The organism is Nocardioides sp. Soil_C_8, from assembly GCF_057656315.1.
On record NZ_JBDGKQ010000003.1, the window covers coordinates 453828 to 510448 of the forward strand.

General features: G+C 68.8%; 54 protein-coding genes (2 of these 54 cut by a window edge). 33 read left to right on the forward strand and 21 right to left on the reverse strand.

Annotated features, from left to right (window positions below):
* Together AC3A3L_RS15655 and AC3A3L_RS15660 are read right to left on the reverse strand one after the other, a co-directional pair.
* On the reverse strand, positions 1–573 hold the beginning of the coding sequence (locus tag AC3A3L_RS15655) for a DNA gyrase/topoisomerase IV subunit A (protein ID WP_487640964.1). Its footprint begins 1935 nt before the window's first position; the window shows 573 of its 2508 coding nt (coding positions 1–573); its start codon is at positions 571–573; its stop codon lies off the left edge, out of view.
* Between the two features lie 185 nt (positions 574–758).
* The gene (locus AC3A3L_RS15660) at positions 759–989 is read right to left on the reverse strand and encodes a GIY-YIG nuclease family protein (protein WP_487640965.1); all 231 of its coding nucleotides are present in this window, start codon (positions 987–989) and stop codon (positions 759–761) included.
* A gap of 242 nt (positions 990–1231) precedes the next feature.
* Here AC3A3L_RS15660 and AC3A3L_RS15665 point away from each other — a divergent pair, with 242 nt between their 5' ends.
* From AC3A3L_RS15665 to AC3A3L_RS15675, 3 genes are read left to right on the forward strand one after another with little or no spacing between them, the layout of a single operon-like run.
* Positions 1232–3955, forward strand: a complete 2724-nt coding sequence (locus tag AC3A3L_RS15665) for a bifunctional acetate--CoA ligase family protein/GNAT family N-acetyltransferase (protein ID WP_487640966.1) — start codon at positions 1232–1234, stop codon at positions 3953–3955.
* A gap of 35 nt (positions 3956–3990) precedes the next feature.
* Positions 3991–4572, forward strand: a complete 582-nt coding sequence (locus tag AC3A3L_RS15670; protein WP_268110972.1) for a DUF5998 family protein — start codon at positions 3991–3993, stop codon at positions 4570–4572.
* On the forward strand, positions 4569–5690 hold the full coding sequence (locus AC3A3L_RS15675; protein WP_487640967.1) for an alkaline phosphatase family protein: 1122 nt from the start codon (positions 4569–4571) through the stop codon (positions 5688–5690). Before AC3A3L_RS15670 ends, AC3A3L_RS15675 begins: the two co-directional genes overlap by 4 nt.
* A 15-nt stretch (positions 5691–5705) precedes the next feature.
* Here AC3A3L_RS15675 and AC3A3L_RS15680 read toward each other — a convergent pair whose 3' ends face one another.
* Genes AC3A3L_RS15680 through AC3A3L_RS15690 form a run of 3 tightly spaced genes read right to left on the reverse strand, consistent with a single transcriptional unit; the run spans position 5706 to position 7250 of the window.
* The gene (locus AC3A3L_RS15680) at positions 5706–6050 is read right to left on the reverse strand and encodes a hypothetical protein (RefSeq protein ID WP_487640968.1); all 345 of its coding nucleotides are present in this window, start codon (positions 6048–6050) and stop codon (positions 5706–5708) included.
* A gap of 16 nt (positions 6051–6066) precedes the next feature.
* A complete protein-coding gene (locus tag AC3A3L_RS15685) occupies positions 6067–6720 on the reverse strand; it encodes a thymidine kinase (protein WP_487640969.1) in 654 nt (217 codons plus the stop codon).
* Positions 6721–6746: 26 nt separating this feature from the next.
* On the reverse strand, positions 6747–7250 hold the full coding sequence (locus tag AC3A3L_RS15690) for a hypothetical protein (protein ID WP_487640970.1): 504 nt from the start codon (positions 7248–7250) through the stop codon (positions 6747–6749).
* Here AC3A3L_RS15690 and AC3A3L_RS15695 point away from each other — a divergent pair.
* Complete coding sequence (locus AC3A3L_RS15695) at positions 7249–8073, forward strand: sulfurtransferase (protein ID WP_487640971.1); 825 nt, start codon at positions 7249–7251, stop codon at positions 8071–8073. The two genes, AC3A3L_RS15690 and AC3A3L_RS15695, sit on opposite strands and share 2 nt — an antisense overlap.
* On the opposite strand, the gene AC3A3L_RS15700 is transcribed toward AC3A3L_RS15695, so the two are convergent.
* Together AC3A3L_RS15700 and sepH are read right to left on the reverse strand one after the other, a co-directional pair.
* Complete coding sequence (locus tag AC3A3L_RS15700) at positions 8074–8910, reverse strand: MOSC domain-containing protein (protein WP_487640972.1); 837 nt, start codon at positions 8908–8910, stop codon at positions 8074–8076.
* A 3-nt stretch (positions 8911–8913) separates the two neighbouring features.
* Positions 8914–9891 carry a septation protein SepH gene (gene sepH, locus AC3A3L_RS15705; RefSeq protein ID WP_487640973.1) on the reverse strand — a complete coding sequence of 326 codons (978 nt, stop codon included), beginning with the start codon at positions 9889–9891 and terminating at the stop codon, positions 8914–8916.
* A 113-nt stretch (positions 9892–10004) separates the two neighbouring features.
* On the opposite strand from sepH, the gene AC3A3L_RS15710 reads away from it, so the two are divergent.
* Positions 10005–10640 carry a trimeric intracellular cation channel family protein gene (locus tag AC3A3L_RS15710; RefSeq protein ID WP_487640974.1) on the forward strand — a complete coding sequence of 212 codons (636 nt, stop codon included), beginning with the start codon at positions 10005–10007 and terminating at the stop codon, positions 10638–10640.
* Positions 10641–10656: 16 nt separating this feature from the next.
* Here the strand turns inward: AC3A3L_RS15710 and AC3A3L_RS15715 are convergent, their stop codons facing one another.
* Both AC3A3L_RS15715 and AC3A3L_RS15720 read right to left on the reverse strand, forming a co-directional pair.
* Complete coding sequence (locus tag AC3A3L_RS15715) at positions 10657–11979, reverse strand: D-arabinono-1,4-lactone oxidase (RefSeq protein ID WP_487640975.1); 1323 nt, start codon at positions 11977–11979, stop codon at positions 10657–10659.
* Positions 11976–13175, reverse strand: coding sequence for an MFS transporter (locus tag AC3A3L_RS15720; RefSeq protein WP_487640976.1), 1200 nt, complete (start codon positions 13173–13175; stop codon positions 11976–11978). The genes AC3A3L_RS15715 and AC3A3L_RS15720 overlap by 4 nt, the downstream gene beginning before the upstream one ends.
* Positions 13176–13208: 33 nt before the next feature.
* Here AC3A3L_RS15720 and AC3A3L_RS15725 point away from each other — a divergent pair, with 33 nt between their 5' ends.
* From AC3A3L_RS15725 to AC3A3L_RS15735, 3 genes are all read left to right on the forward strand, one after another.
* Positions 13209–14327, forward strand: coding sequence for a ferrochelatase (locus tag AC3A3L_RS15725; RefSeq protein WP_487640977.1), 1119 nt, complete (start codon positions 13209–13211; stop codon positions 14325–14327).
* Positions 14324–15145, forward strand: coding sequence for an inositol monophosphatase family protein (locus AC3A3L_RS15730; protein WP_487640978.1), 822 nt, complete (start codon positions 14324–14326; stop codon positions 15143–15145). The genes AC3A3L_RS15725 and AC3A3L_RS15730 overlap by 4 nt, the downstream gene beginning before the upstream one ends.
* Before the next feature lie 200 nt (positions 15146–15345).
* Positions 15346–15636 (forward strand): DUF4193 domain-containing protein, encoded by a 291-nt coding sequence (locus AC3A3L_RS15735; protein WP_056600397.1) that lies wholly within the window; start codon positions 15346–15348, stop codon positions 15634–15636.
* Between the two features lie 61 nt (positions 15637–15697).
* Here AC3A3L_RS15735 and AC3A3L_RS15740 read toward each other — a convergent pair whose 3' ends face one another.
* The 3 genes from AC3A3L_RS15740 to AC3A3L_RS15750 all read right to left on the reverse strand — a co-directional run bounded on the left by AC3A3L_RS15740 (position 15698) and on the right by AC3A3L_RS15750 (position 17600).
* Complete coding sequence (locus AC3A3L_RS15740) at positions 15698–16177, reverse strand: hypothetical protein (protein WP_487640979.1); 480 nt, start codon at positions 16175–16177, stop codon at positions 15698–15700.
* A 622-nt stretch (positions 16178–16799) separates the two neighbouring features.
* Positions 16800–17132, reverse strand: a complete 333-nt coding sequence (locus AC3A3L_RS15745; RefSeq protein WP_487640980.1) for a DUF4235 domain-containing protein — start codon at positions 17130–17132, stop codon at positions 16800–16802.
* Between the two features lie 9 nt (positions 17133–17141).
* Positions 17142–17600: a DUF3093 domain-containing protein gene (locus AC3A3L_RS15750; RefSeq protein ID WP_487640981.1), complete on the reverse strand. Its 459-nt coding sequence runs from the start codon at positions 17598–17600 to the stop codon at positions 17142–17144.
* Between the two features lie 78 nt (positions 17601–17678).
* Between AC3A3L_RS15750 and dut the strand changes: the two genes are divergently transcribed.
* The 4 genes from dut to AC3A3L_RS15770 are packed head-to-tail and all read left to right on the forward strand — an operon-like array spanning position 17679 to position 19890.
* Positions 17679–18149 (forward strand): dUTP diphosphatase, encoded by a 471-nt coding sequence (gene dut / locus AC3A3L_RS15755; protein ID WP_487641201.1) that lies wholly within the window; start codon positions 17679–17681, stop codon positions 18147–18149.
* Between the two features lie 16 nt (positions 18150–18165).
* Entirely contained in the window at positions 18166–18810 is a 645-nt protein-coding gene (locus AC3A3L_RS15760) for a DUF3710 domain-containing protein (protein ID WP_487640982.1), read from the forward strand.
* Positions 18811–18814: 4 nt separating this feature from the next.
* Complete coding sequence (locus tag AC3A3L_RS15765; protein WP_487640983.1) at positions 18815–19177, forward strand: OB-fold nucleic acid binding domain-containing protein; 363 nt, start codon at positions 18815–18817, stop codon at positions 19175–19177.
* Entirely contained in the window at positions 19174–19890 is a 717-nt protein-coding gene (locus tag AC3A3L_RS15770) for a DUF3159 domain-containing protein (RefSeq protein WP_487640984.1), read from the forward strand. Before AC3A3L_RS15765 ends, AC3A3L_RS15770 begins: the two co-directional genes overlap by 4 nt.
* Positions 19891–19924: 34 nt before the next feature.
* Here the strand turns inward: AC3A3L_RS15770 and AC3A3L_RS15775 are convergent, their stop codons facing one another.
* On the reverse strand, positions 19925–20596 hold the full coding sequence (locus AC3A3L_RS15775; protein WP_191195723.1) for a potassium channel family protein: 672 nt from the start codon (positions 20594–20596) through the stop codon (positions 19925–19927).
* A 15-nt stretch (positions 20597–20611) separates the two neighbouring features.
* Positions 20612–21274 (reverse strand): potassium channel family protein, encoded by a 663-nt coding sequence (locus tag AC3A3L_RS15780; protein WP_487640985.1) that lies wholly within the window; start codon positions 21272–21274, stop codon positions 20612–20614.
* Positions 21275–21329: 55 nt separating this feature from the next.
* Here AC3A3L_RS15780 and AC3A3L_RS15785 point away from each other — a divergent pair, with 55 nt between their 5' ends.
* The 4 genes from AC3A3L_RS15785 (at position 21330) to AC3A3L_RS15800 (ending at position 27534) form a co-directional block, all read left to right on the forward strand.
* Positions 21330–23375, forward strand: a complete 2046-nt coding sequence (locus tag AC3A3L_RS15785; protein WP_487640986.1) for an APC family permease — start codon at positions 21330–21332, stop codon at positions 23373–23375.
* A gap of 10 nt (positions 23376–23385) precedes the next feature.
* The gene (locus AC3A3L_RS15790; protein WP_487640987.1) at positions 23386–24594 is read left to right on the forward strand and encodes a class I SAM-dependent RNA methyltransferase; all 1209 of its coding nucleotides are present in this window, start codon (positions 23386–23388) and stop codon (positions 24592–24594) included.
* 196 nt (positions 24595–24790) lie between these two features.
* Positions 24791–27106 carry an ATP-dependent DNA helicase gene (locus AC3A3L_RS15795; protein WP_487640988.1) on the forward strand — a complete coding sequence of 772 codons (2316 nt, stop codon included), beginning with the start codon at positions 24791–24793 and terminating at the stop codon, positions 27104–27106.
* A gap of 95 nt (positions 27107–27201) precedes the next feature.
* A complete protein-coding gene (locus AC3A3L_RS15800; protein ID WP_487640989.1) occupies positions 27202–27534 on the forward strand; it encodes a hypothetical protein in 333 nt (110 codons plus the stop codon).
* On the opposite strand, the gene AC3A3L_RS15805 is transcribed toward AC3A3L_RS15800, so the two are convergent.
* Positions 27531–28427, reverse strand: a complete 897-nt coding sequence (locus tag AC3A3L_RS15805; RefSeq protein WP_487640990.1) for a hypothetical protein — start codon at positions 28425–28427, stop codon at positions 27531–27533. The genes AC3A3L_RS15800 and AC3A3L_RS15805 overlap by 4 nt on opposite strands.
* Positions 28428–28584: 157 nt before the next feature.
* Here AC3A3L_RS15805 and AC3A3L_RS15810 point away from each other — a divergent pair, with 157 nt between their 5' ends.
* Genes AC3A3L_RS15810 through AC3A3L_RS15845 form a run of 8 tightly spaced genes read left to right on the forward strand, consistent with a single transcriptional unit; the run spans position 28585 to position 43785 of the window.
* Complete coding sequence (locus AC3A3L_RS15810; protein ID WP_487640991.1) at positions 28585–28785, forward strand: helix-turn-helix domain-containing protein; 201 nt, start codon at positions 28585–28587, stop codon at positions 28783–28785.
* Positions 28763–29452 carry a DUF1819 family protein gene (locus AC3A3L_RS15815; RefSeq protein ID WP_487640992.1) on the forward strand — a complete coding sequence of 230 codons (690 nt, stop codon included), beginning with the start codon at positions 28763–28765 and terminating at the stop codon, positions 29450–29452. Before AC3A3L_RS15810 ends, AC3A3L_RS15815 begins: the two co-directional genes overlap by 23 nt.
* Positions 29449–30054: a DUF1788 domain-containing protein gene (locus AC3A3L_RS15820; protein ID WP_487640993.1), complete on the forward strand. Its 606-nt coding sequence runs from the start codon at positions 29449–29451 to the stop codon at positions 30052–30054. Before AC3A3L_RS15815 ends, AC3A3L_RS15820 begins: the two co-directional genes overlap by 4 nt.
* 4 nt (positions 30055–30058) lie before the next feature.
* Entirely contained in the window at positions 30059–33523 is a 3465-nt protein-coding gene (gene brxC, locus AC3A3L_RS15825; RefSeq protein WP_487640994.1) for a BREX system P-loop protein BrxC, read from the forward strand.
* On the forward strand, positions 33523–36975 hold the full coding sequence (gene pglX, locus AC3A3L_RS15830) for a BREX-1 system adenine-specific DNA-methyltransferase PglX (RefSeq protein ID WP_487640995.1): 3453 nt from the start codon (positions 33523–33525) through the stop codon (positions 36973–36975). The genes brxC and pglX overlap by 1 nt, the downstream gene beginning before the upstream one ends.
* Entirely contained in the window at positions 36972–39470 is a 2499-nt protein-coding gene (pglZ, locus tag AC3A3L_RS15835; protein WP_487640996.1) for a BREX-1 system phosphatase PglZ type A, read from the forward strand. The genes pglX and pglZ overlap by 4 nt, the downstream gene beginning before the upstream one ends.
* An 11-nt stretch (positions 39471–39481) precedes the next feature.
* Positions 39482–41638, forward strand: a complete 2157-nt coding sequence (gene brxL / locus AC3A3L_RS15840) for a BREX system Lon protease-like protein BrxL (protein WP_487640997.1) — start codon at positions 39482–39484, stop codon at positions 41636–41638.
* Positions 41635–43785, forward strand: a complete 2151-nt coding sequence (locus tag AC3A3L_RS15845; protein ID WP_487640998.1) for a KAP family NTPase — start codon at positions 41635–41637, stop codon at positions 43783–43785. Before brxL ends, AC3A3L_RS15845 begins: the two co-directional genes overlap by 4 nt.
* Before the next feature lie 125 nt (positions 43786–43910).
* Here AC3A3L_RS15845 and AC3A3L_RS15850 read toward each other — a convergent pair whose 3' ends face one another.
* The 3 genes from AC3A3L_RS15850 to AC3A3L_RS15860 all read right to left on the reverse strand — a co-directional run bounded on the left by AC3A3L_RS15850 (position 43911) and on the right by AC3A3L_RS15860 (position 46540).
* On the reverse strand, positions 43911–44909 hold the full coding sequence (locus tag AC3A3L_RS15850) for a DUF4192 domain-containing protein (protein WP_487640999.1): 999 nt from the start codon (positions 44907–44909) through the stop codon (positions 43911–43913).
* Between the two features lie 256 nt (positions 44910–45165).
* On the reverse strand, positions 45166–45693 hold the full coding sequence (locus AC3A3L_RS15855; protein ID WP_487641000.1) for a hypothetical protein: 528 nt from the start codon (positions 45691–45693) through the stop codon (positions 45166–45168).
* 1 nt (position 45694) lies between these two features.
* Positions 45695–46540, reverse strand: a complete 846-nt coding sequence (locus AC3A3L_RS15860) for a hypothetical protein (RefSeq protein WP_487641001.1) — start codon at positions 46538–46540, stop codon at positions 45695–45697.
* A 314-nt stretch (positions 46541–46854) separates the two neighbouring features.
* On the opposite strand from AC3A3L_RS15860, the gene AC3A3L_RS15865 reads away from it, so the two are divergent.
* Positions 46855–47796, forward strand: a complete 942-nt coding sequence (locus AC3A3L_RS15865; RefSeq protein WP_487641002.1) for a hypothetical protein — start codon at positions 46855–46857, stop codon at positions 47794–47796.
* Positions 47797–48124: 328 nt separating this feature from the next.
* A complete protein-coding gene (locus AC3A3L_RS15870; RefSeq protein WP_487641003.1) occupies positions 48125–48481 on the forward strand; it encodes a hypothetical protein in 357 nt (118 codons plus the stop codon).
* A gap of 9 nt (positions 48482–48490) precedes the next feature.
* On the opposite strand, the gene AC3A3L_RS15875 is transcribed toward AC3A3L_RS15870, so the two are convergent.
* Positions 48491–49030, reverse strand: a complete 540-nt coding sequence (locus AC3A3L_RS15875; RefSeq protein WP_487641004.1) for an AAA family ATPase — start codon at positions 49028–49030, stop codon at positions 48491–48493.
* A 206-nt stretch (positions 49031–49236) separates the two neighbouring features.
* Between AC3A3L_RS15875 and AC3A3L_RS15880 the strand changes: the two genes are divergently transcribed.
* Positions 49237–52062 (forward strand): aconitate hydratase, encoded by a 2826-nt coding sequence (locus AC3A3L_RS15880; protein WP_487641005.1) that lies wholly within the window; start codon positions 49237–49239, stop codon positions 52060–52062.
* Between the two features lie 124 nt (positions 52063–52186).
* A complete protein-coding gene (locus tag AC3A3L_RS15885; RefSeq protein WP_487641006.1) occupies positions 52187–52897 on the forward strand; it encodes a thioredoxin-like domain-containing protein in 711 nt (236 codons plus the stop codon).
* An 87-nt stretch (positions 52898–52984) separates the two neighbouring features.
* On the opposite strand, the gene AC3A3L_RS15890 is transcribed toward AC3A3L_RS15885, so the two are convergent.
* Both AC3A3L_RS15890 and AC3A3L_RS15895 read right to left on the reverse strand, forming a co-directional pair.
* Entirely contained in the window at positions 52985–53821 is an 837-nt protein-coding gene (locus AC3A3L_RS15890; protein WP_487641007.1) for an alpha/beta fold hydrolase, read from the reverse strand.
* Positions 53822–53921: 100 nt separating this feature from the next.
* Positions 53922–54638, reverse strand: a complete 717-nt coding sequence (locus AC3A3L_RS15895; RefSeq protein WP_487641008.1) for a hypothetical protein — start codon at positions 54636–54638, stop codon at positions 53922–53924.
* Positions 54639–54721: 83 nt separating this feature from the next.
* Here AC3A3L_RS15895 and AC3A3L_RS15900 point away from each other — a divergent pair, with 83 nt between their 5' ends.
* The 5 genes in view from AC3A3L_RS15900 to AC3A3L_RS15920 are tightly spaced (at most 31 nt apart) and all read left to right on the forward strand, a layout consistent with a single transcriptional unit that may run on beyond the window.
* Complete coding sequence (locus AC3A3L_RS15900; RefSeq protein WP_487641009.1) at positions 54722–55027, forward strand: thiamine-binding protein; 306 nt, start codon at positions 54722–54724, stop codon at positions 55025–55027.
* Positions 55017–55421 (forward strand): YjbQ family protein, encoded by a 405-nt coding sequence (locus AC3A3L_RS15905; protein WP_487641010.1) that lies wholly within the window; start codon positions 55017–55019, stop codon positions 55419–55421. The genes AC3A3L_RS15900 and AC3A3L_RS15905 overlap by 11 nt, the downstream gene beginning before the upstream one ends.
* Positions 55422–55427: 6 nt before the next feature.
* Positions 55428–56000 (forward strand): GNAT family N-acetyltransferase, encoded by a 573-nt coding sequence (locus AC3A3L_RS15910; protein WP_487641011.1) that lies wholly within the window; start codon positions 55428–55430, stop codon positions 55998–56000.
* Positions 56001–56031: 31 nt separating this feature from the next.
* Positions 56032–56448 carry a hypothetical protein gene (locus AC3A3L_RS15915; RefSeq protein ID WP_487641012.1) on the forward strand — a complete coding sequence of 139 codons (417 nt, stop codon included), beginning with the start codon at positions 56032–56034 and terminating at the stop codon, positions 56446–56448.
* A 20-nt stretch (positions 56449–56468) separates the two neighbouring features.
* Positions 56469–56621: the beginning of an NUDIX domain-containing protein gene (locus AC3A3L_RS15920; protein ID WP_487641013.1), read on the forward strand. The gene runs 345 nt beyond the window's last position; only the first 153 of its 498 coding nucleotides appear in the window; its start codon is at positions 56469–56471; its stop codon lies off the right edge, out of view.

Genomic DNA, 56621 nt, shown 5'->3' on the forward strand with positions numbered 1-56621 from the left:
GATGTTGGTGGCCATGCCGACCGCGATGCCGGCCGACCCGTTGACCAGCAGGTGGGGGATGGCCGCCGGCAGGACGACCGGCTCCATCTCGCGGGAGTCGTAGTTGGGCTTGAAGTCGACCGTGTCCTCGTCGATCGAGGCGGTCATCGCCACCGCGGCCGGCGCCATCCGGCACTCGGTGTAGCGCATCGCGGCGGGGGAGTCGTCGGGCGAGCCGAAGTTGCCGTGGCCGTCGACCGTGCGCAGCCGCATCGACCAGGGCTGCGCCATGCGGACCAGCGCGTCGTAGATCGCGCCGTCGCCGTGCGGGTGGAGCCGGCCCATGACCTCGCCGACGACGCGGGCGCTCTTGACGTGCCCGCGGTCAGGGCGCAGGGACATGTCGTCCATCGTGTAGAGGATCCGTCGCTGCACCGGCTTGAGCCCGTCGCGGGCGTCGGGCAGTGCCCGCGAGTAGATGACGGAGTAGGCGTACTCGAGGAACGACGTCTGCATCTCGTCGCGGATGTCGGTGTCGAGGATGTGCTCCTCGAAGTCGTCCGGGAGGGGCTCCTGCTTCGTACGTCGTGCCATGGGCGTCATTCTCCCCGCTGCCCGCGCGTGTGAGGACGGGGGCACGCCGACAACCCCTCGCTGGTCGAGTAGCCCGCGAGCGCCAGCGAGTGGGCGTATCGAGACCAGGCCCTACTCGGCCGGTGGCTTTCGGCGACCGAAGTCCTTCCTCGCGAGCGCCGGCAACGACTCGTAGTCCTGGTCGATCAACGCGAGCCTTTTCGCCCGTCCCCAGCTCTGGACCGGCTTCTCCCGCGAGTGTGCGAGGCCCACGTTCTCGTACTTTCGTGCCAGACGAGCTCGACCGGACGACGCGTCTTGGTGAACGCGGCCCCGAGTCCGATCTGGTGCTGGTGCAGCCGGGTGGCGAGGTCACGGGTGCTGCCGACGTAGAAGGAGCCGTCCGAGCAGCGCAGCATGTAGACGTAGGCGGTCATCAGAACAGCGTCGGCTGTGGTGGCCCTCGACGACAGCCGTCCGGTCGCATCTGTGGAGAGGGGGTCTCGATACGCCTCGCTCGTTCCTCGCTCGGCTACTCGACCAGCGAGTGAGAGCCGCCTCGCTCGGCTACTCGACCAACGAGTGAGAGCCGCCTCGCTCGGACACTCGACCAGCGAGGACCGTCAGGCGTCGCGATGGGCCTCGACCAGCGAGTGGAGGGGGCCGATAGATTGCAGTCGTGACCGAAGCGGACGCTGCTGCAGACCAGGTGCGTGCGACCCGTCCGCCCCGGCACTGGGAGGCGGACGTCCTGCTGCGCGACGGGCGCACGGCGCACATCCGGCCGATCCAGCCCGAGGACCGTGCGCTGCTGGTCGAGTTCTACAGCCGCGTCTCGGAGCAGTCGAAGTACTACCGGTTCTTCTCGCCGATGCCCGAGCTCTCCGAGCGCGACCTCGACCGGTTCACCCAGGTCGACCACCGCGACCGGGTGGCGATGATCCTGCTCGTCGCCGGCCACATGATCGCGGTCGGGCGCTACGACACGATCCGCCCGGGCTACGCCGAGGTGGCGTTCCTCGTCGAGGACGCCCACCAGGGGCGCGGGATCGGCCAGCTCCTGCTCGAGCACCTCGCGCAGGCGGGCCGCGAGCGGGGGATCGAGGAGTTCGTCGCCGAGGTGCTGCCCGACAACCAGGCGATGATCCACACCTTCAAGGACGCCGGCTACCAGGTGAAGAGCACGTTCGAGGACGGCGTGATGGAGCTGGTGTTCAGGATCGACCCGACCGACACGGCGCTCGGCGTGATGGAGCAGCGCGAGCACCGCGCCGAGTACGCCTCCATCGAGCGCTTCTTCTCCCCGAGGTCGGTCGCCATCATCGGCGCCAGCCGGCGGCAGGACACCATCGGCCAGGCGCTGGTGCGCCACCTCGTGCTGGGCAACTTCACCGGCCGCATCCACGTGGTCAACCCGAGCGCCGACTCCGTGTCGGGCATGCCGGCCTGGAAGTCGGTCGGTGACATCCCCGGCGACGTGGACGTCGCGATCGTCGCCGTCCCGGCCGAGTCGGTGCAGGACGTCGTCCTCGACTGCGCCGCCAAGGGCGTCCACGGTCTGGTGGTGATCTCGTCCGGCTTCGCCGAGACCGGCGAGGAGGGCCGGATGCGGCAGCGCCGCCTGGTCGGGCTGTCCCGCTCCTACGGCCTGCGGCTGATCGGCCCGAACGCCCTCGGCATCATCAACACCGACCCCGACGTCCAGCTCAACGCCTCGCTCTCCTCGGTCATGCCGCCCCGGGGCCGCGCCGGGTTCTTCTGCCAGTCGGGCGCGCTCGGCTCCGCGATCCTCGAGAAGGTGCAGAACCGGGGCCTGGGCCTCACCACGTTCGTGAGCGCCGGCAACCGCGCCGACGTGTCGGGCAACGACCTCCTGCAGTACTGGGAGGAGGACGACGCCACCGAGGTCGTGCTGCTCTACCTCGAGTCCATCGGCAACCCGCGCAAGTTCTCCCGCATCGCGCGGCGGGTGAGCCGTCGCAAGCCGATCGTGGCGGTGCGCTCGGGCCGCAGCTCCCAGGGTGTTCCGATGGGTCACGCGGTGCGCAAGATCGGGGCGCCGGGGGAGGCCGTGGACGCGATGTTCCGGCAGGCCGGCATCATCCAGGTCGAGTCGCTGGAGGAGATGTTCGACGTCGCCCAGCTGCTCGCCCACCAGCCGCTTCCGCGCGGGCGCCGCGTCGCGATCGTCGGCAACTCCGACGCGCTGGGGCTGCTCGCGGCCGACGCGGCCAACTCGGTCGGCCTGGTCGTCAACCGCCAGGAGGCCCTCGGGGCCGACGCCACCGCGGAGGACTTCGAGGACGCCCTCGACGCCGCGATCGACGACCCCGAGGTCGACGCCGTGGTGGCGATCTTCATCCCGCCGCTCAACGTCGCCGGCGCCCGCGAGGACGTCGCCAACGTGCTCGCCGCGGTCGGCGAGCAGTCCGACAAGCCGATCGTCTCGACGTTCCTCGGCACCGAGGGCGTCCCCGAGCTGCTGCGCGTGCCCGACGTCGCCGGGTCCAGCGCCGGTCGCGGGTCGGTGCCGTCGTACCCCGCCGTCGAGGCCGCGGTGCGCGCGCTGGCCCACGTCGTCGAGTACGCCGTGTGGCTCCGGGTCCCGCAGGCGACCGGCGTCGAGCCGGGCGTCAACAACCTCGACGCGGCCCGCCACCTCGTCAACGAGGTGCTGATGCGCCACCCGGAGGGACGCGACCTCGACTTCGACGAGCAGTACCGCCTCCTCACCTCCTACGGCATCGACCTGTGGGACACCTACGCCGTCGCCACCCTCGACGAGGCGACCACCGCCGGCGAGGCACTGGGCTGGGACGTCGTGCTGAAGGCGACCGCCGACCACCTGCGCGACCGGCCCGACCTCGCCCACGTGTGGCGCAACATCGACTCGGCCGACGAGATGGCCCAGGCCTGGAAGTCGCTCACCCAGCTGATCACCGACCCCGACAACGCCGGCTTCGTCGTGCAGCGCAACGCGCCGCCGGGCGTGCCCCTCACGATCGCGACGATGGAGGACCCGCTCTTCGGCCCGGTCCTGTCGTTCGGGATCAGCGGCCCGCTCACCGAGCTGCTGGGCGACCGCTCCTTCCGGATCCCGCCGCTCGCCGACCACGACGCCCAGGACATGGTGCGCGAGATCAAGGCATCGCCGCTGCTCTTCGGCTACCGCGGCAGCGAGATCGTCGACGTCGCCGAGATCGAGCGGCTGGTGCGCCAGGTGGCGCAACTGCAGCACGACCTGCCGCAGGTGCGGACGCTCCAGCTGCCGCTCGTGCTGGCGGGCGCGGAGGGCGCGACCGTGCTCGGAGCCAACGTGCGGGTCGAGCCGGTCAAGGACCCGCGGTCGGACTGGTTCGTCCGGCGGCTCAGCACGATGCCCGGGGACACCCTGCCTGACTGAGGCCCGATCGACCGAGCCGTGACAGACTTGTCGCCATGCCCCGCTCCACCCGTGACGCGGACGTCTCCCACGACCTCCGCAAGGCGATCCACCGCACCGGCTACTACCCCGAGGTCGTCGCCGACGGCGTCTTCTCGGCAGCCGGCGGTGAGGAGGTCGTGTCCTACTTCGTCCACCACGAGACGACGTTCGACCACGAGGAGGTACGACGGCACCTGACCGCGTTGCTCCTGACGCCCACCCGGCTCGTGATCGCGCACACCGACGAGCACCCCGGCGACGACCTGCTGCCCGAGCCCTACACGTCGACGACCACCGAGGCCGTGACGCTGACCTCCATCCGGACCGTGGTCGTGACCCGGATGGTGGCCAACCCGACGAAGGGCGTCGCCCCACCCGCCGAGGCGGTGCTCACCATCGGCTGGGGCGGCGTGGGGCGGCTCGACCTCGAGCCGGCCGCGTGCTCCGACCCCAACTGCGACGCCGACCACGGCTACACCGGCACCCTGGCCGGGGACGACTACACGCTGCGGGTGTCGGCCGCCGCCGAGGGAGCAGACGCCGTCGCCGGCCTGCTGGCCTTCGCGGAGGCGCTGTCCGCCCGCACCCGCGGATGACCGAGGGCTTCACGCCGCCGGCCTACGGTGACCGCTCCCTCGCCGACGTCGTGCCGTCTGTCGCGCGCGCCCTCGGCGTCGAACTCGACGGGCACCCCGCGGGTCTCGAGCTCCCGCCTGCGCCGTCGTACGTCGTCTTCCTCGTCGACGGGATGGGCGCGGAGCTGCTCACCCGCTACGCCCACGCCGCGCCGTACCTCTCCTCGCTCCTCGAGGGGGCCGCCATCGGCACAGCGGGCGTGCCGTCGACCACGGCCACCTCGCTCACCTCGCTCGGCACCGGCCTGGTCCCGGGCGCGCACGGGCTCGTCGGGTTCACCGCCCGGATCCCGGGCACCGACCGGCTCCTCAACCACCTCTGGTGGGACAAGGGCGTCGACCCCCTCGAGTGGCAGCCGCACCCAACCGCCCTCGGGCGGCTGGCCCACGCGGGCGTGCACGTCACCTCGGTCAACAAGCGGGACTTCGACGGCTCCGGCCTGACCGTCGCGTCGCAGCGCGGGGCGACGTACGTCGGCGCCGACCGCGTGGGCGAGCGCATCGCCGCGACTGTCGCCGCCTCGGCCGAACGGCCGTCGCTGACCTACGTCTACGACTCCGACCTCGACTGGACCGGCCACAAGTTCGGCGTCGCCTCGACCCAGTGGCTCCAGCAGCTGGCGATGGTCGACGCGGAGGCCGAGCAGCTGCGCGAGGCCCTGCCGGCCTCGACTCGGCTGCTGGTGGTCGCCGACCACGGCATGGTCGACGGCTCCCGCGAGGCCCGGGTCGACGTCGACGAGGTGGACGGGATGCGCGACGGCGTCGCGCTCCTCGGCGGGGAGGCCCGTTTCCGGCACCTCTACTGCGCCGCCGGCGCCGTGCCCGACGTCGTAGCGACCTGGCGCGAGGTGCTGGGGGACCGGGCCACGGTGCTGACGCGGGAGGAGGCGGTCGGGCGGGAGTGGTTCGGACCGGTGTCGCCGGGGGTGCTGCTGCGCCTAGGCGACGTGATGGTGGCCTGCCACGACGACACGGCGGTCGTGTCGACCCGCGACTTCGCCTACGAGGACACCCTGGTCGGGCTCCATGGCTCGCTCACGCCGGCCGAGATGCTGATCCCCATCCTGGTCGGCTGAGTCAGGTCGGCTGAGTCAGCGGCCGGCTGCGTGCAGCACCTTGGCAGCGGTGCCGTCGACCGCCGTCAGCGCGAGCAGGGAGGCCGCGGTGGCGCGCCCCGCCCACCCGCCGCGGACGACGACGGCGGCCGTGGCGACGTTGGCGACCGTCCGGGCCGCGAGCCACGGCCAGCGCGGCGACCCGGCCAGCAGGCCGGAGGAGAGGGCCAGGTCGACCAGCCCCACCAGGCGGGCCGTCCGGGGGTCGGTGATCCCGCCGAGTGGTCCCACCCGCCGCGGCGCCAGGAGCAGCGCGGACCCGATGACCAGTGTGGCGAGCCCGGCCGTACGACCGGCGTCGAGCGCAGCGTCCTCGTCCATGACGCGATCGTAGGGGTCAGCCGAAGGGGAGCGGCTCGGGCGCGAGGCTGACGGCCTTGGCCCGCGCGGCCGTGAGGCGGCGGCGGTGGTGCTGGCGGCACAGCACCTCGTAGGCGACGTCGGCCGGCGGCTCGTCGACCTGGTCGACGTCGCCGACCACGATGACCTCGCCCTCGACCACCATCGCGCCGTTCTCGGTGCGGGCGTTGTGGGTGGCGCGCTTGCCGCACCAGCACAGCGCCTCGACCTGCAGCACGTTCATCCGGTCGGCGAGCTCGACGAGCCGCGCGCTGCCGGGGAACAGGTGCGAGCGGAAGTCGGTGAGGATCCCGAACGCGAAGACGTCGATCTGCAGCTCGTCGACGACCTTGGCGAGCTGGTCGATCTGGTCCGCGGTGTAGAACTGGGCCTCGTCGCAGATGAGGTAGTCGATGCGGCCGCCGCGGGTGAGGGAGCTCACGACGTAGGCCCAGAAGTCGAAGCCGGCGTCGACCTCCAGCGCGTCGTGGGTCAGCCCCAGCCGGCTGGACAGGACCGCCTGCCCGGCCCGGTCGTGCGTGGTGAAGATCCGGCCGACGCGTCCGCGGGCGGCGTGGTTGTGGTTGGTCTGGAGCGCCAGCGTCGACTTGCCGGAGTCCATCGTGCCCGTGAAGAAGTGCAGTTCAGCCATGTCGCGGCGATCTTGTCACAGCCGGGCTACGTGGCAGACGCAGCCGCGCCGCCACCGCCGTCGCTGGACTGGCGGGTGAGCTCCACGTGCGCCACCCACAGCAGGAAGCACCCGAGTCGCGGGTCCAGCGGACCGTCCACGGTGAGCCGCGGCCTGTTGGTGAACAGGCCCGATCTCCGTACCTCGCCGATGGGTGCGCCGTCGCGGGACAGGACCAGGCGCGTCGAGAAGAGGCCGGCGTGGCGCAGCTGCACGAGCCGGCCGGCGTCGATGGACCACGTGGAGGTGAGGAACCCCGACCGTCGTGCCACGAAGCGGGTCGCCCCGTCGAGCGATGCGGTCAGCTCGCTACCGCTCCAGCCGTTGGACCGGTAGTCCCACAGCTCGGGCCCGATCTGCACCTCGGCTCGCTCCCGGAACCACGAGCGGCTGGCGCGGCCGACCTCGGTGCCGTCGACGACGATCACGTCGCCCTTCCCCCAGTCGAACTCCACGGGGGCAGCGTCCCACGCGTGGGAGGCTGGCTCCATGACCGACAGGCCGCTGATCACCCCCGACGAGCTCGCCGCGGACCTCGGTCGGGTCACGGTGCTGGACGTCCGCTACCTCATGAGCGGCCCGCCCGGCCGGGAGGAGCACGAGGCCGGCCACGTGCCCGGAGCGGCGTACGTCGACCTCGACGAGGACCTCGCCGACCCGCCGGGCGCCGGGGGCAGGCACCCGCTGCCCGATCCGTCGCGCTTCGAGGCCGCGATGAGGCGGGCCGGCGTGCGCGGCGACCGTCCGGTCGTGGTGTACGACGACTGGCAGGGGCGGGCAGCCGCCCGCGCGTGGTGGCTGTTGCGGCACCACGGCCACCCCCACGTCCGGGTCCTCGACGGCGGTTGGACCGCGTGGCGGGAGGACGGGCACCCGGCCGAGGCAGGACCCGTCGAGGTCGCGCCGGGCGACTTCACCGTCTCCGACGGCACCGACTCCCCAGGGGCCACCGCCGTCGGGCCCGGTGACGTCCAGCATGTCCAGGTGCTCGTCGACGCCCGGGCGCCCGAGCGGTTCCGGGGCGACACCGAGCCGGTCGACCCCGTCGCCGGCCACATCCCGGGCGCCGTCAACGTGCCGACGACGGCCAACCTCGACGACCGCGGACGCTTCCTGCCGCCGGGGCAGCTCCGCGAGGTGTACGCCCGGGTCGGCGCCGACACGTCGACGTCCGTGGCCGCCTACTGCGGCTCCGGGGTCACCGCCACCCACGACCTGCTGGCGATGGAGGTCGCCGGCATCCGGGCAGCGCTGTACCCGGGCAGCTGGAGCGGCTGGATCACCGACCCGGCGCGGCCCGTCGCGACCGGTTGATCACTCCGCCCGGACGGCGTCGCCGACGCCGATCCGGCCGTTGGTCTCGGGCACGAGGTGCACGGCGAAGTAGACCTTGCCGTCGATCCGCCGGTGCCGGGCCAGGGTGCGGGTCGGCTCCCGGGCGGTCCTCAGCGTGCCCGGGTCGAGGGTCGCCATCACGCACCGGCCGACGGGCTTGCCGATCCGGAAGGGGACGTCGCCCACGACGACCCGCGTCCAGCGGTCCTCGGCGAACGGTTCGTCGCCGTCCACGACGAGGTTGGCGCGGAACCGCTCGACCGGCAGCGGGGCCGCCGGCTCCTCGCCGAGCTCGAGCGCGCGCTCGACCATCCAGTCGTTGAGCTGCCTCATCGACGCGAGCGACGCGATGGTCACCGGGAACGAGTCGGGGAAGGCGGCGTGGTCGCCCGGCTGGGAGAACCCCGGCTGCAGCGTGCGCTGCTCCGGGGCGTGGCACCAGACGAGACGCAGGTCGTCGCGCCCCAGCACCGAGCGGAGCCACGCGTCGGCCTCGGGGCCGGCCGGCCGGGCCCGGAGGTGCAGGGAGAACAGGCGGACGTCGACCGGCGCCGCCTGCGGCACGTCGACCAGCAGGTCGGGGTGGCCCGGCGCCCGGAGCCGCAGGGCGGCCGCGACCGACGGGTCGGTGGCCGGCGTGTCGGCGACGACGGTGAAGAGCCGGTGGACCTCGCGGGCGGACACGAGGCTGTGGTCGCCGTCGACGACCATCCAGGTCCGGTCGTCGGCCAGGCCGCGCGGCAGCACGGTGGCGGAGGTGATCGGACGGATGGCGCCGGACTTGAGCGGGTGGACGTTGAGCTGGACGAGGCGCAAGCGTCAGTCGCCCTTGCCCCCACCGAACATGATCTCGTCCCAGCTCGGCACCGACGCACGGCCGCGCTTCTTCGCGGGCTTCGGCTTCGGCTCCGCAGGGGCCTCCGCGGCCGGCTCGGGCTCGGGCTCCGCCGGCTGGTCCGCCCGGTGCTCGCCGCGGTCGTCGTCGAGGTAGGCCTCCACCGGCTGCTCGGTGCCCAGACCGGTGTCCGAGAGCTCCATGGTGGTCTCCTCCGGGGTTGCCTCCGCGGTGGCGGAGGACTCCTCGCCCGTGACCATCTCGATGGCGTCGTCGCCCAGCGGCAGCTCCTCGCCGACCGCGCTCAACCGGCGCTGACGCGCGGCGGCCAGGTCGTCGGGGGCCGGCGTGGCAGTGGCGTCGGACGTGGCGGCGGACGCGGCGGCAGGGGTGGCGTCGCCGACCAGCCAGCGGGCGTCGTCGTCGTCGACCGTCACGAAGCTGCCGCGCGGGTCGTGGGAGAAGGTCGCGGTGCCGACGCGCCCGGCCACGTCGTAGAGGGCGGTCAGCGTCCAGCGGCCGTCCTCGCGCCGCCACGCGTCCCACTCGACAGTGGCCGGGTCGACGTTGTGCGAGCGGAGGTGGGCACGGACGGCCTCGCCCAGGGTGCGCGCACCGGTCTCGGACGCACGGCGTCGTACGGACGCGAGCTGGGCGCGCTCGGCGACGTGGGCGCGCTCGGCCATCACGGGTGCGGCGAACGGCATGATCTTCTCCACCGACGTCCCGGCCGCGTGTGCCACCGCCTCGGGTGACTCACCGGCTCGGATGCGCATCTGGATGTCGCGGGGGCGGAGGCTTGATTCCATCGGGATCTCCAACTGGCCGTTGCTGTCGGGCGCGCCCGTCACGGCGCGACGGAGCCGGGCGTCGACCGCCAGGGTGTGCTCCTGGCCCGACTCGTCCACCAGCAGCAGGCGCTTGCCGTCCTTGCTGCGTCCGGTGAACGTCAGCTTGGCCATGGACGGCGGGCTCCTGCCTGGCTGTGGTCGGGGTGGTCTGGGTGGTCGCTCGAGCCTACGCCAGCGGCATGCCCGAGCACGGTTGCGCCCGCGGCGCGCCCTAGGCTTCCGGTGTGCCCGAGACGGAGTTCGCCACGACGCTGGTCGCGCTCGACCTGGTGGGCATCTTCGTCTTCGCGGTCACCGGGGCGCTCGTCGCGGTCCGCAAGAACCTGGACATCTTCGCCGCGCTGGTCCTGGCCGGTGTCACCGGCCTGGGCGGCGGCTTCATCCGCGACGTGCTGATCGACGCCACCCCGCCGGCGGCGCTCACCGACTGGCGCTACCTGCTCGCCCCCGTCGCGGCCGGTCTCCTGACCTTTGCGTTCCACCCCGCCGTCGGGCGCCTGGAGCGCGTGGTCACCGTCTTCGACGCGGTGGGCCTCGCCCTGTTCTGCGTGACGGGTGCGCTCAAGGCGGTCGAGTACGGGCTGGGCCCGGTGCCGGCAGCGCTCATGGGGATGGTCACCGGCATCGGCGGCGGGATGATGCGCGACGTCCTCGCCGGCCACGTGCCGGTGGTGTTCGAGGGCAACCTGTACGCGACGCCGGCGCTGGCGGGCGCGGTCGCTGCCGTGCTCCTCGACCGCACGGACCTGCCGGTCACCGTCGTGGCGTCGGTGGGTTTCGCCACCTGCCTGGTGTGGCGGCTCCTGGCGCTGGTGCGCGGCTGGAGCGCGCCCATGCCGCGCGGCCCCGCCAACGTCTGAACGCCGCGTCCCTGCCTCAGTCGCCCAGGACGCGGCGCAGGTAGGCGTTGGCGAAGACGCGGTCCGGGTCGAGGCGGTCCCGCAGCGCGAGGAACTCGTCGAACCGGTCGTAGGCCGGCGCCAGGTCGGCAGCTGTGCGGGTGTGCACCTTGCCCCAGTGGGGACGGCCACCCGCCTCGCGCAGGACCGGCTCGAGACCGCCGAAGTACGCCGTGTGGTCGGTGTCGGCCGGCACGTGGAAGGCGAGGTAGAGGCTGTCGCGGCCGTGGGCGGTCGACAGGGCGACGTCGTCGGCCCGCGCGGTGCGCACCTCCACCGGGAACGCGATGCGCCAGTCGCTGGCGTCGATCAGCCGCCGGCACTCGCGGAGCACGTCGAGACCGACCTCCCGTGGGACGGCGTACTCCATCTCGCGGAACCGGACCCTCCGCGGCGTGACGAAGACGCGATGGGCCAGGTCGCTGTAGCGGCGCTCGGACTGCGCGCGCCCGGCGACGCGGTTGATCCGGGGGACCAGGGCCGGGGCGCGCGAGCCCACGCGGCACAGGGCGCCGAAGGCGGCGTTGGACATCAGCTCGTCCTCCCACCAGGCCGCGACGCGTGACGGAGGCTCTTGCTCGCCGGGCTCGAGGTCGGTGCGGACGTTCTGCTTGACCATGAGGCGGTCGGTGTGTGGGAACCAGTACAGGTCGAGGTGGTGCGCGTCCTCCGCCATCTCGTCGTACGTCGCCAGGCCCTGGTCCCACGTCATCGGCTGCTCGTGGGCCTCGACGACGAAGAGCGGCTCCACGTGGAAGGTCAGGCTGGTCAGGATGCCCAGCGCGCCGAGGCCCACGCGGGCGAGGTCGAAGACGTCGGGGTTCTCGGTGCGGGTCGCGCGCACGACCTCGCCGGTGCCGGTGACCAGCTCCAGCCCGGCGAGCTGCGCGGCCAGACCGGCGGCGACGCCCCCGGTGCCGTGCGTGCCGGTGGAGGTGGCGCCCGCCAAGGTCTGCTCGGCGATGTCACCCATGTTGTGCAGCGACAGCCCCAGCCGCTCGAGGGTCAGGTTGAGGTCCTTCAGCGGCGTCCCGGCGCGGGCGGTGACGGTCATCGCCTCGCGGTCGACGGCGAGGACGCCCTGCAGGCCCTCCGGGCGCAGCAGCGTGTGCTCGGGCGCGGCGATCGCGGTGAAGCTGTGCCCGGTGCCGGTCATCTTGACCGTCGTCCCGGCGTCGCGTGCGCGTCGTACGGCGTCGACGACCGCGTCGACGGACGTGGGGGTCTCGACGTGGCGGGGGACCGCCTCCTCGAGTCCGGACCAGTTGCGCCAGAGGTGACCGTGGACCGCAGGGCTCATGTGCGCAGACTAGGGGCCATGACGGGTGCGGGGCGCGCGGTCAGCGCGAGCAGTGCCCCGAGGACGCCGCCACCGAACGCGACCAGGTAGGCCGCGGACGCGCCGCTGTGGTCGACGACGAACCCGGCGATCGTCGCGCCCGGGGCGACGCCGGCCACGATGCCGGTGTGCAGGACCGCCATCCCCTCGGTCAGCCGCAGGGAGGGGACGCCCTGCTCGACCATCGTCATCGCCCCGATCATGGTGGGCGCGATCGACAGCCCACCGAGCAGCAGCAGGAGGGCCATCAGCGGCACCGAGTCGACGAGGAACAGCGGCGCCATCGCGAGCGCCATGGCCGCCGCGCCCCACCGCAGCCGCGCCTCCGGTCCGCTGCGCCAGGCGATCGCACCCGTGGCCAGACCGGCGACGAGGCTGCCGATGGCCCACACGGCGAGCAGCCAGCCGGCCGCCCCGGGGTGTCCCTGCTCCTCGGCGAAGGCGACCGTGGTGACCTCGGCGGCACCGAACAGGCTGCCGAGGGTCAGGCAGACCAGCGCGAGCGTCAGCACCAGCCGCCAGGGCATCGGCGGCCGCGGCCCCTGCGTCGCCGTCGTACGCCCGGCCGGTGGCTCGGTGCTGCGCTGTGCCGCGAGGGCGAAGGTGCCGGCCAGCCCGGTGAGGACGGCGCAGGTCAGTCCCGCGACGGGGTGCCAGCCGGTCGCCAGGAGGGTCACGACGACCGGTCCGATGACGAAGACGACCTCGTCGAGCGCCGCCTCCAGCGCGAAGGCGGTGTTCTTCTCGTCCGGGCGGTCGAGCAGGTACGCCCACCGCGTGCGGACGCTGGCGCCGACCTGGGGCAGCGCCGCGCCGGCGACGGCGGCGAAGACGTACGTCCAGGCGCGGGGCCAGTCCTGCTCGACCGCGAGCATCATCAGCGCGAGCCCGGCGCCGAACACCGAGATCGCGACCGGGAGCACCCGCGACTGGCCGTAGTGGTCGACCCAGCGGCCGTGCAGCACGGCGAAGGCGGCCTCGGCCAGGACGAACACGGCCGAGACCGTTCCGGCCAGCCCGTAGGAGCCGGTGCGGCCCTCGACGAGGAGCACGATCCCGAGGCCGACCATCGAGATGGGCAGCCGGGCGACGAGGGCGGCACTGCTGAAGGCCAGGGCGCCCGGGCGTGCCAGCACCCGGCGGTAGGAGTCGAGCACGAGCGTGATGGTAGGCCGCTCTACTCTGGCTGCATGAATCCTGCGGGTCACCCCGACGTGAAGCCGTACGACGCCCTCCTCGTCCTCTCCTTCGGAGGTCCTGAGAAGCCCGAGGACGTGGTTCCGTTCCTGGAGAACGTGACGCGCGGACGGGGGATCCCACGCGAGCGCCTCGAGCAGGTGGGGGAGCACTACTTCCTGTTCGGCGGGAAGAGTCCGATCAACGACCAGAACCGCGCTCTCATCGCGGCACTGGAGAAGGACTTCGCCGACCAGGGCATCGACCTGCCCGTCTACTTCGGCAACCGCAACTGGGACCCCTACCTCGCCGACACCCTCGCCCAGATGACCGCGGACGGCGTCCAGCGTGCGGCGGTGTTCGCCACGTCGGCGTACTCGTCGTGGTCGTCGTGCCGGCAGTACCGGGAGAACCTCTGGGACGCGGTGGACCAGACCGACGGTGCGCCGCGCCTCGACAAGCTGCGGCAGTACTACAACCACCCGGGCTTCCTCGAGCCCGTCGTCGACGCCTGCCTCGCCGCGCTCGCCGAGCTCCCGACCAACGGCGAGGCCGCCCACCTCGTGTTCGTGACGCACTCGATCCCGACGGCCATGGCCGAGACCAGCGGGGCACCGCCGGAGGCCGAGGCGCAGCCGCGGGGCGCCTACGTCAAGCAGCACCGCAGCGCCGTCGACGAGGTGGCCGACCGGGTCCGCGCCGCCACGGGCCGCGCCCACCGCCACGACCTCGTCTACTGCTCCCGGTCCGGTGCACCCTCCACGCCGTGGCTCGAGCCCGACGTCAACGACCACCTGGAGGAGCTGGCCAGCGACGGCGTGGGCCAAGTGGTGCTGGTGCCGATCGGCTTCGTCTCCGACCACATGGAGGTCATCTACGACCTCGACACCGAGGCGATGGCGACCGCCGAGCGGCTCGGCATCCGCGCCGTGCGCGCCGCGACCTCGGGGACCGACCCGCGCTTCGTGGAGATGGTCCGCGACCTCGTGCTCGAGCGGGCCGCCGCCGAGCGCGGCGAGTCGCCGGCGCGCCCGGCGCTCGGCTCGCTGCCGGCCGGTCCCGACATCTGTGGGGCCGGTTGCTGCCCCAACCCGCGTGGCCCGCGTCCGGCCCTCTGCGGGGCCGACTCGTGACGGTCGACGCCTCGGCGGCGCCGACGCAGCTGCGCGACCTGGCCCGCTCCCTGGCCCACGAGGGCGCAGTCCTGGCGCGTGAGATGCGTCGGGGCGGCGTCGACGTCGCCGACACCAAGTCCAGCGCCGTCGACGTCGTGACCGAGGCCGACCGCGCGGTCGAGGAGCTGCTGCGCTCGCGCATCGTCGCCGCACGGCCCGACGACGCCATCCTGGGGGAGGAGGGCGACGACCGACCCGGCACCTCCGGGGTGCGCTGGGTCCTCGACCCGATCGACGGCACGGTGAACTACCTCTACGGCCTGCCCGACTGCGCAGTGTCCGTGGCGGCTGAGGTCGACGGCGAGGTGGTCGCGGGGGCCGTGGTGACGATCCCGACCGGTGTCGAGTACGCCGCCGCGCTCGGCCAGGGCGCGACGCGCGACGGCGCGCCGATCTCCGTCCGGCCCTCGCCACCGCTGGCCGAGCGGCTGGTGCTGACCGGCTTCGGCTACCAGCGCGAGGTGCGCGAGCACCAGGCCGGCTGCGTGGCGGCGCTGCTGCCCGAGGTCCGCGACATCCGCCGGATGGGCTCCTGCGCGCTGGACCTGTGCCACGTGGCGGACGGGTCCGGCGACGGCTACGTCGAGGCCGGGCCCCAACCCTGGGACTGGTCCGCGGGCGGCCTCGTCCTGCGTGAGGCCGGCGGCCGCTTCGAGCTGCGCGACGGCACCTTCACCATCGGGTCGTACCCTGTGCGCAACGTGGTGGTGGGCGCCCCGGTCGACGGGTGGGACGACTTCGTCGCCGCTCTCGGCAAGGCGGGGTTCCTCGCCTGACGACCGCCCCTCCGGGTGGCTCGCAGACACCCGCCGAGGTGGGAATAGGGAGACGTCACCCACTGTTCAGGCGACACGTTGCGGACCGGCTCACCACGGAACCGGTTCATGGTGCACAATCTGGCGCCGACGACGCGCACAACTGGGACGTCCCGTCGCAATCCGGCGGAACGGGTCCACAGCATGGGGAGAGGTAACTGATGGCCACCGACTACGACGCACCACGCAAGTCCGAGGAGGACCAGAGCGAGGAGAGCATCGAGGAGCTCAAGGCCCGACGTCACGACAAGAACTCCGGCAAGGTCGACGAGGACGAGACCGAGGCCGCTGAGTCCTTCGAGCTCCCGGGTGCCGACCTTTCGCACGAGGAGCTCGCCGTCGAGGTCATGCCTCGTCAGGACGACGAGTTCACCTGCATGAGCTGCTTCCTGGTGCACCACCGGTCGCAGCTGGCCGACGAGAAGAAGCTCATCTGCCGCGACTGCATCTGAGTCCGGCACCCGACGTCCTGCTCGACAGCGCCCGCTCCTCCCTGCGAGGGCGGGCGCTCCGTCATGTGGGGCTGCCGCGACCGTTGGGGCCGCGTCCGCCGGTCCACTTCGTCCGCCCGCTCCACGGCGCTCCGCGGGGTGCACCCGGGACCGGCCGAGACCTCGGTCTCCTGGCCTCCCGCAGCTCGTCGAGGTGCACTGCCTCTGCCTTCAGCTGGCGCGTCGCGGGATGGTCGACGGGCGTCCCGTGGAGCATCCGCTCGATCCGCTTGGCGTACCTGGAGGTCCGGTAGCGGATCGACGGGAGACCGAGCCGGCGCGAACGGTCGACGCTGGTGAAGTAGTCGATGCTCGTCATCCGCCGGAACGCGCGAGGAACCCACCACCCGGTCACCCGCAGGTCCACGTGGGCGGGGAAGCGGCTCCCGCCGCGCGTGCGCGCACCGTCGGCCCGCATCGGCTCGACCCGCTCGCCCGAGTCCCGGTCGTGGAGCGCGACCGTGACGCCGGCCAGCCGCAGCATCTGCTGCAGGACGCTCACCCGCGGACTCGTGCGCTCGGTCTCCCAGCGAGCCACGGCCGACTGGGACACCCGAGCAGCTCGGCGAGGCCCCGCTGCGAGACGTCGAGGATCCGCCTGATCCGACGGACCAGGCCCGCCACACCGCCGTCGAACGGTCCCATGTGGAGCCACTGGAGCTCGTCCTCGGTCAGGTCCGCCGGCCTGACCTGCGGCGTCGTACCGTCCATCGCGATCCCGTCTCCTGCCCTGGCCCTGTCGTCGTCACGAGGAGCAAACCCGTCACAGCGGACGCCCGCGGCAGGCCATCCACAACCGGGGCCTCAGGGCGCGCCCGGGGTGCGCTGTGGACGACTGGTGGCCCGCGACCGCGCCGCCCAGTCCCACGACACCCCCGTTTCGCCTGCACTGACCAGTGAGTCGCTCAGAGACTCACGGGTCGGTCGGAAGTCGGGCGTCGCCGCTGCGACGTTGAGTCGCTGGGAGACTCACGGGCCAGGGCCGGGCCGCCGGGAGCTGAGTCGGCAGGAGACTCACTGGCCAGTGCCTGCCGGACTGGGCTGGTGCAGGTGGAGGTGGAGGCGTCGCGAGGGTTGGGGTCGAGCGTCGGCCGAGTTCGGCCGCCGCGTTCAGGAGGCCCTCGTCAGGACTGGGCTGCGGGAGCCTTCGAGGCGTCCTGGTCGTCCTTCTGCAGCTGCGGGGGGAGGTGCCCGGTCGACTTGGCGTAGTAGTGCGCCGCGCGGCGGCTGGCGAGCATGCGGGCCACGCCGATCATCGTGCCGCTGACGGCTGCCCACATCACGGCTTCGCCGATGCTGACGTCGGGGTCGGCGGGGTTGGCCGGCGGGTTCTTGCCGGTGGCCGCGCGCCACGAGGTGTTGAGGCCCTTCTTGACCAGGGCCGCTGCACCGAGCGCAGCGACGAGGGAGAACGCCGAGTAGACCTTGCTGGAGCTGTCCGTGGACGAAGAAGCCATGTCCGCACCCTACCCAGCGGTTCGACGGGTCCGCCCCGCCTCCAAGGCTGAGACGAGGGCGTCCGGCCGACGGGAGCTGACCAGCCAGTACGGGGTGGGGTCGGCCGGGTCGGCGATGTCCACCCGCACGCCGCGCTTGAGGTAGGGACGGAGCAGCAGGTAGGCCCGGGCGTCGGCGTCGACGCCCGCCTGACGTCGTACGGCGTCCGCGTCGAGGGCGGTCACGGGACCCACGAGGTCCAGCGGGATGTGCGCCCGACCGGCCCGGAAGGTCGTGCCGTCCACCGACACCCGAGGCCGTCCGTAGCCGATGAACAGGGCGACCAGGACGGCCATCGCCACAGCCGTCACGGACCACGCGACGGCTTCGGGGGTGGCGGCGAGGACGGCCAGCCAGAGGGACGCAACGAACATCGTGCCCTGCACCCACCAGCGCAGCGGAACGGTGAGGCGTTCGGCGTAGTCCACGGCGCAGAGCCTATAGATTCACTCCTCGTGCCCGACCACGACCCGACCCCAGAGCCGACCCCAGAGCCGTCACCCGACCTGGACATCGCCGTCGTCCGCCTCGACCCGGACCTGCCGCTGCCGTCGTACGCGCACCCGGGCGACGCCGGCGCCGACCTGCACACCACCGTCGACGTCCACCTCGCTCCGGGCGAGCGGGCCCTCGTGCCCACCGGGATCGGTGTCGCCCTGCCGGACGGCTACGTCGCGCTCGTGCACCCGCGGTCGGGCCTCGCGGCCCGTCACGGCCTGTCGATCGTCAACACCCCCGGCACGATCGACGCGGGCTACCGCGGGGAGATCAAGGTGCTCCTCATCAACCACGACCCGGTCGAGGCCGTGAGCCTCAGCCGCGGTGACCGGATCGCCCAGCTCGTGGTCCAGCGGTTCGAGCGCGCGCGGTTCGTCGAGGTGGGGGTGCTGCCCGAGTCGGTCCGGGGCGTCGGGGGCTACGGTTCTACAGGTACCGGTTCGCGCCCCGGAGCCGGACCGCGCTCGGCCGAGCGCTGATCGAAGGAGTGTTGACGTGAAGTTCCGCCGCAAGGCAGGCACGACCCCGGCGACCGCGGACACCGCCGCAGAGAGCGCCGGGGACGCCGCGGAGGCCAGCGCCGGGCCGGAAGCGGGCACCGGCCCGTTCGACGTGTCCCAGGTCGAGGGCGACGGCATCGACCGGGCCGACCTCGGATCCGTACTGGTGCCCCCGATCGCCGACCGGGAGCTCCGCCTCCAGGTCGACGAGCAGAGCGGTCAGGTCCGCGCGGTCATGCTGGCGGGCTCCGACGGCGCCTGCGAGTTCCAGGCCTTCGCGGCCCCCCGCAACGGCGACCTGTGGTCCGAGGTCCGCCCCCAGATCGCCGAGGACATGGCACGGCGAGGTGGCCAGGCCACCGAGCGCGAGGGTCGCTGGGGCACCGAGCTGGTCTGCCAGATGCCGGTCCGCCGCCCCGACGGCACGACCGCGACGCAGCCGTCGCGCATCATCGGCGTCAACGGCGACCGGTGGATGCTGCGCGCGTCCTTCCTCGGCCGCCCCGCCGTCGACCCCGACTCCGCCCCCGACTGGGAGGACGCGCTCGCCCAGATCGTCGTACGCCGCGGCGACCAGGCGATGCCCGTCGGTGAGCCGCTGCCGGTCACGCTGCCGGACGACGCCCGCCGGGTCAGGTGATCTCATGGCCGAGAAGAGCCGGCTGCGCCAGGCGCTCTCCCGCTGGGCGGACAGCTCCGAGGCCCACCAGCGCGAGCTGCGCCTGTCCCACGCGACCGACGAGGCGATGGCCATCGCCGACGCCCCCGAGCGTGAGCACGTCGTCGTCAGCGGGGTGCTGCGCACCGTCACCCTCCGCCCCCGGGGCGGCGTGCCGGCCCTCGAGGCCGAGCTCGACGACGGCTCCGGCGTCATCACCGTGGTGTGGCTCGGTCGCCGTCGCATCACCGGCGTGGACCCCGGCCGGTCGGTGATCGTCGCCGGCTGCATCGGGCGCCAGAGCGGCGTGCCCATCATGTTCAACCCGCGATACGAGCTGCGCCCGTGAGCGGCGCCACCGGCACCGGCACCCCCTCCACCGACACGGTCGAGGCGGTCGTCCGCGGCCAGCTCGCCAAGGCACTCGGCGGCCGGCGGGGCATGGCCGAGGCAGCCGTGCCGACCATCCTGTTCACCGTCACCTGGCTGACGGCGAGCAACCTCGACCTCGCCCTGTCGGTCAGCATCGGCGCCGCGCTCGTGCTGCTGGTCGTGCGACTGGTGCAGCGCTCCACGGTCCAGTTCGTCCTCAACGCGCTGTTCGGCATCGGGATCGGCTGGTTCTTCGTCTTCCGCTCCGCCCAGTCCGGCGGCTCCGAGCAGGAGCAGGCGCTCGCCTACTTCCTGCCCGGGCTCCTCTACAACGGCGGGTACGCCGTGGTGCTGGCGTTCACGTGCCTGATCGGCTGGCCGCTGGTCGGCTTCATGGTCGGCAGCATCACGGGCGACCCGACCGCGTGGCACAAGGACAAGCAAGTCGTGAGGCTGTGCAGCCGCCTGACGTGGCTGCTGGTCGCCCCGTGCGTGCTGCGGGTCGCCATCCAGGCGCCGATCTGGCTGGCGGGCAACTCCGGCTCGATGGACCCCGACGCCGCGGTGGCGGCCCTCGGCGTGCTCAAGATCGCGCTCGGGTGGCCGCTCCAGCTCGCGGCGCTCGGCTCGATGATCTGGCTGCTCTCCCGCAACCGGACGCCCGTCGACCCGGACGCCGCGCCCGCCTGAGACGTCGGCTCCGGATCAGCCCGGCTCAGCGGGGTCAGCCCGGGTGGTGCCCGGGGGAGAGCAGGTGCTCGAGCTCGGACTCCACCTCGGCCGGGACGACGAACAGCAGCTCGTCGCCGGACTCCAGCGGCTGCTCCGCCTCGGGCGTGTAGACCTGGCCGTCGCGCAGGATCGTCACCAGTGCGCAGTTGTCGGGGAACGGCACCAGCCCGGCGGGCGTGCCGACGTAGGGCGAGTCGGCCGACAGGGTCAGCTCGACCAGGTTGGCGTTGCCCTGGCGGAACGTGAAGAGGCGGACGAGGTCGCCGATGGAGACGGCCTCCTCGACGAGCGCCGACATGATGCGCGGGGTCGAGACGTTGACGTCGACGCCCCAGGCCTCGGTGAAGAGCCACTCGTTGTTGGGGTGGTTGACGCGACCGACGGTGCGCGGGACGCCGAACTCGGTCTTCGCCAGCAGCGAGGTGACCAGGTTGGCCTTGTCGTCACCGGTGGCGGCGATGACCACGTCGCACTTGCCGAGCTGGGCCTCGGCGAGGGAGGACAGCTCGCAGGAGTCGGCGAGCAGCCACTCGGCGTTGGGGACCCGCTCGGGGCGGATCGCGGACGGGCTCTTGTCGATGAGCAGGATCTGGTGACCGTTCTCGATCAGCTCCCGGGCGATCGATCGACCCACGGCTCCGGCTCCGGCGATGGCGACGCGCATGTCTCAGGTGTTCCTTCAGTCGTCGTCGGGGCCGGCCTCGAGCACGGCGTAGGCGTGGGCGGCGTTCTCCTCGCGGATCACGATGTGCAGCATGTCGCCCTCCTGCAGGACGGTCTCGCGGGTGGGCAGCATGCCCTCACCGAGGCGGTCGATCCACGCGATCCGGCTGCGCGACTGCATCTGGAACTCGACCGTGCGGTTGCCGACCCAGACCTCGGGGACGGGGATGTGGTCGACCCGGATGGTGCCGGACGGGTCGCGGAAGTCGGGCTCGGCGCCGGCGGGCAGGATGCGGCGCAGCACCTGGTCGGCGGTCCACTTCACCGTCGCGACGGTGGTGATGCCGAGGCGCTGGTAGACCTCGGCGCGACCGGGGTCGTAGATGCGCGCGACGACCTGCTGCAGGCCGAACGTCTCCCGCGCCACACGCGCGGCGATGATGTTGGAGTTGTCGCCGCTGGAGACCGCGGCGAAGGCGTCGGCGCGGCGGATGCCGGCCTTCTCCAGCACCTGCTGGTCGAAGCCGTAGCCCGTGATCTTGTCGCCGTTGAACTCCGGGCCGAGACGCCGGAAGGCGTCGGGCTCGCTGTCGATGACGGACACGGTGTGGTTGCGGTCCTCGAGGCTTCGGGCGAGCGTCGAACCGACGCGGCCACAACCCATGATCACGACGTGCACGCCAGAACCGTATCCCAGCGGGGATATCGGCCGCTGCGGGTCTAGGCTCGCGCCCGTGAGTGTCGGAGACGTGTCCAAGCGGATCCTGCTGGGCCGCAAGCTCCGCAGCAGCCAGCTGGGAGAGACGCTGCTCCCCAAGCGCATCGCGCTGCCGGTGTTCGCCAGCGACGCGCTCTCCTCGGTGGCGTACGCGCCGGACGAGGTGTTCATCATGCTGGCCGTCGCCGGCGCGTCGACGTACGTCTGGTCGTGGAAGATCGGCCTGGCGGTCGCTGTCGTCATGCTCACCGTCGTCGCGAGCTACCGGCAGACCGTGCACGCCTACCCCTCGGGCGGCGGTGACTACGAGGTCGCGACGGTCAACCTCGGCCGCAACGCCGGCGTGACGGTCGCGAGCGCGCTGCTCGTCGACTACGTGCTCACCGTCGCGGTGTCGATCTCCTCGGCCGCGCAGTACGCCGCCGGAGCCCTCAACTTCCTCATCGGGCACGAGGCGACGGTCGCCGTCGTCGCGGTCGTGCTCCTGACCGCGATGAACCTGCGGGGCGTGCGCGAGTCGGGCTCGTTCTTCGCGGTGCCCACCTATCTCTTCATGGTTGCGATCCTCGGCATGTGCGCCTACGGGCTGCTGCGCCTGCTCGCCGGTGACCTCCCCGAGGCGGAGAGCGCCCACCTCGTCATCGACCCCTCGCCGGGATGGGAGCAGCCGCTCACCCAGGTCGCCCTGATGTTCCTGCTCGCGCGGGCGTTCTCCTCCGGGTGTGCCGCCCTCACCGGCGTCGAGGCGATCAGCAACGGCGTGCCGGCCTTCCGCAAGCCGAAGAGCCGCAACGCCGCGACGACGCTGCTCCTGCTGGGCATGATCGCGATCTCGATGATGATGAGCGTGATCGTGCTCGCCAACCAGATGGCGATCAAGTACGTCGACCCGCACGAGCTCGACCGGTTGAGGACGGCTGCCGGCGCCGCCGTGCCGGAGGGCTACGAGCAGCACCCGGTGATCGCCCAGATCGCCGCGGGCGTGTTCGACCACTTCCCGCCGGGCTTCTACTTCGTGCTCACCGTCACCGGCATCATCCTCGTGCTCGCAGCCAACACGGCCTTCAACGGCTTCCCGGTCCTCGGCTCGATCCTGGCCCAGGACGGCCTGGCGCCCCGGTCGCTCGGCTCGCGCGGCGACCGGCTGGCCTACAGCAACGGCATCGTCTTCCTGGCGGCCATGTCGATCCTGCTGATCTGGATCTTCGACGCCGAGACGACCAAGCTCATCCAGCTCTACATCGTCGGCGTCTTCGTCTCCTTCAACCTCAGCCAGCTCGGCATGATCCGCCACTGGACCCGCCACCTGCGCACCGAGCGCGACCCGGCCGTACGCCGCCGGATGATGCGCTCGCGGGCCATCAACACCTTCGGCCTGGGGATGACCGCCGTCGTCCTCGTGATCGTGCTGATCACCAAGTTCCTCGCCGGTGCGTGGATCACCATCCTGGCGATGGGCTTCTTCTTCCTGGTCATGCAGGCCATCGGACGCCACTACGCGCGCGTCGAGCTCGAGCTCGCGGCCGACGAGCAGGACAAGGTGATGCCGACCCGGGTGCACGCGATCGTGCTGGCGTCGAAGCTCCACAAGCCGACGCTGCGTGCCCTCGCCTTCGCCCGCGCCACCCGCCCGAACGTCCTCGAGGCGATCTACGTCAGCATCGACGCCAAGGCGACGAGCCGGCTGCTGGAGGAGTGGGACGAGCGACACCTCGACATCCCCCTCAAGGTGCTGCACTCGCCCTACCGCGAGGTCGTGCGCCCGGTCGTGGAGTACACCCAGGAGATCCGGCGAGCCAGCCCTCGTGGCGTCGTGGCGGTCTACATCCCGGAGTACGTCGTCGGGCGCTGGTGGGAGCAGCTGCTCCACAACCAGACCGCGCTCCGGCTCAAGGGACGCCTGCTCTTCACCCCCGGCGTCATGGTCATCTCCGTGCCCTACCAGCTGCGGTCCTCCCAGGACGCCGAGAAGCGTCGCCGGGACGACATGCGGGTCCACGCCGGCGACCTCCGCCGGGGACGCGTCGCCTCGCGCAGCAACCGGCAGATCGACGACAGGTGAACACCCCAGCATGAGCCGCCACAACCGTCCCCGCCGGGCCCGCGGCCGCTCGCGTGTGGGGGAGCGCTTCGAGGTCGAGGTGGGTCCGGTCGCGCACGGTGGGCACTGCGTCGCGCGGCTCCCCGAGCCCGACTCCCGCGTGGTCTTCGTGCGCCACGCCCTGCCCGGCGAGCGGGTGGTCGTCGAGATCACCGAGGGAACCGACGGCGACCGGTTCTGGCGCGGCGACGCCGTCCGGGTCGACGTACCGTCCACCGACCGCGTCGAGCCGGCGTGTCCCTACGCCGGACCGGGGCTGTGCGGGGGCTGCGACTTCCAGCACGTCGCGCTCCCGGCGCAGCGGGACCTCAAGACGGCCGTGGTGCGCGAGCAGCTGGTGCGGCTCGGCCGCCTCGACGCGGCGTCCGACCTCGTGACCGGGCTCCACGTCGAGGCGGTGCCCGTCGCCGGGCGTGACGACGACGGCCTGCGGTGGCGCACCCGGCAGCGGTACGCCGTCCTGCCGGACGGCCGGCCGGCGATGCGGGCGCACCGCTCCCACGAGCTCGTCGCGGTCGACGACTGCCTGATCGCCGCCGAGGAGGCGCGCCCGAAGCGGTTGGTCGAGGAGGGCGCCCCGCGCCCGTCACGAGACCCCGTCACCCACGAGGTCACGGTCGGCGACCTGACCTCACCGTTCTCCGTCGCCGCCGACGGCTTCTGGCAGGTGCACCCCGAGGCTCCGCGCGTCCTCGTGGGGACGGTCCTCGACCTGCTCGACCCCAAGCCCGGTGAGCGCGCGCTCGACCTCTACGCCGGGGTCGGCCTCTTCGGTCGGTTCGTGGGCGAGCGGACGGGCGCGCGGGTCGTCGCCGTCGAGGCCGACCGAGCGGCGTGCCAGCACGCCCGCGGCAACCTGTCGGCCTTGAAGGGGGCCGTCGTCGAGTGCGGTCCCACCGACCGGGTGCTCCGCTCGGGTCTGGACGAGCCCTTCGACCTCGTCGTGCTCGACCCGCCCCGGGAGGGCGCCAAGCGTGCCGTGGTGGAGCAGGTGGTCGACCGCCGCCCCCGCGCGGTGGCGTACGTCGCCTGCGACCCGGCAGCGCTGGGTCGCGACGTCGCGATCTTCGCCGAGCACGACTACGGGCTCACCGCGGTCCGGGCCTTCGACCTCTTCCCGATGACCCACCACGTGGAGTGCGTCGCTTTGCTGACGAAAACCGGCTCTGACCTGCGGTGATGCACGTCGGCGTGTTGGTGCCGACTTCCACTCGCTGTTCGACCTGACAACGCGGTGGCGCGGACGGGCGCAGAAGATCCTGGGGAGGGGCGCAGTCGACTGGACTAAGGAAGTCACCGCCCCGCCTCGCACCCGTCCCACCCTCCGCGCCGACGACGTACCCCTCGACGCGATCACCGAAGTCGGCGTCTCCGTCGTGGGCGCGGTTGAGGAGAAGCGTTCAACCTGGAAGCACTGGAACCTTTGGGCCGAGGCATCCCGGCATACGATGAGTTGGCGGTTCGCCAGCGCCGACGACCGCGAGGCCGTCGTCGGCATGATCGTCGAGGCCGCGAAGCAGGAGTCGCTGACGATCACTCCGCCTGATCTGGTCAGCGTGCCGGAGGTCTTCCGGCGAGCCGACGGCACCTCGCGCTTGCGGCCGCGTCACGGAGTCGTGTTCACCTCCGAGACCCTGCTCGCCGCCGAGGACCGCCTCCTGGCCCGAGCCGAAGACATGACCGCCACGGAGATCGACCTCGACGTGATCGAGCGGGTGACGCGCAAGGAGCACCTGTTGTCTGCCGAGCAGTCCGAGACGCTGGCCGGGATCGCCGTGTCCGGTCGGAGGCTCGATTTGCTCGTGGGTCCGGCCGGCGCGGGTAAGACCACCGCGATGCACGCGCTGAAGACGGCTTGGGTGGAGGTTCACGGCAAGGGCAGCGTTGTCGGCCTCGCGCCGAGCGCTGTCGCAGCGAAGGTGCTCGCCGAGGACTTGGGCATCGCGTGTGAGAACACCGCGAAGTGGCTGCACGAGCACGACCGGGGACGTGCGGAGTTCCTCAGCGGCCAACTTGTCATCATCGACGAGGCGACCCTCGCCGGCACACTCGCGCTTGACCGGCTCACCGCGCTCGCGGCCGAGGCCGGTGCGAAGGTTCTGCTGGTCGGCGACTGGGCGCAGCTTCAGTCGGTCGACGCAGGAGGGGCGTTCTCTCTATTGGCCACCGCCCGTCCTGACACTCCCGAGCTCACCGAGGTCCACCGCTTCACGCACGAGTGGGAGAAGACCGCCTCCCTCGACCTCCGGTTCGGACGGGCGGAAGTCATCAGCAGCTACGTCGCGAAGGACCGCGTCCTGGAGGGCACGACCGACGAGATGATGGATGCCGCCTATCTGGCGTGGACTGCCGACGTGAAAGCCGGGCGGACCTCGATCCTGGTCGCCGAGGCCAGCGATATGGTGATCCGCCTCAACAGGCGTGCCCGCGCCGACCGCATCGTTGCCAACCCGGTCGGCAACATCGAGGTCAACCTCGCCGACGGCACCCAGACGTCCGATGGCGACCTCATCATCACCCGCCGTAACGACCGCCGACTCCACACCCTGCGCGGCGGCTGGGTCCGCAACGGCGACCGCTGGACGGTCACTGGCGTTCACAGGGACGGGTCGATGCAGGTCCAACGCCTCGGCGTCGCCAATGGTGGGTCGGTGACGTTGCCTGCTGCGTACGTCGCCGAGCACGTCGACCTTGGGTACGCCGTCACGGCGCACCGCGCCCAGGGGATGACCGTCGACACCTCCCATGTCGTGGTGACCGGCTCGACGACGCGGGAGAACTTCTACGTCTCCATGACCCGCGGCCGAGACTCCAACATCGCGTACGTCGCCCTCGACAAGCCCGACGAAGGCCACGCCCCTCCCGAGCCTGATGAGGTGAACGCTCACACCGTCCTCTACGGCGTGCTCCAGCACATCGGCGGCGAGCTCTCCGCACACCAGATGATCGCGGCTGAGCAAGACCGGTGGTCGTCCATCGCGCAACTCGCTGCCGAGTACGAAACCATCGGCGCGGTCGCCCAGCGCGATCGTCGGGTTGCAGCGATCCGGGGGAGTGGCCTCACCGAAGCCCAGGTCGAACAGGTGCTGGCCTCGGAGTCCTTCGGACCGCTCACCGCCGAACTGCGCCGGGCCGAGGCCAACCACCACGACGTCGACCGACTCCTGCCAGTCCTCGTCGCCCGGCGGTCACTCGACGACGCCGAGGACATCGGTGCCGTCCTGATCAGCCGCCTCCGGAAGGCCGCCCAGCCGAAACGCGGCAACCGTTGCCCCTCCCCGAAACTGGTCGTCGGCCTGATCCCCCTGGCCGACGGACCCATGAGCGAGGAGATGGCCAAGGCGCTGACCGAGCGCGCCAACCTCATGGAAGAGAGGGCTGTGACGCTCGCGGAGAAGGCCGTCGAGGCGCGGGTGCCCTGGCTGAAGCGGCTCGGCACGGTGCCAGCGACCGCCGGCGCTCAGCGTCGTTGGCTGCACGAGGTCAGGACCGTGGCCGCCTACCGCGACCGCTACGGCGTGGAGGGGCGCAGGGTGCTCGGCGAGCCGAGGACCGACGCGCAGAAGCTCGATGCCGCCAGGGCAGAGCAGGCGCTCCGCCGTGCCCGAGCCATCGCCGACGACGCGGCCACGACCCAGGAGGCGCGCAGCGTCGCGCTCGAACCGCAAAGACGGTGGGCACTCGGTGGTTGAGCCTGTCGAAACCACACAGACGCAGTTCTGGCCGGGTAGTCCACAGAAGGGGCGAGGGTGCGCCCCTCCTGTCGGATCTCAGGCATAGGGAGGAGGTGAACCCCAATCCGAAGGAGATCCTGATGCTCACCGCACTCTGGAACCTCAGCGCCGCGATCCGCGGCTACCTCCGCTTCTACACGCCCACCAACCGAGCCGTCGACTGGCTGCGGTCCCCGCGCGGCATTAAGTGGGCGGTCCCCGTCGCCTTCATCGCGACGCCGGCCTATCTCGGCCTGACCGCCCTGGCCATCCAGCTCGCCGCTCGGCCCGGACTTGGCTTCCTCAACGTGCTGGTGTTCCTGTTCTTCTGGAACGCCGCAAAGTTCGCCTGGGCTGCCACGCTGGCGCCACTTTGGATGCTCAACCGATGGCGTGTTGCCGTTTAGGAGAACCGCGAGAAGGCCACCGGTGGGATGTCAGCGATAGTCAATCCTGGGCGGTTGTAGAAGGTCTCGCACACGTAGTTGTGATACGCCGCCACCCAGCGCAGCTTCGCCAGCACCTTGTTGGCTGGCTGAGATGCGAGGGCAGCCTCGACCTTTTTCTTGTGCGCGATTAGTCCGACGTCAGTGACGTTCGCATCCCATCCCTCGTCTTCGGAGACCGTAACGAGGTAGTTGACGAACGTTTGCCCATCCGCGTCGAGAAGCAAGAAAGTCCCGTACGGAGAGCTGAGTTTGTCGGCGTATCCGCCGTTGTTGTATTCCTCGCGAGCAAGTTCGATGCAGATCTCGTCGAGGACGATTCGCGGGTTATCGGCTACATTCTCCTCGATGAGGACCGCATTGAGATGAGCCGGTCCAGTCACGAATGTGTCGTCTGCGTACGCGTCCCCGACTGTGATCCCCCCGCGTAGGAGCCGTCCGCGAACGGCCATGTTGAGTTGATAGGCGGCGGCTGCCCAAATCTGGAAGAAGAGCCCGAGGTCCCGGTTGGACGTCTCCGTTGTCACCGGACTCACCACAACCAGGTTGTCGCTGAAGTAGAGGGTCCGCTGCGTGTCCGCATCCCAGCCGTCGACCTCGTCATGGAGGAAGGACCGCAGGTCGTCGTACGCGCGGAGGTCCTCTCTCAGGTCTTCGTTTGACATCCCCGTCAGGCGGGCCGATGTTCCGAGTTCGTCTAGGTAGACGACGAACGACGGACGGAGTGTCGGTCGCCCGTCTTCATCGGCGAACAGGGCGCGGCTGGCCGTGCGGGCGGCCTCGAAGCTGGCCGCACGCACGCTTCGCTCACTGTTGGCGTTCGCGATGATCGCTTCGTCGTCGAACTCTTTCACCCAACGCTCACTTCACGACGTCGGTCCTGCGGTGAGCTGGTCATACGGCTACCTTCTCATGCGACTTGCGCCGGGAACCCACAAAACCGGCATCATCCCCCTTTAGGCTGGGTCATACCCAGTCACACCCGGTTAGCCGAAGCGGAGGGTCACCGCCATGTCCGAGCCTTGGTTGTCCGCTGACGACATCGCAGCTCACTTGGGCGTCACGAAGGACACCGTCTACGCGTGGATCTCCGACAAGGCGATGCCCGCCCACAAGGTCGGCCGCCTCTGGAAGTTCCAGACGAGCGAGGTAGATGCCTGGGTCCGGAGCGGGGGCGCCGCGGTCGTCGATGACGCATCCCCTCCTGGCTGAGGAACTCCGTCCGGCGGTGCTGTCGGATGGTCCCGATATCCTGATCGACTTTGTTCAAGGCAGAGAGGAGGCACACGTCATGACCGCAGCCGCGCGCTATGCGCTGTCGTTCACGAGCGGTGCCCTTCTCGTGCGTGAAGCCCTGGTGGCCGCGCCGCTCTACCTGCGAGTGCAGGATTGGGCGAAGGTCCGTGAACTGATCGAGAAGGACAATCTTCTCCAAGCCCGCACCCGCTCGTCTGGCTTCCGGCTCGCCCGTGAGGTCGCTCAGCGACTCTCGGTGCTCACAGATGCCGAACTCGAACTACTTATCGACGCCACGCCGACCGAGCGCGGCTACCTGATGTGGGCCGCTGCCTGCCGCCGTTACGACGTCATCGGCGAGTTCGCTGAGGAGGTTGTACGCGAGCGGTACCTCGTGCTGGCCCAGACGCTCGACCACGACGACTTCGACAGTTTCATCCGGGGCAAGGCGCTCTGGCATGAAGAAGTGGCCAACCTCAAGGACACCACCTTGCGCAAGCTCCGCTCCACCGTCTTCCGCATGCTCTTCGAAGCGGGCCTGATCGCGGACGATGGCCGCATCAATCAGGCCGTGCTCTCAGCGCGGCTCAAGGACACCCTGTCCGGCGACCTCCGCTTCTTCCCGACGGGCGGCACCGCATGACGAGTGCCACCGATCTCCACAAGCAGGAGGAGCACCTGTTCGCAGTCCTCAGCGGGAAGCGCTTCCTCCAGATGGAGGGCCTGAGCAACGAGGTCCCGTTCTTTATCTACCCCTACCCACCCGAGGCGTCACTCGCGGTGGCCCAGGCGAAGAAGCGCATCAAGAGCAAGCTCTCGACGAAGCACGGCATCACCGTGCGCGAGGTCAACCTCTACGACCTGGCCGTCGAGATCCTCAAGGAACGCGGCGTCTGGGAGCGGGTCCTCCAGGCCGAACCAGACCAGGACAAGGACGACTTTCGCGAGATGCTCCAAGGGATGCTGGACCCGCAGCTCCACATCGCGCCGGCGATCCGCGCCAAGATCGAGGACGGCGAGTTCGACATCTTCTTCCTCACCGGTATCGGTGAGGTCTTCCCGTATATCCGGTCGCACAACGTGCTCAACAACCTTCAGAGCGTCGTGACCGGCAAGCCCATGCTCATGTTCTTCCCCGGCCGCTACGAGCAGTCCGACACCCTCGGGTCGTCACTCGTGCTCTTCGGGCGCCTAAAGGACGACCAGTACTACCGAGCCAAGAACATCTTGGAACAGGAAGCGTGACCCGATGCAGCTGAACGAAATCTTCGCCAAGGACGTCCAGCGCCCAATCGAGGGCGTCATCAAGGCGGACGACGCCGCACACCTGGGCACCGAGGTTGAGGAGTACGTCCTCACCAATGAGGCCGCTAAGGGCCTCGAGCTTCTTCTTGAGGCCTACACGAACTACACCAACGCCAACGGTGTCTGGATCTCGGGCTTCTTCGGCTCCGGTAAGTCGCACCTGCTCAAGATGCTCGCGCACCTCCTTGGGGACGTCGAGGGTCAGGAGTTCGACCGTGCACAGGTCTCCGAGAGCTTCCGGTCCAAGGCGACGGGTGCATTCCTGCCCGCCCTACTGACCAAGGCTGATCGCGTCCCAGCCAAGAGCCTTCTGTTCAACATCGACCAGAAGGCAACGCTCATCACCAAGGACCAGACCGATGCCTTGCTCAAGGTCTTCGTGAAGGTCTTCGACGAGAGCCGGGGCTACTACGGCAACCAGGGCCATGTCGCGCGCTTCGAGCGGGACCTCGATAAGAGGGGTCAGTACGACGCGTTCAAGGAGGCGTTCGAGCGCATCGCCGGTATCCCGTGGTCGCAGGGTCGGGAGCAGAGTGCGCTGGAGGGCGCGAACATCGACGCCGCGTTCGCTGAGGTCAACGGTGAGGCGACCACCGGCATCATCAAGCAGTACCAAGCGTCGTACGCCGTCTCGATCGAAGACTTCGCGGACGAGGTCAAGGCATGGCTCGACAAGCAGCCCGACGGCTACCGCCTCAACTTTTTCGTCGATGAGGTCGGCCAGTTCATCGGCTCCAACACCCACCTCATGCTCAACCTCCAGACCATTGCCGAGAGCCTCAACACCAAGTGCGGCGGGCGCGCCTGGGTGATGGTCACCTCGCAGGAGGACATGGACAAGGTCGTTGGCGACCGCACCCGACAGCAAGGGAACGACTTCTCCAAGATCCAGGCGCGCTTCAAAACCCGCGTGAAGCTCACCAGCGCAGACGTCGAGGAAGTCATCCGCAAGCGCCTGCTGGAGAAGAACGGCACCGGCGAGACCGCCCTCCAGGCGATCTACGCCGTCGAGTCGGCCAACTTCAAGACGCTCTTCGACTTCGTCGACGGCGCGAAGACCTACCGCAACTACACCGACGAGGCACACTTCGTCGGCACCTACCCGTTCGTCAGCTACCAGTTCCCGCTGTTTCAGGCGGCGATTGAGGGCATCTCTGACCACAACGTCTTCGAGGGACGCAACAGCTCGGTCGGCGAGCGGTCGATGCTCGGTGTCGTCCAGCAGGTTGCCAAGGACATCGGCGACGTCGAGGTCGGCACGTTGGCCACCTTCGACCACATGTTCGCCGGCATCCGAGCGTCCCTGAAGTCCGCCGCGCAGCGTTCCATCGACGTCGCCGAGCGCAACCTCGACAACCAGCTCGCCATCCGGCTCCTCAAGGCACTGTTCCTCGTGAAGTACGTCGACAGCTTCCAGGCCACCCCGCGCAACCTGACCGTGCTCGTCTACGACCGGTTCGGCCTCGACTTGCCCGCGCTCGCCGCAGACGTCAAGGAGGCGCTTGCCGAGCTGGAGCGGCAGACCTACATCCAGCGCAACGGGAACGTCTACGAATACCTGACCAACGAAGAGCAAGTGATCGAGGAGGAGATCAAGAACGTCGACATCGACGCCTCCGAGGTCAGCGCCCAGCTCTTCAAGATCCTCTCCGCCGACGTGATCAAGACGAACAGGATCCGGTACGCCAAGAACGGCCAGGACTTCCCGTTCGGCTTCAAGCTCGATGACCAGGTCCACGGACCGCAGAAGGAGCTCTCGCTCCACTTCATCACCCCGGAATACCCGTACGAGCCCGAGCAGATCCGGATGCATAGCGCGGGCAAGGACGAACTCCGGGTCATCCTCGACCCGGACGACCGTCTGCTTTCGGACCTTCGTCTGCTGCTCAAGACCGACAAGTACACCAAGCGCAAGCGGACCACTTCGCTATCAGCCATCGAGGAGCAGATCCTCCAGTCGAAGGCCACGCTGAACCGCGAGCGCGAGAAGGAACTGGTACAGCGGATCCGGAGCGCGGTGGGCAAGGCCTCCCTCGTCATCAACGCCGCCGATGTTCCCGCGTCCTCGCAGGATGCGGTCGGCCGCGTGACCGAGGGGTTCCAGGAACTAATCAGTCGCACCTACACCCAGCTCAAGCTCCTCGGTGGCGTCACCTACGGCGAGCAGCAGGTCGCGGGTGCTGCCAATCCGGACAGCGGCCTGTTCGACGCCGACGCGCTGCTCAAGATCAACCAGCCCGCCGAGGAGGTCCTGTCAACGATCCTTCGCAAGGACGCTCAGGGCGAGCAGGTGACAATGAAAACCATCGTCGACACCTTCCAGGCGAAGCCCTACGGCTGGGATCTCGGGTCGATCGAGGTCATCGTGGCTTCGCTGATCGGTGGATCGAAGATCACCGTGACAGTCGATGGCAACGTCCTCAAGCGCAGCGAGGTCGCAAGCGCGCTGCGCAACACGCAGAAGCACGGTCACGAGATCCTTGCGCCGCAGAAGAGCTTCGACGAGCGCAAGGTCGCCAGCTTCCGCAAGTTCTGCACCGACTTCTTCGACGAGGGCAACGCCCCGAAGGATCCGCTGGAGCTTGCTCGCCACGGGGCGGACAAGCTGAAGGGCAAGCTCGATGAGCTGAAGGCAACGATCAGTGGTTCGAAGTACCCGTTCGTCGAGCAGCTCAGCGGCCCCATCAGCCTCCTCGAACAGGTCGTGGGCAAGCCCGACGACTGGTACCTGAGCGGCTTCACCCTCGGTGACGACCTGCTCGAAGCCAAGGAGAACCTGATCGACCCCATCCAGTCGTTCCTGCACGGAGCGCAGAGGTCGATCTACGACGACGCGGCAATGCTCCTCTCGACGCACAGCAGCAACCTCAGCTACCTGCCGCAGGGCAGCGACGAGCCCATCAAGACCGCTCTCGCCGACCCCAACGCTTTCCGCGGCAACAAGATGGCCATGCTCAAGCAGGGAACCGACCACCTTCGCAGCCAGATCGACGGCATCGTTGCTACGAACCGAGCGACGGTGACGGTGGCCATCGAGGGCCGCAAGACCGAGCTGCTCGGCAGTAGCTACTACGCCTACGCAACGGAAGAGGCGCAACGACGGGTGACGCAGCGCATCGATCAGACGCTCCACCGTGTCGCCACCGAGAGCCAGGTAGCGCTCATCCTTCAGATCGGTTCGAACTTCGAGGCCAGTGACTACCCGTCGTTGCTCGACCTGCTCGCTGCTTCCCCCGTGCAGCCCGACCCGGAGCCGGCGCCCAAGAAGCAGACAGTGTCCGTGAAGACGATCGCGGTTCCGGGCGCTTCCGGCGTTCTCGAGTCTGAGGAGGACGTCGACAAGTACATCGCCGCGCTGCGAAGCGCGCTCATCCAGACCCTCAACGACGGAAAGCGAATCACCCTCTGATGGAAACCGCACCGCTGAAGAACTTCGCGACTTGGGCTCGCAACGAGCTCATCCGCGAGGTCACCGCGCGCATCGCCGCGGTGCTGGCACCCGGATCGTCGGAGCGAGTGGAGCAGGCGAAGGCGGTTGCCGCCTTGGAGAAGGCAGTCACGGCTGCCGGTGGTGGAGACAAGGGTCGCGCTGCGGTGGCCGACAAGGTCGCCTACACCTGGTTCAACCGGATCGTCGCGCTCCGCTTCATGGACGCCAACGGCTACACGGGGATCGGCGTTGTCTCGCCTCAGGCAGGCGTGGAGGTGGGCCAGCCCGAGATCCTCGCCGAGGCTAAGCGCGGAGTGATCGACGCCGAGGTCGTCAGCGACGCGGTCGTCAAGACCGCGGTCGCCCTGCTCGACGGAACTCGCGCGAGTGGTGATCCGCAAGGCGAGGCGTACGCGTTGCTGTTGGAGGCGTACTGCAACTACTGGCACAAGGCCATGCCGTTCATGTTCGAGCGCGAGGGTGACTTCACGGAGATGCTTGTCCCGGCGAACCTGCTCGCCGATGACTCAGTGCTCAACCGCTCGGTCAAGGTGCTGACCGAGGACGTCTGCCATGACGTCGAGGTCATCGGTTGGCTTTACCAGTTCTACATCTCGGAGCGGAAGGACGAGGTCTTCGCCGGGTTCAAGAAGAACAAGAAGGCCGGCGCCGACGAGATCCCGGCAGCCACCCAGCTCTTCACTCCGCACTGGATTGTTCGATACCTCGTCGAGAACTCTCTCGGCCGCCTCTGGATGCTCAACCGGCCGAACTCGGGCTTGGTCGCCCAGATGGACTATTACATCGCTCCGGTCGACGAGGAGACCGACTTCCTCGAGATCAGCAAGCCCGAAGAGCTGAAGGTCATTGACCCGGCCTGCGGCTCGGGCCACATGCTGACCTACGCGTTCGACCTCCTCTACGCCATCTACGAGGAGGAGGGGTACGGCCCCGCCGAGATTCCGGGACTCATCCTCGCGAACAACCTCTACGGCACCGAGATCGACCCGCGCGCAGGAGCGCTCGCCGCGTTTGCGCTCACCATGAAGGCTCGCGCAAAGCAGCGAACCTTTTTCAATAGGCAAGTCGGGCCGAACATCTGTGTGATCGACCCCATCTCCTTCAGCTCTGAAGAACTGGACATCCTCGTCACTAAGCATGGGGACCGTTACGCGGAGGAGGCGTTCTGGAATCAGTTCGCGGAGGCGGACACGCTGGGGTCTTTGATTCAGCCCGACGCCGACCTGACGGTCCGGCTGGCGCGCCACCTGGAAGCGCTTGACGACGAGGGAGACCTGCTCAACGCCGACACGATCGAATGGGCGACGCGGGTGGTGATGCAGGCCGAATATCTCACTCCGCGGTACGCCGTGGTTGTGGCAAATCCCCCTTATATGGGCGGATCCAGCATGGGTGCGCGTCTTTCAGAGTTTGCGAAGTCCGAGTTCCCCGTTTCGAAGGGTGACCTTTTCGCGATGTTTATTGAGCGGAATCTTGATCTGGCGTCCCCGCGGGGATACGTCGCGATGGTCACGATGCAGTCGTGGATGTTCCTGAGTTCCTTTACCTCACTTCGCGAGCGCCTCCTCGAGGAGGCAGCAGTCGCCACAGCCGCGCACCTTGGTCCCAACGCGTTTGGCTCCATCTCGGGGGAGGTGGTGTCAACCGTTGCATTCGTCGTTTCCAAGGTGCTCCGTGAGCACGCGGCCGCCGTCTACTTCAGGCTCGTCGATGGGCCATCAGAGCTGACGAAGAGTTCGCAACTGCTGGAGTCGGCTCGAACTGATCATCCGGACCGCTTCGTCGTCGACCAGGCTGACCTCCGCAAGATCCCGGGCTCGCCTATCGCGTATTGGGTGGACCACAGCCTTGTCGACCTCTACTCGCAACCGCTCATCGGTGACAGGTTCGACATCAAGGCTGGCGTTGGAACTCGGAACGACGACCTCTTCATGAAGTTCTGCTGGGAAGTGAGCGAGAGTCGCGTCGGACGAGGGCGGCGTTGGGTGCTCACGGACAAGGCAGGTGAATTCCGGAAGTGGTACGCCGGCTTTGTCTACGTAATGGACTGGGAGAACGAAGGCCATCGAATCAAGAACTATCGCAACCCGGATGGGTCGCTGAAGTCCCGGCCGCAAAACATCCAGTTCATGTTCCGTGAAGGCGTGACGTGGGGGAAGATTGGAGCGGGTGCTGCGAGCTTCCGGTGGCGGCCAGAGGGATACGGGTTCAACGATGCGGCTCCAGCTATCTTCGGTGCCGGAGCATTCGATCTGCTTGCCCAACTTAACTCAGGTGTCGGTCGCCGCTTGGTTGAAGTCAAGGGCTCCACGGTGAACGTGCAGACCGGGATGGTGGCTGAACTCCCAATCGTTCCGCTTGACGGGCCCGTTCGCGACCGCGTCCGTGAGTTGACCCAGCGCGCGGTGCAGATTGCCAAGGACGACTGGGATTCATTGGAGATCTCGCCGGAGTTCAGATCGACGCCGTTCTTGGACGTCACGGGAGTTGACGGCTCGCTAGCAGCCCGGCACCTGGAGGTCGTGCGCGCTCAGGAGGTGGCCGTGGCAGAGCTCACCGAGATCGAGACTGAGATCAATCGGATCATGGACTCTGCAATCGGCGGTCCGACTGATTCGGTTCCCCAGGGCACCGGCGCTGTCACGCTGCTCGCCGATCCTCGCTACCGATACGGCCGCAGGAAGGCTGACGAGGTGGAGTCTCTGCGAAGGGGCGATGCTGTCCGAGACCTCGTCTCATACGCCATTGGGTGCATGTTCGGCAGATTCAGTCTGGACACGCCTGGCCTGATCCTTGCCGACCAAGGTGCGACCTTGCAGGACTACCTTGCGAATGTTCCGTCGCCGACCTTCACGCCCGACGCCGACAACGTCATCCCGATTGTGGACGGCGACTGGTTCGAGGACGACATCGTCGAGCGATTCCGTCAGTTTCTGCGCGCAGCGTTCGGCGAGTTGCACTTCGAGCAGAACCTGCGCTTCGTTACCGAGGCGCTCGGGGTGAAGAACCTTCGCGACTACTTCGTGAAGTCCTTCTACAAGGACCATGTCCAGCGCTACAAGAAGCGCCCGATCTACTGGGTCTTCTCCAGCCCGAAGGGCTCGTTTAATGCTCTCATCTACATGCACAGGTACACGCCGTCGACCGTTTCGACGGTCCTCAATGAGTACCTTCGTGAGTTCCAGGCCAAGCTCAAGGCGAGCCTTGACCACGCCGAACGTTCAAACAATGCGAAGGAAGCCGATCGGCTCCGCAAGATCCTGCTGGAGCTCGACGAGTACGAGCACGACGTGCTCTACCCCCTGGCGTCGCAGAACATGGCCATCGACCTCGACGACGGCGTGAAGGTCAACTATGCGAAGTTCGGAAGTGCCCTCAAGAAGATCGTGGGCCTGGAGGCGGCTGTATGAGCGAAGTCTCCGCGGTCCGTCCGCACCTGGAGCGCCGATTCGCGGACCAACGAGTCGTGTTCTGGCACGACCCTCTTGGCCAGTACACCGCCGACCTTGATGGCCTCGACTTGCCGGGAGTCACACCCCTGCGTGTCGCCAATGACGAGTACGGCATCAAGCACCGGTTGCTCCACCAGCAGCCTGACGACAAGTTCCTCGTCTACCGCACCGGTCAGCCGCCCGCGGGAACACGCAACTGGCTCCTCGATCTCGAGCTGGCCTACGGCGTATTCACCGCCGACCGGAACTCGCTTGTGTCGCAGGACCTCGGGCTGAGGGCAGACGGCATCGACGAGGTCGTGCAGGCTCACGAGAAGTTCTTCAACGCGAGCAAGCGCGTCCAGGGCCTCAAGGCACTGCTGACACCTGACGATGACGCAGCCCGGCTGCGAGCCAAGATGTCTGCCGTTGTGATCGGCCAAAGGGAGCACAGCCTCCTTGAGATCACCCGGACGCTGCTCATCGAGAACTCCAAGGGTTCGGGCACTAAGTACGACGCGCTTGTCGACTACGGCCTGGACGACTTCTACTGGCAGGGCGTCGCCTCGATCTACGGCTACGAGGCGACCTCGCCGAGCATCGACGACTTCATCCTCTGGATCTTCCGCAGGGCCATCGAAGGCTTCAGGTCCGACCGCCCCGGCGGACTCCAGAACATCCAGCTGGACTTTGCGAGCTTCCGCAACGACCGGCGCAGCCAGCAGGCACTCGCGACCCTGGCGAGGCGCGCGTCCGCCGACCTCGACTACAAGGCAAGTATCGAGGAGGCCGGATTCCGCGAGCTGGTAGCCGCCGACCTGTTCGAGGAGACCGATCGCAAGATCATCGCGGACCTCGCGCGGGCTGTGACGGAACAGACGGTCACCGCCCGTGAGGTAGCCGAAGTGGTCCGCGCACGCCAGAGCAGCGTGTGGATCGATGGCTACCGCCAGCTCTACACGGCCATCGCAGCAGCAGCAGACCTGTTGTCTGAACTGAGCACGATCGACTTCACGTTCTCGACGTTCGACGAGGCGTTGGAGCGCTACCGCAGCGAGTGGTTCCGTATCGACCAGCTCTACCGCCAATTCACCTATGCCCGCCGAACCTTCGAGGGACCCCACCCACTCGACCCGCTGCGGGAGCAGGTCGAGAAGCGCTACACCAACAAGTTCGTGTACGAGCTGGGCAACGCCTGGCAGAAGCAGGTGGACGAGGCCGAGTCCTGGCGCTCGGCCACGGTCAGGTCGCAGAGATCGTTCTATGGCGACTACGTCGAGCAGCTGGTCCGCGAGGACAAGAAGGCGGTCGTCATCGTCTCCGACGCGCTCCGCTATGAGGTCGCCGAGGAGCTGGGCTCGCGCATCCGGCAGGAGGACCGATTCGACGCTGAACTCGAGGCGGTTCTGGGGGTCCTGCCCAGCTACACGCAGTTGGGGATGGCGGCCCTCCTGCCGCACCGGACACTCAAGCACTCGCCGGACGGCAAGACAGTCCTTGCTGACGACCGGCCGACCAACGGAACCGCATTCCGCAAGAAGATCCTGGATACGGTCGGCGGGACGGCGATCCAGGCCGAGGACTTCAAGGCGCTGAGCCCGGAGGAACGGCGTGAGCTCTTCAGGAACAACCGCGTCTTGTACGTCTACCACGACGTCATCGACGCCACCGGTGACAAGCAGGGCACCGAGCGTCGAGTGTTTGAGGCCGCTGAGCAGGCGCTCGGCGAGTTGGTCGACCTGGTGAAGAAGGCGGCGAACGCCAACGCCACCAACATCTTCGTCACCGCCGACCATGGGTTCCTGTTCCAAGACGAAGAACTGCCCCAGCAGTTCTTCCTCTCTGAGGCGCCCCACGGAGACAAGATCCTGGTCAAGAACAAGCGCTACGTCCTTGGTCACGGACTCAAGGTCGACTTCGCGTTCACCAGGTTCAGTGGAGTCCAGCTCGAACTCGACAGCGACATCGAAGTGCAGATCCCCAAGTCGATCCACCGACTTCGCCTGCCCGGCGGGGGAACACGATTCGTGCACGGGGGAGCGACCTTGCAGGAGGTCGTCGTCCCGGTCCTCGCGGTCAACAAGAAGCGCAAGAGCGATACCCGGTTGGTCAACGTCAAGGTGCTGCCCGATACCGACAAGATCACCACCGGGCAGCTTGTTGTGAAGTTGTTCCAGTCCGAACCGGTCAGCGACAAGGTTCAGGCGCGCGTGCTGCGAGCTGGCCTCTACGTTGGGGAGACCCTGATCTCCAACGATCCTCAGCCGGAGCTGACCTTCGACTCCGCTTCGGGCGAGCAGCGCGACCGGTACCAGAGCATCCAGCTCCTGCTGAACAAGGATGCCAACGACTACAACAACCGGGCCGTCGAGTTCCGGCTCGAAGAGCGGATCCCCAACACGAACCAGTGGCGCGTCTACGAGAAGGCGATCTACACCCTCAAGCGCTCCTTCACCTCGGACTTCGACTTCTAGGGCGGGCTGACATGACTGAAGACACCGACCTCCACGTGGTCGACGACGACTTCCCCGACGACCTGGCGGCGCAGGAGGCCGACGACCAGACGCCCGAGCAGTCCGATCTCGACAAGAAGATCAACCAGCACTTCGCCGGAGTCGTCGTCCGTAAGGATCTGGTCAAGGCCGTCAAGGGCAACGCCATCGTCCCGTCGTACGTCCTGGAGTATCTCCTCGGTCAGTACGCCGCGTCCGATGACGAGGCCACGATCCAGGCCGGCATTGGTTCGGTGCGCCAGATCCTGGCCGACCACTACGTCCACCGGAACCAGTCCGAGCTCGTGAAGTCGACCATCCGTGAGCGCGGTCGCTACAAGATCATCGACAAGGTCACGGTCACGCTCAACGACAAGGAAGACCGATACGAGGCCGAGTTCTCCAACCTCGGAATCAAGGGCGTGATCGTGGAGGCGGCCACCGTCAACGCGCACCCGAAGCTGCTCGTCGGCGGCGTCTGGTGCATCTGCGACATCGACTACTTCCACTTCGACGATGCCCGTGTCGTTCCGTGGCAACTCGGGTCACTCAAGCCGATCCAGCTGTCCAACTTCGACTTCGACAGCTACACCTCTGCGAGGCGCGAGTTCACCACCGATGAGTGGATCGATCTGCTGATCCAGTCCATCGGATTCAACCCCGAGCTGTTCGGCCGGCGCGCCAAGCTCATCCAGCTCGTGCGGCTAATCCCGTTCGTCGAGCGCAACTACAACTTGGTCGAGCTCGGCCCCAAGGGAACCGGCAAGTCGCACATCTTCTCGGAGTTCTCTCCGCACGGCATGCTGATCTCTGGTGGAGAGGTCACCGTCCCCAAGCTCTTCGTCAACAACTCCAACGGCCGCATCGGCCTGGTCGGCTACTGGGATGTCGTGGCCTTCGACGAGTTCGCGGGCAAGAAGAAGCGCACGGACAAGGCGCTCGTCGACATCATGAAGAACTACATGGCGAACAAGTCGTTCTCGCGCGGTGTGGAGACCTTGGGCGCCGAGGCATCGATGGTCTTCGTGGGCAACACCTCCCACAACGTGCCACACATGCTCAAGCACTCCGACCTGTTCGATGAGCTGCCCGAGAGCTACCACGACTCGGCGTACCTCGACCGCCTGCACTTCTACATTCCGGGCTGGGAAGTCGACACGATCCGCGGCGAGATGTTCTCGGACGGGTATGGGTTCGTGGTCGACTACATCGCCGAAGTGCTCAAGTCGATGCGGAATGCCGACTACTCCGACCGCTACCAGGAGCACTTCACGCTCGGCTCCGACATCTCCACGCGTGACCGCGACGGCATCCACAAGTCGTTCTCGGGCCTGATGAAAATCATCTACCCGCATGGGGAGGCCACGAAGGACGAGATCGAGGAGATCCTTCGGTTTGCCGTCGAGGGGCGCAAGCGGGTCAAGGACCAGATCCTGCGGATCGACACCACGATGGTCGACGTGAGGTTCGGTTACCTCGACAAGGGCGGCGAGTGGCACGCAGTCACGACCTTGGAGGAAGACGAGTACCCCGCGTACTACCACCAGACCCGTCCCGAGCATGGCGGAGGCGACACGACGGGCGCCAGTGCACCTGGCGGGGGAGAGGCACCGGTTTCGGCGCCCGGCGAGGACGCCGCCAGCCCCGAGCCACTATTCGAGGGCCATCGCGAGTTCCAAGAGAACCAGCGTGGCGTCTCCTACGAAAAGCTCCTGTTGCCGTACCTAGCCGGGGCCTCCGAGATCACGATCGTCGATCCCTACATTCGGCAGTTCCATCAAGCTCGCAACTTCATGGAGCTGATCGAGGCACTGGCCCTCGTGAAGGACCCGGCGGACGAACTGAAGGTCTTCCTCGTGACGAGCGAGAACACCGACGGCCCCGAGAAGCTGCAGAAGCAGATGGAGTTCCTGCTTCGCGTCAAGCAGGCTGCTGCGGTCGCCGGGATCACGCTCGACGTGAAGTTCGATGGCACGATCCACGACCGCTCAATCGTCGCCAACTCCGGCTGGCGCATCAATCTCGGGCGGGGCCTCGACATTTTCCAGTACGTCCCGAACGACGCATTCGACCTCGCCGTCAAGCTCCAGCAGTACCGCCAGGTCAAGTCGTTCAGTGTGACCTACATCCGCGAGGGCGGCGGCTCATGACGGCTGTTTGGAACGACGATGCGATCACGTCTGCCCACGAGGACAAGTTCGGACGCGCCGGCTGGGCAGCGAAGCAAGCGAAGCTGATCGACGGTAACCACTCCGTCGCTTCGAGCCTTGTCTACGGTCTCGAAGGGCCTTGGGGCAGTGGGAAGTCCTCCGTCCTGTCGATGGTCGAGGATGCGCTCGGCGAGATCGACGACTCTTGGCAGGTCGTCTACTTCACGCCGTGGGCAACAACCACCCATGAAGAGCTCTTTTCCGAGTTCTTTGCGGCCCTGACCTCTGCCGTTCCGGCCGAGGAAGGGTACAAACCCCTCCTCGGCAAACTCGGCGCCTATGGGAAGGTGGCGATCCCGCTTCTTGGAGCGGTGCCGGTAATGGGAAGCGCTCTGGCGGACTCAGTCGATCGCCTCAGCGCGAAGATGGCTAAGCCTTGGAAGATGGTCTTCAGTGAACTCGCGCAGTCGCTGAAGGACGCTGGGCTCAAGATCCTCGTGGTGGTCGACGACATCGACCGACTCTCGCCCGACGAGTTGCTCACGCTCCTGAAGGTCATTCGACTCATTGGGAGGCTCCCGGGGATCGACTACCTCCTCGCCTACGACGAGAAGACGCTCGCTGAGACCCTCACCGCTGCCCGGCTGACCAACGCGATCTCGACAACGCACGCGCGGCAGTTCATGGAGAAGATCGTCCAGTACCCGCTTCAACTGCCGCCGCTACTGGAGTCGGTCGCGATCCGCCTTCTCATCAACGGCTTGAACGAACTCCCTTTGACAGACAGGTCAGTCGCTGCACTCAGCGCGGAGGGCTTTCAGGGAGTCCTGGCGGACGTCATGCTCTCCCGGCTCTCGACGCCGAGGGCGATGGGGCGCTTCTTGGCGCAACTCAAACACACCTTTGACGTCGTTGACCAAGACGAGTTCGATGCTCGCGACCTTGTCCTCGTGGCATTCATGCGTCTGCACTTCCCGGACATGCACAGAGTACTGCCGAACTGGCGCGCTGAGCTGACAGGCCTGGGCACTGTCCGGACCTACAAGGCTGCGATCTCGAAGGACCCCGAGGAGAAGGACGCTTGGAAACACGAGTTCTTCGAGACCGTCGAGGCTCTCGATAGGGACGACGCCGCGAGGCTTGCAAGGGGCATCTTCTCGAGGCTGACACTCTCCGCCGGCGGGGGCATTGGGTCAGCCGAGGACACAGTTGACGATCCGCCCAACCGGATGGAGAACCAGACCTACTTTGATCGGTACATCGTCTTCGAGGTTCCTGACGGCGACGTACCTGATGGTGTGCTCACAGCCGCGCTGAACGGGGCATCGGGCGGCGACATTGAACCGTTGCGAGAACTTGTCATGGGCGACGACAACGACAAGTCGATGCTTGTGATCACACGAATCGACAAGAGATACAGCCAACTGGTTCCTCGCGGCCAGACGACCGCAACGGACGCGCCGGTCTCCGTGAACATCTTGAAGGCTGCGGCAATTCTCCTCGATGGCGTGCCGGACAGCGATCAGGAGATCCTTTCGGGAAGAAGATTCCTGAGCAAATGGGCGGCGACAGTCCTGCGTCTCGTGGCCGAGACCGCGGAGGTCGGGACACTCCAGCAAGCCCTAGATTCCTGTGGCAACTACGTCAAGCGCATCGAAGTGCTGTGGAAGCTGAAGAACGAGCGATTCCTCACGGAGGCGGCGACGACGGCTCGGGACCGGCTCTTCGACCTGGAGGGCGAGCGTGCGGCGCAGGTCGTGCTCGACCACCTCGCGTCCGGGGATGACGCCGATTTGAAGGTCTCAACGACGATGTTGCTCACGGTGATTCTGGAGTCCGCATCATCCGACAAGTTCTCCAAGGAGGTGCAGGAGCGCATCGCCGCGGGCACTCTCGACCTGCCGACGGTCGCCTCGCGGTGTGTCCAGTTTGACTGGTCGCGGGAGCAGTACGTGCTGGACAACGGGAAGCTCCAGCAGCTGACGGAAGTCTACGTCGACCCGGCCTCGGAGTACGTGCGCACCTCGGATGATTCTCCGGCTCCGGTCTGGACGATTCGCCAGCGTCGCGAATGGGTCGAGCAACTGCTGCGCTCTAAGGACGAACGCCAAGCTGGAGCGGCGGAGCCCAAACAAGATCAAGATTGATCCGACATCCAGGGTCGAGCCTGGCCGCCGAATGGGTCGGCACCGGGCGGCGCTTCACGAGGCGAGCCAAGGCGCCCTCCAAGAGGCTTGGGGGAGTGCGGCGGTACGAGATGTCCATGACCGCCTCACATCCCGTGTGCGGGCCGCACAGCGGCCTCCGGGGCGACCGTCCGAGTCTGGGCGGACGCTTCTGCGCCGCGATCCGTGGTGAGGGTCTTCAATGCCTCCCATTCGCGTGGGTGCATGCCGCTCTGCACGGCGGCGGCGACGAGGTTTGCGAGCGCGTAGGGCTTGTCCCCGGGGACCTGGTCGAGTGCGCACCACGCGAGCGCGCCGTGACCGCTAAGCCAGCTCGCGAACCCGAGCAGGGAGGCCGGGGCAGCGCGGACCTCGTCCGGGGCGCGCCTGGTCATGTCGGTCCAGAGCGCGACGTGGGAGCCGGCGTTGCCTCGGTTCATGTCGAGCCATAGTCGGTCTCGGGTCGGGGTGGACTCGATGGCGACGAGGAGGCGGGCTGCGTCGGCGTCGGAGAGCCGCATGCCGTCGCGGTGGAAGCGTTGCATCCGGCCGAGTGCCCAGCGGCCCTCCACCTTGGCCGTGTTCTCCCGTGCAGCCGCACGAGTCTCCGGGAGCAACGCCGCAACGGGCTCCCGGTCGCCGACAAGCGACTCAGCGAGGGACTCACGGCTCACGGCCGGCTGAGCGCGTCCGCTGAGCACGGTGGCCGCGGCGACGGTCTCGCGGGCAGCGTCGGTGCGCAGCCCCATGTCGCCGGTGTCGAGATCGGCCCAACGGGTCTCGTCGGCCCACAGCAGGATCGGCGTACCGATGCCGATGGTCCCGAATCGGGCGGCGAAGTCCTTGCCGACGACGTGGGCCTGCTCCCGGTCGGCGCTGAGACAGACGATGGCGACGTTCGAGTCGGGCTGGGCATAGCGGCGGAAGGCGTCGTTGATGGACTGCCAGACGCCTTCGCGGTCACGGGCGGTCGTGGGGATGTCGACGCGGGCGACTGGGAGATCGGATCGCAATGGGAGGAATACGATCGACTCTTCGGGTTGGAAGCCGAGCAGATGGGGAATCGCCGCGACCAGCTCGTCGGGGGAGCGTATGGAGAGCTTCATGCCCCTCAGGTGTGCTGGCCGCGGCGGGCGGCCAGGAGTCGCCGACGGACTGTCCTTGCGCGCCCGCCGAGGTGAGTTCGCGTGGCTTCGTTGTCTGGGATCGCGGCGACAGCGAGACCCACTGCCCTTCGGGCTCGCAACCAGAACTCTCGGTCAGCGACTTGTGAACCCGGTGGTGCGATCGCTGTCGACCTTGGCACAGCCCATGATTTCCACGCGGTAGACGATCGAGTCCTGTCTTCTCGGGCCCCAACGCTCAGGAAACGAAGCGGCTCGTCGCGCCCTGAAGCGTGTCTTCAACCAGGGCGTCAGGCACCCCCGCCAGACTTGCGACTTTTCGCAACGTCGGTTCCCAACTCGTAGAGATCAGTTCCGAGAGGGCGCGTCGATCCACCCGCGACACTGCCCGGCCAGCCACGGGTTCGCGAACCAGCGTTGCGCCAAGTAGGGAGAAGACCATGACGAGCATCGAGTCGCTGTCAGGGTGCAGGAAGTAGAGGGAGCAGGGCCAGCGCTGGTTGAGGTCTCGGTTGAACGCCGCTACCTCGGGAATGTCCCAGAGCTCGCGAGGATCGTCCGAGTACCCTTCCCACACGAACTCGACCGCGGCGCGGTGCTGCTGTATGGCTGCGGGAGTGCTCATTAAGTTGGCGTAGAGCCACCCGGCGAACGCGGCGGCATCGCAGCCTTGCGAAACGTCGTGCTCGATCGGTATCACGGTCAATACGTCGTTGTGCACGGGGCTTTCGGGCTCGATGTGCCGCCGACGGTTAAGCCATCCCATGTCAGTGTCCTTTCCGAACGAGAGCAGTTGCGTTCGGGAGCGAGGCAGCCTCGGGGTCGACGAAGATGTCGTACAACGGGTCCTTGCGTTGGACGGCCTTCACGGCCAATGCGAGCTCAGCGGCCGCACCAGGTGTCGTCCCAACGGTGGCTTTCACCTCGGCAGATGCGGCTGCGAACCAGATCCGGTGCCTACTCACTGCGGCGAGGTGCAGTCCGCTCAGTGCGCCCTTGGCAGTGTCCGAGGCATCCACGAGCCGAGCCGAAATGCTGTTGGCCATCTTCTCGATGGGGACGGTGAGGTCAGCCGGATGGAAGACGTCCAAGTTTGAGGTGCGCGAGCGCTGGGGGGTCTTCAGTTGTCGTTCCGAGCGCTCGTACCTGAGGGTCCGGACGCTTCCCAGGGTGCGCTCCGTGAGGCGGGCCCCCAGGCGCTGGCTGAACTGGTCGGCGAACGGGTCTCCGTCGCCGAATGAGATCGGTCCGGTTACGACCAGGTCTGGACCCAAGCGACGGACTTCGCAGTCCTGCCAGACCTCAGCCAGGTCATGGTCGTGCTCGTCGAACGCTGGGCCGAACTCTTCGAGCCAAAGGCTGCGAAGCCGAACCGCCACCGCCACGGCATCGAGGGGCGGTGCGTCGGAGGCCGGCGCGTCCACTGGTTGCGTGGGTGGGTATCCGCCACCCTTGTCTGCCTGCGCAGTGGGTGCGCCGCCCCAGATGCTGGCGCGACCCTTGCGTGTGCAGATCTCATCGCACACGGCACGGACCGCGGCCGAGACTTCGTCGAAGTACATGAGATACACCGAGCCCGACCCACCGAGAACCGCGTCTCCGTGCTCCTGCATGCACCCCAGGCACAACTCGACCCGTACGCGCTCGCCCCGGACCATGAGTGGGGACTCATAGCGCGCCGGCGTCCCGCACAGCTCGCATTCGAGCTCTTCGACAGGACACACCACGGTTCCCGCAGCGGGCCGGTCTCCGGCGCCTCGTCATCGGTGAGGTCCCATGCGCGAGCGAGGTGGTCGAGCACGTGCGAGTCCGGAGGCGGAATCGGGTTCCCGACCGAATCGAATCCCGCCATCCTCACGGCGAACTCGGCGTGGAACCTGCTGATCAAATCGACGACGTCGGCATCGGGCTGTTCCATGAGTGCCTGATGAACGTAATCCTCGGCACGAACGGGGACGGGGACCAACGGATCATCGGCATTGAGCATGACGGGACTCTGGCAGAACCCACCGACACGACATGCAAGGGGGGTTTGTCGCGGCACGTCGAGGCGGCGAGGGCGAATCCCAGACCGCAAGCGAGCGAGTCGGGAGTGTTCGCTCGACTCAGGCCGCGGAGCGTGTCGTTCGCCCGGCCGAAGTCAGGAGAGATGTCGGCACTTGAAACTAGACTCTGGCTGAGCAACCGGATCTGCGGATTCAGGAGAGTGGAGAGAATCGTGCCAGTCGTTCAGATCACCTACGACGTACCGCTCGACATCGCCAACGGTCTGGCGACGGGTGAACTCTCGATGCTTGGCACTGCGGCGGTGCGGAACAGCAAACACATCGCCGCGCATATCCGGGAAGTCTCCAGGACTATCAGTGATGGCGACGAGCCCGTTGCCGCGGCAATGGTGAAGAGCGCTAAGAACCCAACGTTCGTCATCATCGGTATCGGAGTCGTTGCTGTGGCAGCCGTCGGCGGTGGCGTCGCTGCATGGGCTCGGAGTAAGAAGAAGCAGTCGGCTGCGGAGAGCGAAACCCCGGAGTGCGTCCTGAACTACAACGCCTCGCTGGCCGCGTACTTGGAGGCAATCGGCTCCGGGAACCTTGACTCCGGCCTCATCGACCGCCTCATCGCAGACTTGAATGTCCTCAAGCAGACCGCAGACAGCGGCTCGATTTCGCTCGATCTGTCCCTCGAGGAGTCCGGCAAGCTCGTGCACATCATCGCTGACTACACGAGCAAGCTGGCCGAAGCGAACTCGGTCGAGCTGAGCGGTCTCGATGAAGCAGACGCCGACTTCGCCGACTCCGCCGACTGCGTCATCGTCGACATGCGTCGATACCTTGAGGCGCAAAGGCAGATCTTCGACGAGTCGGCCTGAAGACGGTCCCGTGATGCGAGGAGCCCCTACTGCCATTGCAGGTGGTTGTGAACGTCGGAGCCTGCTGACAGCAGGGCGCACTTTGGGCGCACTTTAATTCGCAACGGCCCGCAAACGGCCGCCGCCACCAGCCGGGTCTGAAATCGGCATCGTCGCAGGTCAGCGGCCACTTCCAGCTCTCAGTCGCAGCCGCGCGCAATGACCCGCAATCCCGCGTAACGTCGCCGGTGTGTTCCCGATGACCCACCACGTGGAGTGCGTGGCGCTGCTGGAGCCGCGCGGCCGCTGAGCGCTTGCCACGCCCCCGGTGCGGCGAGAGGCTGGCTCCATGGCCAGCTACGACGTGAACCCGGCGGCCGTCGCCCACGCGCGCAGGCTCATCGACGGGCGGCAGTACGTCCTGGACAGCGACTGGGGAGAGGTGCAGCCGCGCGCCGACGCGGAGAACGCCTACCTGGAGCGGCACTCGTGGGACGACTACGCCGAGTGGCACCTGGCCCTGACCGACGGGGCGAACGACGGGACCAAGGCGCGCTACGCGTTCGTCTACGGCGACCTGCGGCGCGTGCACCGCTCCGGCCTGATCGCCTGCGTCTACCGCGCGTCGGAGTGGCGGCACAAGGCGGTGGAGCTGGCCGCCCACGACCTGCTCCAGCGGCTCGACCAGATGGCCGGGATCGACTGACGGGCCGGCTCAGCGGCGGGCGGTCCGGGCGTCCGCCAGGGCGGTGAGGGCCGCGTCGTGCTCGGTCGTGTCCACCACGGCCCAGCCGTGCTCCGCGGCGAGGCCGAGCAGCTGGCGCCGCCCCTCGAGCACGAGGTCGTCGCCCCCGCGCTCCTCGATGATGCGCGACACGACGTCGGTGACCGGCGTCCGCGCGCGGCCGTGGAGCCGGGTGAGGAGGACCTCCGGCGCGACGTCGAGCACCACCGCGACGTACGACGCCCCTGCCGCCGCCGCAGCCGCCTCGAAGCGCTCGACCTGCGCGGGCGTGACGATCAGCTGGGGCAGCACCACGTCGCGGCCGGTGCCGAGGTAGGCGGTGAGCATGGCGAGGGCGGTGGCGCGCACCGCCTCGCCGGTGCCGACGAAGTCGTCCTCCCAGCCCGAGACCCACGAGCGCAGCTCGTCGATGTCGCACACCAGCGTCCCGGGGTGACGGGCGGCGTGGGCGCGGGCGAGCGTCGACTTGCCGACGCCGGAGGGACCGTTGAGGTGGAGGAGCGTGGGCACCGCCGGAGCCTAGGGCCCGACGGGTCCAGATGGGTGAGGACGCACGGACACGCGGCGACGTACGGTTGGATGAGCCGCTCGACATCGTGTATCTTGACGTCGAGACAAGTTGACGCCGGAACTAAGGGTCGCCTGACTTCCCGCGCCTGAGGGTGCGACGGCAAGATGGATGCGAACTTAGCGATTCTTCTGAGGAGATGTGGCTGATGGGCCAGGACAGCTTCGGTGCCAAGGGCACCTTGGACGTGGACGGACAGTCCTACGAGATCTACCGACTCGACGCGGTCGAGGGCGAGGGGCTCGACGTCCAGAGCCTGCCCTTCTCGCTGAAGGTGCTGCTGGAGAACCTGCTCCGCACCGAGGACGGCGCGGACATCACCGCCGACCACATCAAGGCGATCGCCGGCTGGGACGCCAGCGCCACGCCCGACCAGGAGATCCAGTTCACGCCCGCCCGCGTGATCATGCAGGACTTCACCGGTGTCCCGTGCGTCGTCGACCTCGCCACCATGCGCGAGGCGATGGCCGAGCTCGGCGGCGACGCCACCAAGATCAACCCGCTCGCGCCCGCCGAGATGGTCATCGACCACTCCGTGATCGCCGACGTCTTCGGCTCCGCCGACGCCTTCGAGCGCAACGTCGAGATCGAGTACGACCGCAACAAGGAGCGCTACCAGTTCCTGCGCTGGGGCCAGGGTGCGTTCGACGACTTCAAGGTCGTCCCGCCGGGCACCGGCATCGTCCACCAGGTCAACATCGAGCACCTGGCCCGCGTGGTCATGGTCCGCGACGGTGTCGCCTATCCCGACACCTGCGTCGGCACCGACTCCCACACCACGATGGTCAACGGCATCGGCGTGGTCGGCTGGGGCGTCGGCGGCATCGAGGCCGAGGCCGCGATGCTCGGCCAGCCGGTGTCGATGTTGATCCCGCGCGTGGTGGGCTTCAAGCTGTCCGGCGAGCTGCCCGAGGGCTCGACCGCCACCGACCTGGTGCTCACCATCACCGAGATGCTCCGCGAGCACGGTGTGGTCGGGAAGTTCGTCGAGTTCTACGGCGAGGGCGTCTCCGCGCTGCCCTTGGCCAACCGCGCCACGATCGGCAACATGAGCCCCGAGTTCGGCTCGACCATCGCCGTCTTCCCGATCGACGACCAGACCGTCGACTACCTCCGGATGACCGGCCGCACCGAGGAGCAGCTCGCGCTCGTCGAGGCGTACGCCAAGGAGCAGGGCCTCTGGCACGACCCGAGCGCCGAGCCGCGCTACAGCGAGCGCCTCGAGCTCGACGTCTCCACCGTCGTGCCGTCGCTCGCCGGCCCGAAGCGCCCGCAGGACCGCGTCGAGGTCTCGGCTGCCAAGGAGTCGTTCCGCGGCGCGCTGAAGGACTACGTCGACGAGGGCGACAACGACCCCGACGACGCGGCCGAGTCCCACGGCTACGACGAGGCCGTCGAGGAGTCCTTCCCGGCCTCCGACGCCCCGAGCCACACCGGTGGCAACGGTGCGCCCGTGCACGCCAGCAGGGCCGAGGGCCGTCCCAGCAAGCCGACGACCGTCTCGCTCGACGGCCAGGAGGTCGAGATCGACCACGGCGCCGTCGTGATCGCCGCGATCACCTCGTGCACCAACACCTCCAACCCGAGCGTGATGATCGGCGCGGCCCTGCTCGCCAAGAACGCGGTCGAGAAGGGCCTGTCCCGCAAGCCGTGGGTCAAGACCTCGCTCGCCCCCGGCTCCAAGGTCGTCTCCGACTACTACGAGCGCTCGGGCCTCACGCCCTATCTCGACAAGCTCGGCTTCAACCTCGTCGGCTACGGCTGCACCACCTGCATCGGCAACTCCGGCCCGCTCATCCCCGAGGTGTCGGCCGCCGTCAACGAGGCCGACCTCGCCGTCGTCTCGGTGCTGTCGGGCAACCGCAACTTCGAGGGCCGGATCAACCCCGACGTGAAGATGAACTACCTCGCGTCGCCGCCGCTCGTCGTGGCCTACGCCCTCGCCGGCTCGATGGACGTCGACCTGTTCGACGACCCGCTGGGCCAGGACACCGACGGCAACGACGTCTACCTCAAGGACATCTGGCCGAGCCCGCAGGAGGTCGAGGAGACGATCGCCCAGGCGATCACCTCCGACATGTTCGGCTCCTCCTACGCCGACGTCTTCAAGGGCGACGAGCGCTGGCAGTCGCTGCCCACCCCGGAGGGCAACACCTTCGAGTGGGACGCCGAGTCGACCTACGTCCGCCGTCCTCCCTACTTCGACGGCATGCCGCAGGAGCCGGAGCCGGTCTCCGACATCGTCGGCGCCCGCGTCCTGCTCAAGCTCGGTGACTCGGTCACGACCGACCACATCAGCCCGGCCGGCGCGATCAAGAAGGACAGCCCCGCAGGCAAGTACCTCGCCGAGCACGGCGTCGAGCAGCGTGACTTCAACTCCTACGGCTCGCGCCGCGGCAACCACGAGGTCATGATCCGCGGCACCTTCGCCAACATCCGCCTGCGCAACCAGATCGCGCCCGGCACCGAGGGTGGCGTCACGAAGGACTTCACCAAGGACGGCGAGGTCACCAGCGTCTACGAGGCCAGCCAGAGCTACCAGGAGGCCGGCACCCCGCTGGTCGTCCTGGCCGGCAAGGAGTACGGCTCCGGCTCCTCCCGCGACTGGGCCGCCAAGGGCACCGCGCTGCTGGGCGTGAAGGCCGTCATCGCCGAGTCCTACGAGCGGATCCACCGCTCCAACCTGATCGGCATGGGCGTCATCCCGCTGCAGTTCCCCGACGGAAAGACCGCCGACGACCTGGGCCTGACCGGCGCCGAGGTCATCTCTATCAGCGGCATCACCGAGCTCAACGACGGCACCACGCCGAAGACCGTCACGGTCAAGGTGGAGCCCGCGCCCGGCACCGACCAGGCGCACGGCGAGGCCAGCGAGTTCGAGGCCACCGTCCGCATCGACACCCCGGGCGAGGCCAACTACTACCGCAACGGCGGGATCATGCAGTACGTCCTGCGCAACCTGCTGCGCGGCTGACCCGCCTCTGTGCGAACCCTGACGGGCCGCGCCCGGGACCTCCCGGACGCGGCCCGTCGGCCGTTCCACGGCGTGGTGCCGGGCGGAGTCCTCGGGCTGCGGGGGACGTCGGTAGCCTGACGCGGTGAGCGACGCCGACCCCCCACCCGGTCCAGCGCACCTGGGTGAGCCGGTGCCGGCCGCCGACGGCCCGTCCGAGGCGTCGTACGACCTGCCCGAGGCGGCGTACGAACCCGGCGAGGAACAGCGGCCGAGGCGCAGCCTGCCGCTGGTGCTGGCGGCCGTCGCATCGGCCCTCGTGCTCGGTGCCGCCCTCGTCGCTCCGCTCGTGGACCGCGCGATCCGAGGGGAGGAGCAGGCCCAGCGCGCCCTCGACCTGAGGCTCGTGGAGACGTGGGAGATCACCGACCGCGCCCACACCATGGACGACGTCACCTACCCGCAGGACCCACCGGCCGGCGGCGCGCACGCGCCGATCTGGCTGGCGTGCGGCGTCTACGACGAGCCGGTCCGCGAGGAGAACGCCGTCCACGACCTCGAGCACGGCTCGGTGTGGATCACCCACGACCCCGACCTCTCCGACGCCGACCGGGCGCTGCTCGCCGAGCAGCTGCCCGACAACGGCATCATTTCGCCCCGCGAGGACCTGCCCTCACCCGTGGTGGTCACGGTCTGGGGCGCGCAGCTCCAGCTCGACGGCGCCGACGACCGCCGCCTCGGCCTCTTCCTCGAGGAGTACGGCGACGGTCACACCGCTCCCGAGCTCGGGGTCAGCTGCCGGGGCGGTACGCCGTCCCCGGACGGGTCGCTGCCCGAGCAGGGCACCGACGCCTGAAAGCGGTGGAGCCGGACGCGGATCGTGGAGGATCCGAGCCACTGGGTGACCCGGATCCTCCACGATGCCGGCGGGCCGCAGCCAGCGTCAGCGCTCCAGGAAGTGGATCAGCGCCCGGTTGAACTCCTCGGCGTGGCTCACGTTGAAGCCGTGGGGCGCGTCCTGGACCACGACGAGGTCCGAGGAGGGGATCGCCTCGTGCGTCCGCCTGCCCGAGCCCTCGAACGGCACCGTCGCGTCGCTGTCGCCGTGGATGACGAGCGTCGGCACCGTGACCTTGCTGAGGTCGTCACGGAAGTCGGTGGTGCCGAAGGCCTCCATGCACCCCAGCGCGGCCTTCTGGTCGCTCTGGTGGCACAGGGCGATCGCCTCCTGGCGCTGCTCCTCGGTGACCTTGAGCTCGCCTCCGGCGGAGAAGAAGTCACGGGTGAAGCCGTCGAAGAACGTCGTCCGGTCCTCCTCGAGCCCCTGGGTCATCTCGGCGGCGGCCTCCTCGGTCAGCGGGCCGTCCGGGTTGTCGTCGCCCTTCAGCAGGTACGGCGGGACCGCGGCGGCGAACACCACCGAGCGGACCCGGTCCTGGCCGTGGCGCGCGATGTAGCGGGCCACCTCGCCGCCGCCCATCGAGAAGCCGACGAGGGTGACGTCGGTCAGCTCGAGCTCGGACAGGACGCCGTCGAGGTCGTCGGCCAGGGTGTCGTAGTCGTAGCCCTTGGACGGCTTGTCGCTGCGGCCGAAGCCGCGGCGGTCGTAGGCCACGACCCGGTAGCCGGCGGCGTGGAGGGGACCGACCTGCTCGCTCCAGGACTCGGCGGACAGGGGCCAGCCGTGGATGAGGACCACGGGACGGCCGGAGCCGCCGGAGTCCTCGACGTGGACCTTGGTGGAGCGCAGCAGGCCAGAGCTTGCGGTGACGTCAGGCACGCGGTTGTCCCTTCGTTGAGGCCCTCTGGTGGAGGGCCGGTCACTGGTCCTTCGACCGTAGGCACGCCCGCGGATGGGTCGTCCCACCCGACGGGGTGGCTCAGCGCGACGGCCGACGCACCAGTGCCGCGGCGACGGCGGCGGCGACCACAGCGGCCACCGCCCGGGCCGGCCGCGGGCGGGATCGGTCGGCGGCCGTGGTCAGGAGTCCCCAGCCGGCCGCGGTCGCCACCGGCACGCGACCACGCCGGCTGCAGGCGACGGTGCCCGCGAGCGCGCCGCCTGCCGCGAGGACCGCTGACCGGCCGACCTGCGTGGCGACCGGACCGTCGGCGGGACTTCCGCGACGGACGACGTCGGCCGTCACGTTGACGGCGCTGGCGAGAGCCGTCCAGCCGAACAGGATCCCGGTGGCGAGGACGGTCGAGGGGCGAGGGTCGTGGACGTGCTGGAGTCGGCGGTGCGCCACAGCCGCGCAGAGGGTGGCGGCCGGGAGCAGGCCGGGCGTCAGTCCGAAGCGATCGGTCTGCGCGGCGATGGACCAGACCGTGTTGAGCGCGTACGCCGCCGCGAGTGGGGTGGCCGTGCCAGCGTCCCCGGCCGGGTGTCTCGACGGCTCGCGCCACCGCTGGACCACGTCGACGGTGCTTGCCGCGAAGATCGGCGCCCAGATGGCGAAGGCGTAGTCCGGCGGCGTCACCGCGGTGTCGAAGCGGTCGGTCTGCTCGCCGCGACCCAGGAGCGCGCCGAGGTTGGGCACGCCCACGAACGCCGCGCAGGCGAGCGCCAGGCCGCGCGTGCCGGGGGTGGGGGCCATCCTCCTGCGCACCTCCTCGCCGAGCGGGCTCCTGCCACGCTACCTGCCGGGCCGTGCCACGCGGCGTGCCCTAGCGTGGCTGCATGATCGTCGCCTTCTCCCTGTCACCGATGTCCAGCGACCCGACCGGCTCGGTCACCGACGCGGTCGCCGCCGCTGTCCGGGTGGTCCGCGAGTCCGGCCTGCCCCACGAGACCAACGCGATGTTCACCAACATCGAGGGGGAGTGGGACGAGGTGATGGCCGTCGTCAAGCGGGCTGTCGACGCGGTGGCCGCGGTGTCACCCCGCGTCGGGCTGGTGCTGAAGGCGGACATCCGTCCCGGCTACGACGGCCAGCTGACCGCCAAGGTCGAGCGCATCGAGGAGGCGCTGCGCGATGCACAGTGAAACCCGCAGCTACCGCACCGGGAGCGAGGAGGTCGTGCTCGACCTCACGCAGGACGCCGTCGAGTTCGTCGCCGACCGGGGTGACGGGCTGCTCCAGGTGTTCGTGCCGCACGCCACCGCCGGCATCGCCGTCATCGAGACCGGCGCCGGGTCCGACGACGACCTCCTGGCATCGCTGCGGGACCTGCTCCCCCTGGACGACCGCTGGCGCCACCGGCACGGCTCGCCCGGCCACGGCCGCTCGCACGTCATGCCCGCGATCGTGCCGCCCCACTGCACGGTCCCGGTGCTCGACGGACGGCTCGCGCTCGGCACCTGGCAGAGCATCTGCCTGGTGGACCTCAATGTCGACAACGACGAGCGCGTGGTGCGCTGGTCGTTCCTGGAGGGGTGAGCGACGGTGGTCGAGATCCGTGAGGCCGGCGACGTCGACACCCCGGCGGTGGAGGCGGTCGTCGAGGCAGCGTTCGGCGAGAAGGGAGCCTCGGTCAACGACGTCATGGCACGGCTGCGCAGCGTCGAGGACATGGCCGTGGAGCTCGTGGCCGTGGTGGAAGACGAGGTGGTCGGCTGCGTCGCCCTCTCACGCGCCTGGCTGGACGCCCGGGAGCGCCTCGTCGACGTGCTCGTGCTGAGTCCTCTGGCGGTGGCGCCCGACCACCAGGGTCGGGGCATCGGAAGCCGCCTGCTCGCCGAGGTCCCTGAGGTCGCCGAACGGATCGGGGCGCCGTTGGTGTTCCTCGAGGGCGCCCCCGGCTACTACGGCGCCCGCGGCTGGAGCGCGGCCTCCGAGCACGACCTCGAACGTCCGTCGCCGCGCATCCCGGTGCCGGCCTGCCAGGTCCTGCTGCTCAGTGGCCACGAGCCGTGGATGACCGGTCGCCTGGTCTATCCCGACGTGTGGTGGCGCCTGGACCTGGTGGGCCTCCGCGACCCCGAGCTCGCCGAGGTGGAGAGGCACCTGCGAACCTGAGGATCGAACACACGTTCGATATGCTGGTCGTGTGTTCCCCGCTCCCCAGCCCCGCCAGCGGCCGACGCCGCCACCGGGGCACGCCGGCGTCGCGCCCCCTGGCTGGCCCCGGCAGGTGCGTCCCCCGGACGCACCCGACTGGGAGGCCACGGCGGCCAGCTGGCTCCTCGACCTCTGTCCGCCCGACTACCGCCGGTTCGCCGGCCTGCGCCGGCACGTCGTGGTGCTGGCCCGCTTCGCCGTGCTCCACGTCGAGGCGCAGCAGCAGGCCACCCGCCGGGGCCTGAGCGAGATCCGTGGCGACCTCAAGGACGTGGCCGACGAGGCGGTCGTCCTCGCGGCCGTCCAGACCTTCCAGCTCGAGGACGCCCGCCTGCTCGGCGTGCGCCGGGAGGTGGGCCTCGTCGAGGACGCCCTCCGGGGGCGTCGCTACCGGGTGCGGATGTGAGGTCTGGCTAGGGTCGCCGGATGCATCGAGGACTCCCGGACGACGCCCCTGTGGACCGCGAGCAGGACCGGGACCCCGGGCCCGACCCGCGGCGCTTCGCGGGAGTGATCCTGGTCGACCGCCGCGGCTGGATCCTGCTGCAGGAGCGCGACGAGTTCCCGCGGATCGACCCG

Coding starts and splice junctions, on each gene's coding strand:
- AC3A3L_RS15845 (WP_487640998.1), top strand. CDS start 41,635: ATGACGGCTGTTTGGAACGACGATGCGATCACGTCTGCCCACGAGGAC.
- sepH (WP_487640973.1), bottom strand. CDS start 9,891: ATGGCCAAGCTGACGTTCACCGGACGCAGCAAGGACGGCAAGCGCCTG.
- AC3A3L_RS15810 (WP_487640991.1), top strand. CDS start 28,585: ATGTCCGAGCCTTGGTTGTCCGCTGACGACATCGCAGCTCACTTGGGC.
- AC3A3L_RS15870 (WP_487641003.1), top strand. CDS start 48,125: ATGGCCAGCTACGACGTGAACCCGGCGGCCGTCGCCCACGCGCGCAGG.
- AC3A3L_RS15735 (WP_056600397.1), top strand. CDS start 15,346: ATGGCCACCGACTACGACGCACCACGCAAGTCCGAGGAGGACCAGAGC.
- AC3A3L_RS15675 (WP_487640967.1), top strand. CDS start 4,569: ATGACCGAGGGCTTCACGCCGCCGGCCTACGGTGACCGCTCCCTCGCC.
- AC3A3L_RS15855 (WP_487641000.1), bottom strand. CDS start 45,693: ATGGGATGGCTTAACCGTCGGCGGCACATCGAGCCCGAAAGCCCCGTG.
- AC3A3L_RS15685 (WP_487640969.1), bottom strand. CDS start 6,720: ATGGCTGAACTGCACTTCTTCACGGGCACGATGGACTCCGGCAAGTCG.
- AC3A3L_RS15880 (WP_487641005.1), top strand. CDS start 49,237: ATGGGCCAGGACAGCTTCGGTGCCAAGGGCACCTTGGACGTGGACGGA.
- pglZ (WP_487640996.1), top strand. CDS start 36,972: ATGAGCGAAGTCTCCGCGGTCCGTCCGCACCTGGAGCGCCGATTCGCG.
- AC3A3L_RS15790 (WP_487640987.1), top strand. CDS start 23,386: ATGAGCCGCCACAACCGTCCCCGCCGGGCCCGCGGCCGCTCGCGTGTG.
- AC3A3L_RS15695 (WP_487640971.1), top strand. CDS start 7,249: ATGACCGACAGGCCGCTGATCACCCCCGACGAGCTCGCCGCGGACCTC.
- pglX (WP_487640995.1), top strand. CDS start 33,523: ATGGAAACCGCACCGCTGAAGAACTTCGCGACTTGGGCTCGCAACGAG.
- AC3A3L_RS15725 (WP_487640977.1), top strand. CDS start 13,209: ATGAATCCTGCGGGTCACCCCGACGTGAAGCCGTACGACGCCCTCCTC.
- AC3A3L_RS15865 (WP_487641002.1), top strand. CDS start 46,855: ATGAACGTAATCCTCGGCACGAACGGGGACGGGGACCAACGGATCATC.
- AC3A3L_RS15775 (WP_191195723.1), bottom strand. CDS start 20,596: ATGCGCGTCGCCATCGCCGGAGCCGGAGCCGTGGGTCGATCGATCGCC.
- brxC (WP_487640994.1), top strand. CDS start 30,059: ATGCAGCTGAACGAAATCTTCGCCAAGGACGTCCAGCGCCCAATCGAG.
- AC3A3L_RS15690 (WP_487640970.1), bottom strand. CDS start 7,250: ATGGAGCCAGCCTCCCACGCGTGGGACGCTGCCCCCGTGGAGTTCGAC.
- AC3A3L_RS15900 (WP_487641009.1), top strand. CDS start 54,722: ATGATCGTCGCCTTCTCCCTGTCACCGATGTCCAGCGACCCGACCGGC.
- AC3A3L_RS15850 (WP_487640999.1), bottom strand. CDS start 44,909: ATGAAGCTCTCCATACGCTCCCCCGACGAGCTGGTCGCGGCGATTCCC.
- AC3A3L_RS15715 (WP_487640975.1), bottom strand. CDS start 11,979: ATGAGCCCTGCGGTCCACGGTCACCTCTGGCGCAACTGGTCCGGACTC.
- AC3A3L_RS15905 (WP_487641010.1), top strand. CDS start 55,017: ATGCACAGTGAAACCCGCAGCTACCGCACCGGGAGCGAGGAGGTCGTG.
- AC3A3L_RS15815 (WP_487640992.1), top strand. CDS start 28,763: ATGACGCATCCCCTCCTGGCTGAGGAACTCCGTCCGGCGGTGCTGTCG.
- brxL (WP_487640997.1), top strand. CDS start 39,482: ATGACTGAAGACACCGACCTCCACGTGGTCGACGACGACTTCCCCGAC.
- AC3A3L_RS15860 (WP_487641001.1), bottom strand. CDS start 46,540: ATGCAGGAGCACGGAGACGCGGTTCTCGGTGGGTCGGGCTCGGTGTAT.
- AC3A3L_RS15660 (WP_487640965.1), bottom strand. CDS start 989: ATGACCGCCTACGTCTACATGCTGCGCTGCTCGGACGGCTCCTTCTAC.
- AC3A3L_RS15670 (WP_268110972.1), top strand. CDS start 3,991: ATGCCCCGCTCCACCCGTGACGCGGACGTCTCCCACGACCTCCGCAAG.
- AC3A3L_RS15680 (WP_487640968.1), bottom strand. CDS start 6,050: ATGGACGAGGACGCTGCGCTCGACGCCGGTCGTACGGCCGGGCTCGCC.
- AC3A3L_RS15895 (WP_487641008.1), bottom strand. CDS start 54,638: ATGGCCCCCACCCCCGGCACGCGCGGCCTGGCGCTCGCCTGCGCGGCG.
- AC3A3L_RS15820 (WP_487640993.1), top strand. CDS start 29,449: ATGACGAGTGCCACCGATCTCCACAAGCAGGAGGAGCACCTGTTCGCA.
- AC3A3L_RS15745 (WP_487640980.1), bottom strand. CDS start 17,132: ATGGCTTCTTCGTCCACGGACAGCTCCAGCAAGGTCTACTCGGCGTTC.
- AC3A3L_RS15765 (WP_487640983.1), top strand. CDS start 18,815: ATGGCCGAGAAGAGCCGGCTGCGCCAGGCGCTCTCCCGCTGGGCGGAC.